Annotated in this window: 46 protein-coding genes and 1 riboswitch (2 of these 47 cut by a window edge); of the genes, 21 read left to right on the forward strand and 25 right to left on the reverse strand. The window is 57.3% G+C overall.

All coding sequences use genetic code 11. The features are described 5' to 3' along the window. From cra to ilvI, 3 genes are all read right to left on the reverse strand, one after another. Positions 1 to 619: the 5' portion of a catabolite repressor/activator gene (cra, locus tag B4056_RS12610; RefSeq protein WP_039382560.1), read on the reverse strand. 392 nt of this gene lie to the left of the window's left edge; 619 of the gene's 1011 nt are visible here — the first part of the coding sequence; the start codon lies at positions 617 to 619; its stop codon lies off the left edge, out of view. A 197-nt stretch (positions 620 to 816) separates the two neighbouring features. Beyond that, positions 817 to 1308 (reverse strand): acetolactate synthase small subunit, encoded by a 492-nt coding sequence (gene ilvN / locus B4056_RS12615; RefSeq protein WP_039382558.1) that lies wholly within the window; start codon positions 1306 to 1308, stop codon positions 817 to 819. A 2-nt stretch (positions 1309 to 1310) separates the two neighbouring features. Beyond that, a complete protein-coding gene (gene ilvI, locus B4056_RS12620; protein WP_094110732.1) occupies positions 1311 to 3035 on the reverse strand; it encodes an acetolactate synthase 3 large subunit in 1725 nt (574 codons plus the stop codon). A 733-nt stretch (positions 3036 to 3768) separates the two neighbouring features. Between ilvI and leuL the strand changes: the two genes are divergently transcribed. From leuL to leuD, 5 genes are all read left to right on the forward strand, one after another. Further along, complete coding sequence (leuL, locus tag B4056_RS17045; protein WP_108569992.1) at positions 3769 to 3852, forward strand: leu operon leader peptide; 84 nt, start codon at positions 3769 to 3771, stop codon at positions 3850 to 3852. A 92-nt stretch (positions 3853 to 3944) separates the two neighbouring features. Continuing rightward, on the forward strand, positions 3945 to 5507 hold the full coding sequence (leuA, locus tag B4056_RS12625) for a 2-isopropylmalate synthase (protein ID WP_039382552.1): 1563 nt from the start codon (positions 3945 to 3947) through the stop codon (positions 5505 to 5507). Between the two features lie 2 nt (positions 5508 to 5509). Next, on the forward strand, positions 5510 to 6601 hold the full coding sequence (leuB, locus tag B4056_RS12630; RefSeq protein WP_039382550.1) for a 3-isopropylmalate dehydrogenase: 1092 nt from the start codon (positions 5510 to 5512) through the stop codon (positions 6599 to 6601). Positions 6602 to 6603: 2 nt separating this feature from the next. Next, positions 6604 to 8010: a 3-isopropylmalate dehydratase large subunit gene (gene leuC / locus B4056_RS12635; protein WP_108569991.1), complete on the forward strand. Its 1407-nt coding sequence runs from the start codon at positions 6604 to 6606 to the stop codon at positions 8008 to 8010. A 3-nt stretch (positions 8011 to 8013) separates the two neighbouring features. Continuing rightward, positions 8014 to 8619, forward strand: coding sequence for a 3-isopropylmalate dehydratase small subunit (gene leuD, locus B4056_RS12640; protein ID WP_071669078.1), 606 nt, complete (start codon positions 8014 to 8016; stop codon positions 8617 to 8619). A gap of 35 nt (positions 8620 to 8654) precedes the next feature. Here the strand turns inward: leuD and B4056_RS12645 are convergent, their stop codons facing one another. Next, positions 8655 to 9860 carry an MFS transporter gene (locus tag B4056_RS12645; RefSeq protein WP_288654908.1) on the reverse strand — a complete coding sequence of 402 codons (1206 nt, stop codon included), beginning with the start codon at positions 9858 to 9860 and terminating at the stop codon, positions 8655 to 8657. Between the two features lie 256 nt (positions 9861 to 10116). Here B4056_RS12645 and sgrR point away from each other — a divergent pair, with 256 nt between their 5' ends. The 4 genes from sgrR (at position 10117) to thiQ (ending at position 15213) form a co-directional block, all read left to right on the forward strand. After that, a complete protein-coding gene (sgrR, locus tag B4056_RS12650; protein WP_113654992.1) occupies positions 10117 to 11778 on the forward strand; it encodes an HTH-type transcriptional regulator SgrR in 1662 nt (553 codons plus the stop codon). A 35-nt stretch (positions 11779 to 11813) separates the two neighbouring features. Next, positions 11814 to 11909, forward strand: a riboswitch (TPP riboswitch). Between the two features lie 46 nt (positions 11910 to 11955). Beyond that, positions 11956 to 12942 (forward strand): thiamine ABC transporter substrate binding subunit, encoded by a 987-nt coding sequence (thiB, locus tag B4056_RS12655; protein ID WP_113654991.1) that lies wholly within the window; start codon positions 11956 to 11958, stop codon positions 12940 to 12942. Beyond that, positions 12918 to 14528, forward strand: coding sequence for a thiamine/thiamine pyrophosphate ABC transporter permease ThiP (gene thiP, locus B4056_RS12660; protein WP_094110753.1), 1611 nt, complete (start codon positions 12918 to 12920; stop codon positions 14526 to 14528). The genes thiB and thiP overlap by 25 nt, the downstream gene beginning before the upstream one ends. Next, positions 14512 to 15213: a thiamine ABC transporter ATP-binding protein ThiQ gene (gene thiQ, locus B4056_RS12665; protein ID WP_039382537.1), complete on the forward strand. Its 702-nt coding sequence runs from the start codon at positions 14512 to 14514 to the stop codon at positions 15211 to 15213. The genes thiP and thiQ overlap by 17 nt, the downstream gene beginning before the upstream one ends. Here thiQ and B4056_RS12670 read toward each other — a convergent pair. After that, positions 15210 to 15971, reverse strand: a complete 762-nt coding sequence (locus B4056_RS12670) for a DedA family protein (protein ID WP_039382534.1) — start codon at positions 15969 to 15971, stop codon at positions 15210 to 15212. The two genes, thiQ and B4056_RS12670, sit on opposite strands and share 4 nt — an antisense overlap. A gap of 143 nt (positions 15972 to 16114) precedes the next feature. Between B4056_RS12670 and polB the strand changes: the two genes are divergently transcribed. The 3 genes from polB (at position 16115) to rluA (ending at position 22206) form a co-directional block, all read left to right on the forward strand. Continuing rightward, the gene (gene polB / locus B4056_RS12675; RefSeq protein ID WP_288654911.1) at positions 16115 to 18475 is read left to right on the forward strand and encodes a DNA polymerase II; all 2361 of its coding nucleotides are present in this window, start codon (positions 16115 to 16117) and stop codon (positions 18473 to 18475) included. A gap of 149 nt (positions 18476 to 18624) precedes the next feature. Next, positions 18625 to 21531 (forward strand): RNA polymerase-associated protein RapA, encoded by a 2907-nt coding sequence (gene rapA / locus B4056_RS12680; protein WP_039382530.1) that lies wholly within the window; start codon positions 18625 to 18627, stop codon positions 21529 to 21531. A gap of 15 nt (positions 21532 to 21546) precedes the next feature. Then, a complete protein-coding gene (rluA, locus tag B4056_RS12685) occupies positions 21547 to 22206 on the forward strand; it encodes a bifunctional tRNA pseudouridine(32) synthase/23S rRNA pseudouridine(746) synthase RluA (RefSeq protein WP_039382528.1) in 660 nt (219 codons plus the stop codon). Positions 22207 to 22254: 48 nt separating this feature from the next. Here rluA and djlA read toward each other — a convergent pair whose 3' ends face one another. Then, positions 22255 to 23064 carry a co-chaperone DjlA gene (djlA, locus tag B4056_RS12690; protein WP_288654913.1) on the reverse strand — a complete coding sequence of 270 codons (810 nt, stop codon included), beginning with the start codon at positions 23062 to 23064 and terminating at the stop codon, positions 22255 to 22257. Positions 23065 to 23246: 182 nt separating this feature from the next. Here djlA and lptD point away from each other — a divergent pair, with 182 nt between their 5' ends. From lptD to apaH, 6 genes are read left to right on the forward strand one after another with little or no spacing between them, the layout of a single operon-like run. Next, positions 23247 to 25631, forward strand: a complete 2385-nt coding sequence (lptD, locus tag B4056_RS12695) for an LPS assembly protein LptD (RefSeq protein WP_052246515.1) — start codon at positions 23247 to 23249, stop codon at positions 25629 to 25631. A gap of 54 nt (positions 25632 to 25685) precedes the next feature. Beyond that, positions 25686 to 26975: a peptidylprolyl isomerase SurA gene (gene surA, locus B4056_RS12700; RefSeq protein WP_094110725.1), complete on the forward strand. Its 1290-nt coding sequence runs from the start codon at positions 25686 to 25688 to the stop codon at positions 26973 to 26975. Then, a complete protein-coding gene (pdxA, locus tag B4056_RS12705) occupies positions 26965 to 27960 on the forward strand; it encodes a 4-hydroxythreonine-4-phosphate dehydrogenase PdxA (RefSeq protein WP_071669083.1) in 996 nt (331 codons plus the stop codon). Before surA ends, pdxA begins: the two co-directional genes overlap by 11 nt. Next, positions 27953 to 28777 carry a 16S rRNA (adenine(1518)-N(6)/adenine(1519)-N(6))-dimethyltransferase RsmA gene (rsmA, locus tag B4056_RS12710; protein ID WP_039382519.1) on the forward strand — a complete coding sequence of 275 codons (825 nt, stop codon included), beginning with the start codon at positions 27953 to 27955 and terminating at the stop codon, positions 28775 to 28777. Before pdxA ends, rsmA begins: the two co-directional genes overlap by 8 nt. Positions 28778 to 28781: 4 nt before the next feature. After that, on the forward strand, positions 28782 to 29159 hold the full coding sequence (gene apaG / locus B4056_RS12715) for a Co2+/Mg2+ efflux protein ApaG (RefSeq protein WP_039382517.1): 378 nt from the start codon (positions 28782 to 28784) through the stop codon (positions 29157 to 29159). Positions 29160 to 29208: 49 nt separating this feature from the next. Then, entirely contained in the window at positions 29209 to 30078 is an 870-nt protein-coding gene (gene apaH, locus B4056_RS12720; protein ID WP_094110724.1) for a bis(5'-nucleosyl)-tetraphosphatase (symmetrical) ApaH, read from the forward strand. 69 nt (positions 30079 to 30147) lie between these two features. Here apaH and folA read toward each other — a convergent pair whose 3' ends face one another. From folA to ribF, 10 genes are all read right to left on the reverse strand, one after another. After that, positions 30148 to 30630, reverse strand: a complete 483-nt coding sequence (gene folA / locus B4056_RS12725) for a type 3 dihydrofolate reductase (protein ID WP_039382513.1) — start codon at positions 30628 to 30630, stop codon at positions 30148 to 30150. A 270-nt stretch (positions 30631 to 30900) separates the two neighbouring features. Beyond that, a complete protein-coding gene (locus B4056_RS12730) occupies positions 30901 to 32043 on the reverse strand; it encodes a porin (protein WP_094110723.1) in 1143 nt (380 codons plus the stop codon). 226 nt (positions 32044 to 32269) lie between these two features. Then, positions 32270 to 35497 (reverse strand): carbamoyl-phosphate synthase large subunit, encoded by a 3228-nt coding sequence (gene carB / locus B4056_RS12735; RefSeq protein WP_288654916.1) that lies wholly within the window; start codon positions 35495 to 35497, stop codon positions 32270 to 32272. A 13-nt stretch (positions 35498 to 35510) separates the two neighbouring features. Next, a complete protein-coding gene (gene carA / locus B4056_RS12740; protein WP_039382504.1) occupies positions 35511 to 36659 on the reverse strand; it encodes a glutamine-hydrolyzing carbamoyl-phosphate synthase small subunit in 1149 nt (382 codons plus the stop codon). Between the two features lie 466 nt (positions 36660 to 37125). Further along, on the reverse strand, positions 37126 to 37941 hold the full coding sequence (gene dapB, locus B4056_RS12745) for a 4-hydroxy-tetrahydrodipicolinate reductase (protein WP_094110722.1): 816 nt from the start codon (positions 37939 to 37941) through the stop codon (positions 37126 to 37128). Between the two features lie 222 nt (positions 37942 to 38163). Next, positions 38164 to 39117 carry a 4-hydroxy-3-methylbut-2-enyl diphosphate reductase gene (gene ispH, locus B4056_RS12750; RefSeq protein WP_039382499.1) on the reverse strand — a complete coding sequence of 318 codons (954 nt, stop codon included), beginning with the start codon at positions 39115 to 39117 and terminating at the stop codon, positions 38164 to 38166. Further along, complete coding sequence (gene fkpB, locus B4056_RS12755; RefSeq protein WP_039382497.1) at positions 39098 to 39568, reverse strand: FKBP-type peptidyl-prolyl cis-trans isomerase; 471 nt, start codon at positions 39566 to 39568, stop codon at positions 39098 to 39100. The genes ispH and fkpB overlap by 20 nt, the downstream gene beginning before the upstream one ends. A gap of 69 nt (positions 39569 to 39637) precedes the next feature. Continuing rightward, a complete protein-coding gene (gene lspA / locus B4056_RS12760; RefSeq protein ID WP_071669089.1) occupies positions 39638 to 40135 on the reverse strand; it encodes a signal peptidase II in 498 nt (165 codons plus the stop codon). Further along, positions 40135 to 42954: an isoleucine--tRNA ligase gene (gene ileS / locus B4056_RS12765; RefSeq protein ID WP_094110720.1), complete on the reverse strand. Its 2820-nt coding sequence runs from the start codon at positions 42952 to 42954 to the stop codon at positions 40135 to 40137. The genes lspA and ileS overlap by 1 nt, the downstream gene beginning before the upstream one ends. 27 nt (positions 42955 to 42981) lie before the next feature. Then, positions 42982 to 43920 (reverse strand): bifunctional riboflavin kinase/FAD synthetase, encoded by a 939-nt coding sequence (gene ribF / locus B4056_RS12770; RefSeq protein ID WP_039382487.1) that lies wholly within the window; start codon positions 43918 to 43920, stop codon positions 42982 to 42984. 319 nt (positions 43921 to 44239) lie between these two features. On the opposite strand from ribF, the gene rpsT reads away from it, so the two are divergent. Continuing rightward, positions 44240 to 44503: a 30S ribosomal protein S20 gene (gene rpsT / locus B4056_RS12775; RefSeq protein ID WP_039382484.1), complete on the forward strand. Its 264-nt coding sequence runs from the start codon at positions 44240 to 44242 to the stop codon at positions 44501 to 44503. Positions 44504 to 44611: 108 nt separating this feature from the next. Here the strand turns inward: rpsT and nhaA are convergent, their stop codons facing one another. The 3 genes from nhaA to dnaK all read right to left on the reverse strand — a co-directional run bounded on the left by nhaA (position 44612) and on the right by dnaK (position 49093). Further along, positions 44612 to 45790, reverse strand: coding sequence for a Na+/H+ antiporter NhaA (gene nhaA, locus B4056_RS12780; protein ID WP_094110718.1), 1179 nt, complete (start codon positions 45788 to 45790; stop codon positions 44612 to 44614). A gap of 150 nt (positions 45791 to 45940) precedes the next feature. Further along, on the reverse strand, positions 45941 to 47080 hold the full coding sequence (gene dnaJ / locus B4056_RS12785) for a molecular chaperone DnaJ (protein WP_071669092.1): 1140 nt from the start codon (positions 47078 to 47080) through the stop codon (positions 45941 to 45943). A gap of 102 nt (positions 47081 to 47182) precedes the next feature. Further along, positions 47183 to 49093: a molecular chaperone DnaK gene (gene dnaK / locus B4056_RS12790; protein ID WP_039382477.1), complete on the reverse strand. Its 1911-nt coding sequence runs from the start codon at positions 49091 to 49093 to the stop codon at positions 47183 to 47185. Between the two features lie 50 nt (positions 49094 to 49143). Between dnaK and B4056_RS12795 the strand changes: the two genes are divergently transcribed. Beyond that, positions 49144 to 49365, forward strand: coding sequence for a hypothetical protein (locus B4056_RS12795; protein ID WP_128083759.1), 222 nt, complete (start codon positions 49144 to 49146; stop codon positions 49363 to 49365). Here B4056_RS12795 and B4056_RS12800 read toward each other — a convergent pair. The 3 genes from B4056_RS12800 to tal form a co-directional block, all read right to left on the reverse strand. Then, on the reverse strand, positions 49357 to 50658 hold the full coding sequence (locus B4056_RS12800) for an MFS transporter (RefSeq protein ID WP_288654919.1): 1302 nt from the start codon (positions 50656 to 50658) through the stop codon (positions 49357 to 49359). The genes B4056_RS12795 and B4056_RS12800 overlap by 9 nt on opposite strands. A 105-nt stretch (positions 50659 to 50763) precedes the next feature. Further along, a complete protein-coding gene (gene mog, locus B4056_RS12805; RefSeq protein WP_071669094.1) occupies positions 50764 to 51351 on the reverse strand; it encodes a molybdopterin adenylyltransferase in 588 nt (195 codons plus the stop codon). A 123-nt stretch (positions 51352 to 51474) separates the two neighbouring features. Beyond that, entirely contained in the window at positions 51475 to 52428 is a 954-nt protein-coding gene (gene tal / locus B4056_RS12810) for a transaldolase (protein WP_094110716.1), read from the reverse strand. 214 nt (positions 52429 to 52642) lie between these two features. Between tal and yaaA the strand changes: the two genes are divergently transcribed. Then, on the forward strand, positions 52643 to 53419 hold the full coding sequence (gene yaaA, locus B4056_RS12815; protein WP_094110715.1) for a peroxide stress protein YaaA: 777 nt from the start codon (positions 52643 to 52645) through the stop codon (positions 53417 to 53419). 276 nt (positions 53420 to 53695) lie between these two features. Here yaaA and thrC read toward each other — a convergent pair whose 3' ends face one another. The 3 genes in view from thrC to thrA are tightly spaced (at most 3 nt apart) and all read right to left on the reverse strand, a layout consistent with a single transcriptional unit that may run on beyond the window. Continuing rightward, complete coding sequence (gene thrC, locus B4056_RS12820; protein ID WP_094110714.1) at positions 53696 to 54979, reverse strand: threonine synthase; 1284 nt, start codon at positions 54977 to 54979, stop codon at positions 53696 to 53698. Positions 54980 to 54982: 3 nt separating this feature from the next. After that, positions 54983 to 55912: a homoserine kinase gene (gene thrB / locus B4056_RS12825; protein ID WP_288654924.1), complete on the reverse strand. Its 930-nt coding sequence runs from the start codon at positions 55910 to 55912 to the stop codon at positions 54983 to 54985. A 2-nt stretch (positions 55913 to 55914) separates the two neighbouring features. After that, positions 55915 to 57671, reverse strand: the 3' portion of a protein-coding gene (gene thrA, locus B4056_RS12830; protein WP_288654922.1) for a bifunctional aspartate kinase/homoserine dehydrogenase I. It continues 706 nt past the right edge of the window; the window shows 1757 of its 2463 coding nt (coding positions 707-2463); its start codon lies off the right edge, out of view; the stop codon is at positions 55915 to 55917.

Consider the following 57671-nt stretch of genomic DNA (forward strand, 5'->3'; position numbering starts at 1 on the left):
CCTGCCAGGCTTCGCGGAAGCCCATTTCACGCAGAAAACTCACGGAAAGCTCCGGTAGCGCGCCCATAAACAGTACGTTTTTCACCGGGAGCTGACGCAATTCAGCCGCCAGCGCGCGCGCATCATCCTGATCGGCACCGACAACGCTGGTAAAGTGCTCACGATCCAGCGCGCGATCCAGCGCGACAATCGGCAGCGGATCGTTTATCCAGCGCTGGTAGAACGGGTGCTCCGGCGGCAGCGAAGTGGAGACGATGATTGCATCGACCTGACGCTGCAGCAGATGCTCGATACAGCGCATCTCGTTATCAGGCTGATCTTCTGAACAGGCGATAAGCAGCTGATAGCCGCGCTGGCGCGCCTGACGCTCCAGATAATTAGCAATACGCGTATAGCTGGTGTTTTCGAGATCGGGGATCACCAGTCCGATAGAGCGCGTGCGCCCTGCACGCAGGCCGGCAGCGACCGCATTGGGGTGGTAGTTATACTCGCGTACCACCGCCATCACTTTCTCAACCGTTTTGTCGCTGACACGATACTGCCGCGCTTTACCATTGATCACATAGCTGGCGGTGGTACGCGAGACGCCGGCCAGACGCGCAATTTCATCCAGTTTCACGATAACACCTTCATGTCGATAAGCCAGAGCTGGCGGAGATATCCGCAACGTAGCTGTGGATAAAATCTTTGTTACATCTAACCGCAGAAAACCGGCCTGAGCAACCGCTTTTCATCAGCAAACAAAGCTGGCGCATAAAATAAAAAAACCCGGCATTACGCCGGGTTAGAGTAAAGTGCAGTGATAACAGAGCGGGATTAACGCATGATGCGCTCGCCGCGTGATACGCCAACGATACCTGAACGTGCCACCTCAACAATCTCTGCTACTTCGCGTACGCTGTTGAGAAACGCATCCAGCTTGTCGCTGGTGCCTGCCAGCTGAACCGTGTAAAGCGTCGGTGTGACATCAACAATCTGTCCGCGAAAAATCTCCGCGCTGCGTTTCACTTCTTCACGGCCATAGCCGCTGGCCTGAATTTTGACCAGCATGATCTCACGCTCAACGTAAGCGCCCTGCCCCAGTTCAGTGACGCGCAGTACATCCACCAGCTTATGCAGCTGCTTCTCAATCTGCTCAATCACTTTTTCATCGCCCACGGTCTGAATGGTCATGCGCGACAGAGTAGGATCGTCGGTGGGCGCAACGGTCAGGCTCTCGATGTTGTAACCGCGCTGGGAGAAAAGTCCGACCACGCGGGATAATGCGCCCGACTCATTCTCCAGCAGCACCGATAGAATACGACGCATAATTAAGTCCTCTCCGTCTTGCTCAACCACATTTCATCCATTGAGCCGCCCCGAATCTGCATCGGATAGACGTGCTCGCTGCCATCAACGGTGACATCCACAAACACCAGTCGCCCTTTTGCCAGCGTATCCAGCGCCAGCTGCAGCTTCTCTTCCAGCTCGGCCGGATGCTGGATAGCGATGCCGACATGGCCATACGCCTCAGCCAGGCGGACAAAATCGGGCAGCGACTCCATATAGGATTGTGAATGGCGTCCGGAATAGATCATATCCTGCCACTGTTTCACCATGCCGAGGAAACGGTTGTTCAGATTGAGCACCAGTACGGGCAGATCGTACTGCAGCGCTGTCGATAGCTCCTGAATGTTCATCTGGATACTGCCATCACCGGTGACACAGATCACCGTCTCTTCCGGCAGCGCCATCTTCACGCCCAGCGCAGCCGGCAGGCCAAAGCCCATGGTGCCAAGGCCACCGGAGTTGATCCAGCGACGCGGCTTGTCAAACGGGTAATAGAGTGCAGCAAACATCTGATGCTGTCCGACATCAGAGGTCACGTAAGCCTCGCCGCCCGTCAGACGCGCGATTGTCTCTATCACCGCCTGCGGTTTAATCTTATCGCTGTTGCGATTGAACTCCAGACACTTACGGCTGCGCCAGGTTTCAATGTTCTGCCACCAGTCGCGCAGGCTGTCGTGCTGCTGCTGCGTGTCGCTCTGCGCCAGCAGCTCCAGCATCTGCACCAGCGTCTGTTTGGCATCGCCAACGATCGGAATATCTGCGCTGACCGTTTTTGAAATAGACGTCGGATCCACATCAATGTGCATGATGGTGGCATTCGGGCAATATTTTGCCAGATTGTTGGTGGTGCGATCGTCAAAGCGGACGCCGATGCCGAAGATCAAATCGGCGTTGTGCATCGTCATGTTGGCTTCATACGTACCGTGCATGCCCAGCATACCGACGCACTGACGGTGCGTGCCAGGAAACGCGCCCAGCCCCATCAGCGAGGTGGTTACCGGGATGTTAAGCTGCTCAGCCAGCTGGCGCAGTTCCGCTTCGCATCCTGACGTGATCGCCCCGCCACCGGCATAAATGACCGGCTTATGCGCACCCAAGAGCGTCTGCAGTGCGCGCTTAATCTGACCTTTATGGCCCTGCAGGGTCGGATTATAAGAGCGCATGCTGACGCTTTCCGGCCAGGCATACGGCAGTTTATTCGCCGGATTCAGGATATCTTTAGGCAGATCGATGACTACCGGGCCGGGACGCCCGCTGGCCGCCAGCCAGAAGGCCTTCTTAAGCACCGTAGGGATCTCTTCTGTGCTTTTTACCAGGAAGCTGTGTTTGACCACCGGCCGGGAGATACCGACCATATCGCACTCCTGAAACGCATCATAGCCAATCAGCGATGAGGGCACCTGACCTGACAGGATCACCAGTGGAATCGAATCCATATAGGCGGTTGCGATACCGGTGATGGCATTCGTCGCCCCCGGTCCAGACGTCACCAGCACCACGCCAACTTCGCCGGTTGCCCGTGCCAGACCATCTGCCATATGCACTGCGCCCTGTTCGTGACGCACCAGTACATGGTCAATTCCACCGACCGTCTGCAGCGCATCATAGATATCGAGCACTGCTCCGCCCGGATAACCGAATACCTGTTTTACGCCCTGATCGATCAACGAACGGACGACCATTTCGGCTCCTGACAACATCTCCATTTTCTGCCTCCAGGCGTCAGAAACAGCCGCGACGGGCAGCGCTGTCCAGCGCACGGTGTCGCATCTGTTCCCTTATCGCCAATTAAGATCAAAATCTTATGTTTATGCTCAGAAGAAGGAATTCATTTCCGCCTTCCAGATATCGGGAATCTACCTGAATGAATTCTTTTGAGAGTAGGACGATTACCATAACCGCAGAGCCTGCGGGCTGCAAACCGCCAGGCCCTGCGACGCGCGTTCCCGGACAAGTAAGCCTCTGATGTGCCGGGTCAGGGTACGATGAATAAACTGATCGGCAGGCATAAATTCAGAGGAATATGCTGGTCTGAAGATTATTTTCAGCGAGTTGTAAGAAATATATTTTTGTTATCGCCTGTTGCATCAGCCCACAATGTTTTTAACTTCTTTCTTTGCCGTGTGATTAACGTCAAAAATTGCCAGAGGCATTATATTATTCTGCCTTGCAGCCTGAGATTTGTATTTTCACCTGCCTCACACATTAAAATATAACAATAAAATCAATAATTTAATCAAAATAATCGCTTTATGATAGCGTACATTACATCTGCCCCTGCGATGCAGCACGCTATTTTTTTCGCGATCCTCCACAGGCGTCAATATTTCCAGCAGATCGCGCTTTTAGCGTAAGTAAAATAGCCCCTGATGCAGGGTTGACATCACATCGCTAATCCAGTACCAATATGTACAGCACACATTTTATGGGGTCTGATTCATGTTTCGTTCTTTCCGCCTACTCGGTCTACTACTAAACGCATCCAGTTTGCGCGGTAGACTCGTGGGCGAAATCAACAACTGATTCCAACCCGCTGAAAGTTAAAAACCCGCGCCACTGCGCGGGTTTTTTTATGCTCGTTGCACCGGCGAAGTTAATGCAAAAGGAAGATAACCATGAGCCAGCAAGTTATTATTTTCGATACCACTCTGCGCGACGGTGAGCAGGCATTACAGGCCAGCCTGAGTGTTAAAGAAAAATTGCAGATCGCCCTGGCGCTGGAAAGAATGGGCGTGGACGTAATGGAAGTGGGTTTCCCGGTCTCTTCTCCCGGTGATTTTGAATCGGTACAGACTATTGCGCGTACGATCAAAAACAGCCGCGTCTGCGGGCTGGCGCGCTGTGTCGAAAAAGATATCGATGCCGCTTACGAATCACTGCGCGTTGCCGACGCGTTCCGTATTCACACCTTTATCGCTACCTCACCGATGCATATTGCAACTAAGCTGCGCAGCACGCTGCCGGAAGTGATTGAGCGCGCGGTGCACATGGTAAAACGCGCACGTAACTACACCGATGATGTGGAGTTCTCCTGTGAAGATGGCGGGCGCACGCCGATTGACGATCTCTGCCGCATGGTTGAAGCCGCCATCAGCGCCGGTGCTACCACCATTAATATTCCCGATACCGTTGGCTATACCCTGCCTGGCGAATACGCCAATATTATCGGGCAGCTGGTTAACCGCGTGCCTAACATCGACAAAGCGATTCTGTCAGTGCACACCCATGATGATTTAGGCATGGCAACCGGCAACGCTATTGCTGCGGTACTGGCGGGCGCGCGTCAGGTTGAAGGCACGCTGAATGGTCTGGGCGAGCGCGCCGGTAACTGCGCGCTGGAAGAGGTGATCATGGCGATCAAAACCCGCCAGCAGATCATGAACGTTCACACCGCTATCAACCACCAGGAGATCTACCGCACCAGCCAGATTGTCAGCCAGATCTGCAACATGCCAATTCCGGCGAACAAAGCGGTGGTCGGCTCAAATGCGTTTGCGCACTCCTCCGGCATTCATCAGGATGGCGTGCTGAAAAACCGTGAAAACTACGAAATTCTGACGCCTGAATCGATCGGCCTGCACAAAATTCAGCTGAACCTCACCTCCCGCTCCGGACGCGCGGCGGTAAAACATCGTATGGAAGAGATGGGCTATAAAGAGGCTGACTACAACCTCGACGCGCTGTATGACGCCTTCCTGAAGCTGGCCGATAAGAAAGGTCAGGTGTTTGACTACGATCTGGAAGCGCTCGCCTTTATCAACAAACAGCATGAAGAGCCGGAATTTTTCCAGCTCAACGAATTCAACGTGCAGACCGGCTCCAGCGTCACGGCAACCGCTTCAGTCCAGCTCGGCTATGGTGAAGAGACCAAAGCGGATGCGGCCACCGGCAACGGTCCGGTTGACGCGGTCTATCAGGCGATCAACCGCATTACCGGCTTTGACGCCGAGCTGGTGAACTACAAGCTGACGGCGAAAGGTCACGGCGAAAATGCCCTGGGCCAGGTGGATATCGTAGTGAACTACAACGGACGCAAGTTCCACGGCGTAGGTCTCGCTACCGATATCGTTGAATCCTCTGCCAAAGCGATGATCAACGCACTGAACAACATCTGGCGAGCCCGACAGGTCGAAAAAGAACTGCAGCGTAAATTTAAAGAACAGAAGGAAACGGTGTAACTATGACTCACTCATATCATATTGCGGTCATGCCTGGCGACGGAATCGGCCCGGAAGTGATGGCGCAGGCGATGAAAGTGCTCGACGCGGTTCGCACCCGCTTTGGCATGCGTATCACCACCAGCGAATATGATGTTGGCGGTATCGCCATCGATCGTCACGGTGAACCACTGCCGCCTGCGACCGTAGCCGGGGCTGAGCAGGCAGACGCGATTCTGTTTGGCTCCGTTGGCGGCCCGAAGTGGGAGCATCTGCCGCCGGCTGGCCAGCCGGAGCGCGGGGCGCTGCTGCCGCTGCGCAAGCATTTCAGACTGTTCAGCAATCTGCGCCCTGCCGCGCTCTATAAAGGTCTTGAAGCATTTTGCCCGCTGCGCAGCGATATCGCGGCGCGCGGTTTTGATATTCTCTGCGTACGTGAGCTCACCGGCGGCATCTACTTTGGTCAGCCAAAAGGACGCGAAGGCAGCGGTGCACACGAGCGGGCATTCGATACCGAGGTTTACCACCGCTTTGAGATTGAGCGCATTGCACGTAACGCCTTTGAAGCCGCACGCAAGCGCCGGGGTCATGTCACCTCCATCGACAAAGCTAACGTGCTGCAAAGTTCGGTGATGTGGCGTGAAATCGTGAATGAAGTGGCAAAAGCGTATCCTGACGTGCAGCTGGCGCATATGTATATCGACAATGCCACCATGCAGCTGATCAAAGACCCCTCGCAGTTTGATGTCCTGCTCTGCTCCAACCTGTTTGGCGACATTCTCTCTGATGAGTGCGCCATGATCACCGGGTCGATGGGCATGCTGCCGTCAGCCAGCCTGAACGAAGAGGGTTTTGGCCTGTTTGAACCCGCTGGCGGCTCTGCGCCGGATATCGCCGGACAAAATATCGCTAACCCGATTGCCCAGATTCTGTCGCTGTCGATGCTGCTGCGCTTCAGCCTGAACGCCGCCGACGCGGCGAATGCTATCGAACAGGCGGTCAGCCAGGCGCTGGAAGCGGGCCATCGCACCCGCGATCTGGCGGGCGACGGCCCTGCTGTCAGTACGGATGAAATGGGTAGCCTCATCGCGGGCTTCATTGCCGGAGAAAAATAAAAATGAAAAGCTTATACCAGAAGTTATTTGACGCACATGTCGTTCACGAAGCGCCCGATGAAACGCCGCTGCTCTATATTGACCGTCACCTGATCCACGAAGTGACCTCCCCGCAGGCGTTCGACGGCCTGCGCGCGCACGGCCGTAAAGTGCGTCAGCCGGAAAAAACCTTTGCCACCATGGATCACAACGTTTCAACCCAGACGAAAGATATCAATGCGTCGGGTGAAATGGCGCGGATTCAGATGCAGGAACTGATGAAGAACTGCGATGAGTTCGGCATTCAGCTCTACGACCTGAACCATCCCTTCCAGGGCATCGTACACGTGATCGGGCCGGAACAGGGCATGACCCTGCCGGGTATGACCATCGTCTGCGGCGACTCACATACCGCCACGCACGGCGCCTTTGGTTCCCTGGCGTTTGGTATCGGCACTTCGGAAGTTGAGCATGTGTTTGCCACTCAGACGCTGAAGCAGGGTCGGGCGAAAACCATGAAAATCAATGTGTCGGGCGCCGCTGCGCCGGGCATTACGGCGAAAGATATCGTGCTGGCGATCATCGGTAAAACCGGCAGCGCCGGCGGCACTGGCTATGTGGTGGAGTTCTGCGGCCCGGCGATTGAAGCGCTGAGCATGGAAGGCCGCATGACGCTGTGCAATATGGCGATTGAGATGGGCGCGAAAGCGGGCCTGGTGGCGCCGGATGACACTACGTTCGCCTACCTGAAAGATAAACAGTTTGCGCCGAAAGGCGACGACTGGGAGCAGGCCGTGGCCTACTGGCGCACGCTGAAGTCAGATCCGGACGCAGCGTTTGATAGCGTGGTGACGCTGAACGCCGCCGATATTGCCCCGCAGGTCACCTGGGGCACCAATCCGGGTCAGGTGATGGCGGTGGATCAGGCGATACCCGATCCCGCCTCGTTTGCCGATCCGGTTGAGCGCGCCTCCGCTGAAAAAGCGCTGGCTTACATGAACCTGCAACCGGGCGTGAAGCTGACCGACGTGGCTATCGATAAAGTCTTTATTGGCTCCTGCACTAACTCACGCATTGAGGATCTGCGCGCTGCCGCAGCGATTGCCAAAGGGCGTAAAGTGGCACCCGGCGTGGTCGCGATGGTCGTGCCGGGTTCCGGCCCGGTTAAAGCGCAGGCGGAAGCGGAAGGTCTGGATAAAATCTTTCTTGAGGCGGGTTTTGAGTGGCGTCTGCCGGGCTGCTCTATGTGTCTTGCCATGAACAACGATCGCCTGAATCCGGGCGAGCGCTGCGCCTCGACCAGCAACCGCAACTTTGAAGGCCGTCAGGGCCGTGGCGGCCGTACGCACCTGGTCAGCCCGGCGATGGCTGCCGCCGCAGCGGTCTCCGGCCGTTTTGCCGATATTCGTGAACTGACTCAGGGAGCTTAAGCGATGGCGACTAAATTTACGCAGCACACCGGTATTGTCGCGCCACTGGATGCGGCCAACGTGGATACCGATGCCATTATTCCAAAGCAGTTTCTGCAGAAGGTCACCCGCACCGGCTTCGGTGCCCACCTGTTTCACGACTGGCGTTTTGACGATGATGCCGGCACACAGCCTACCGCCAGCTTTGTGCTTAACAAGCCTGAGTTTGCCGGTGCCAGCATTCTGCTGGCGCGCGAGAACTTCGGCTGCGGCTCCTCCCGTGAGCACGCCCCCTGGGCGCTGACCGACTTCGGTTTCCATGTCGTCATTGCGCCAAGCTTTGCCGATATCTTTTACGGCAACAGCTTTAACAATCAGCTGCTGCCGGTGCGACTGAGCGAAGAGGATGTTGACGCACTGTTCCGGCTGGTTGACGCCAGTCCGGGCATGCGCTTTACGGTGGATCTGGAAGCACAGACGGTCACGGCAGGCGACAAAACCTATACGTTTGAGATCGATAGCTTCCGCCGCCACTGTATGATTAACGGTCTGGACAGTATCGGCCTGACGCTGCAGCATGAAGAGTCGATCGCGCGCTACGAGCAGCAGCAGCCCGCTTTCCTGCGATAATGATTAAACGCCGCTACGTCAGGCAGCGGCACGCTTTACGCGCCGGCGATCTCCGTCGCCGGCTTCACATCGCGCACGCGCGCGACCAGCAGCAGCGCCAGCACGGACATGCCCAGCGCCACCTGATAAACCGATTCATGCCCGAAGCGCTCGCTCAGGATCCCCTGCACCAGCCCGGCCACGATCAGCCCGGTGGAGATGGAGGTGGTAAACAGCGTTGTTGCCGCGCCCGCCCGGCCGGGCATCAGATCCTGAAACCAGAGCATGCCAATACCGGCGATAATGCCGATAAAAGCGGCGTTAAACAGCTGCAGCAGCATCAGCGCAGTTTTTGAGGTAAACAGCACCAGCCCGAGATAAAAGAGAATTGCCGCCACGCCCGCCACCAGCATCAGCGCGCGCTTGCCGACGCGCTTCGCGTAAAAGCCCGCCAGCAGCATAATCGGGATCTCCAGGCCGGCGGCCGTTCCCATCAGCAGGCCCGCCAGCTTTTCCGACAGCCCCAGCGTGTTGCTCATGTAGAGCGGCATATCAATAAAGTACATGGTGTTGCACGCCCACATGATTACTGAGGCGATAAACAGCAGCATCACCTGCGCATCTTTCCACGGGCTGACCTGCAGCAGCAGCTGCTCCGGCGTCGCCACCACGCGCGGTACCGACGGCAGGCCGCGCCAGATCAGCAGCATACTCAGTAAAAACATGCCCGCCACCACGGCGAACAGCGTGACGAAACCGAAATTGAGCGCCAGCGCAAATGAGAGCGGCGGACCGATGACCCAGGCCAGCGACAGCTGCGCCCGCATCACCGAACTGAACATCACCACTTCACGCGCTGATGCGTCCGCGTACTCCCGCGCCAGCGCAAATATCTGCGGCATTGCGACGCTGGCCAGCGCGGAGAGCAGCACGCCCAGGCTTATCAGCGTGGCGTAGTGACGGTTAAACGCAAACAGCAGCGCGTTCAGAATAGCCATCAGGCAGCAAAAGAGGATCAGGTGGCGCCGGTCGCCGCGCGTATCGGAGCGCTTTGCTACCAGCATACTGATCACAATGCCGCCGAGTGCGTTAATGGTGAAAAAGAGCCCGACCCAGAAGGGACGTACCTGCACCTCGCGGGTCAGAAACAGGCTGAGGGTCGGTGCCTGCAGCGCACCCGCAACGCCCGCCATAAAAGTGACAACCATAAAAGCGAGATAGACCGGATCGGGGCGGCGCTGCCGCGTTAACAGCGACTTCATGCAGAAATCCCTTTGGAAAAAACAGAAAAGAGTAGCGAAAGAGCGTAGACGATTTCACACCGCTATGAAAAAAGCCAGCAGAGAAAAATCTGCTGGCGGTGTAATTGCACCCTACTCAGAAAAATGTGCCACACGGGCGACACAGCTGGTTGAGCGCCACCCGGATCGGGTGCCTCCCGCTCTTCCATTGAGTGGCAGTATGCCTCTATTATAGGGCAATAAACACTGAGCGAAATCGCCACGGAGTTCCCCTTTTATGTCTTCGGCCCGTCTGCAGCAGCAATTTATTCGTCTCTGGCAGCAGTGTGAAGGTCAGGATCGGGCGACAACGCTTGATGCACTGGCCAGCACTCTGCACTGTTCGCGGCGCCATATGCGCAACCTGCTTCAGGCGATGCAGCGTGAAGGCTGGCTGACCTGGCAGGCTGAGGCGGGACGCGGAAAGCGTTCGCAGCTGCGCTTCCGCTGTACCGGTCTGGCGCTGCAGCAGCAGCGGGCAGAAGCGCTGCTGGAGCAGGACGGTATTGACCAGCTGGTTCAGCTGGTTGGCGACAAAGCGCAGGTGCGGCAGATGATTGCCGCCCACCTTGGCCGCAGCGTGCGTCAGGGAAAGCATATTCTGCGCGTGCTCTACTACCGTCCGCTGCAGAACCTGCTGCCCGCCTCGCCGCTGCGCCGCTCGGAAACGCATCTGGCCCGCCAGATCTTCAGCGGCCTGACGCGCATAAATGAGGAAAACGGGGAAATTGAACCCGATATTGCTCATCACTGGCAGCAACTCTCCGCGCAGCAGTGGCGCTTTTATCTGCGTCCGGCCATCCGCTTTCATCACGGGCGCGAGCTGGAGATGGCCGATATTCTTGATTCGCTGCAGCGCAGCGCCGCTCTGCCGCTGTTTGCGCATATCTCGCAGCTGCACTCGCCGGCGCCCTGGACGCTGGATATCTCGCTGACCCAGCCTGACAGCTGGCTGCCATGGCTGCTGGGCAGCGTCAGCGCCATGATCCTGCCGCGCGAATGGCCGTCCCTGCCCGACTTTGCCCGTCAGCCTGCCGGCTGCGGCCCTTACAGCGTGGTACGCAATCAGCAGACGCAGCTGAAAATTGCCGCGTTTGATGACTACTTTGGCTACCGGGCGCTGATTGACGAAGTCTCAATCTGGGTGCTGCCGGAAGTCAGTGACGAGCTGGTCTACTCTGGCGTAAAACTGCAGGGCAGCGAGGCGGATGAGATAGCGGAAGAGAGCCGTCTGGAGGAGGGCTGCTACTTCCTGCTGTTTGACCAGCGCTCCGCCTGGGGACGCCATGCCGGGTTCCGCCGCTGGGTCAGCGATCTGCTTAATCCGGTTACCCTGCTGCATCATGCCGATCCCGGCTATCAGCGTTACTGGTTTCCTGCCTGGGGCCTGCTGCCGCGCTGGCACCATCGCCGCGATCTGCGGGCGGCGGACAAGCCGGAAGGTCTGACCCGGCTGACGTTAAGCTGGTACAGCGACCACGTCGAGCATGAAGGCATCGCCAGCGCGCTGCGTCCCCTGCTGGCGCAGCAGGGGGTGGAACTGATCACCCGGGTGATGAGCTACGAAGCGTGGTTTGCCGGCGCCGGAGAGAGCGATATCTGGCTCGGCAGCGTTAACTTCACCCTGCCGCTGGAGTACGCGCTGTTTGCGCAGCTCTATGAGCTGCCGCTGATGCAGCACTGCATTCCGCTGGCGTGGCATGAGGATGCTGCGCGCTGGCGTGAGAAACGCCTGCCGCTGGCTGAGTGGGCGCGCCAGCTGGTAGATCAGGACTGGCTGCATCCGCTGTTTCACCACTGGCTGCTGCTGGAAGGCCAGCGCAGCATGCGTGGCGTACGGCTGAACACGCTGGGCTGGTTCGATTTTAAATCTGCCTGGTTTGCGCCGCCGGCGTTATGACGCTTTCACGCCGTGGCGGAAATGTCTACACTAAGCCGTTCTCAACGGGGTGCCTGCGTCGTCAGGCTGAGAGAAACCCGTCGAACCTGATCCGGTTAATACCGGCGTAGGGATTTGAGATGTGCCAGCCTCAGATCCTTTGCGACTCACTCATATCCTCTCCTTAAGGAGCGCAAAGTGTTAAAGAACGTTCTGCCTGTCCTGCTGCTGTTGTCCGCACCGGTATTCGCCGCCAGACCGCTACTGACCGTCTATACCTATGATTCGTTCGCTGCTGAATGGGGCCCTGGGCCGGCGGTAAAGAAAGCGTTTGAAGCGGAGTGCGGCTGCGAGCTGCGCTACGTGGCGCTGGAGGATGGCGTCTCGCTGCTCAACCGTCTGCGCATGGAAGGGAAAAACAGTAAAGCGGACGTTGTGCTGGGACTGGATAACAACCTCCTGCAGGCGGCGGAGAAAACCGGCCTGTTTGCTAAAAGTCAGGTCGATACCGCAGCGCTGCAGCTGCCTGAGCGCTGGCAGAACGACACCTTTGTTCCTTTCGATTACGGCTACTTCGCCTTTGTGTATGACAAAAACCGCCTGAAGAATCCGCCCGCAAGCCTGCAGGAGCTGGTTGAAAGCCCGGAGAAATGGCGCGTTATCTATGAAGATCCGCGTACCAGTACGCCAGGCCTCGGCCTGCTGCTCTGGATGCAAAAAGTGTTTGGCGATCGCAGCGACGTGGCGTGGCAGAAGCTGGCGGCGAAAACCGTTACCGTTACTAAAGGATGGAGTGAAGCGTACGGCCTGTTTCTCAAGGGCGAAGGCGATCTGGTGCTGAGCTATACCACGTCGCCCGCTTACCACATTATTGAAGAGAAGAAAGAGAACTACGCTGCTGCCACCTTCAGTGAGGGGCACTACCTGCAGGTCGAAGTCGCCGCCCGGCTGGCCGGCAGTAAACAGCCAGCGCTGGCACAGCGTTTTATGCAGTTTATCGTCAGCCCCGCTTTCCAGCAGACGATCCCCACCGGCAACTGGATGTACCCGGTGATCAAAAGCGATTTGCCGGCTGGCTATCGGGCGCTGAACGTGCCGCAAAAAGCGCTGCAGTTTTCACCGGCAGAAGTGGCTGACCAGCGCGCCGCGTGGATCAGCGCCTGGCAGCGGGCTGTCAGCCGCTGATGCCCGGCTGGCTGATACCCGGCGCGCTGAGCGCGCTGCTGCTGTGCGCCGTGGCGCTGCTCGCTCTGGGGGCGCTGCTGACGGCGGCCCCGCTGCCGGACATGCGCAGCCTGCTCAGTGACAGCTATCTGCACCACGTGCTGGCGTTCTCATTTGAGCAGGCGCTGCTCTCGGCACTCTGCTCCGTGCTGCCGGCCGTGCTGCTGGCGCGCGCGCTCTATCGCCGCCGCTTTCCTGGCCGCGCGCTGCTGCTGCGTTTATGTGCGATGACGCTGGTGCTGCCGGTGCTGGTGGCGGTATTTGGCCTGCTGAGCGTCTACGGCCGCAGCGGCTGGCTGGCACAGCTCTGCACGCTGCTGGGTATTCCCTACCACTTCTCTCCCTATGGCCTGCAGGGTATTTTGCTGGCGCACGTCTTTTTTAACCTGCCGCTGGCCACGCGCATGCTGCTGCAGGCGCTGGAGAGCATTCCGCCGGAGCAGCGTCAGCTGGCGGCTCAGCTTGGGCTGCGCGGCTGGAATCTGTTCCGGCTGCTGGAGTGGCCCTGGCTGCGTCGCCAGATCCTGCCGACCGCGGCGCTGATCTTTATGCTCTGCTTTGCCAGCTTCGCCACGGTGCTGGCGCTGGGCGGCGGGCCACAAGCGACCACGCTGGAGCTGGCGATCTACCAGGCGCTGAGTTTTGATTACGATCCCGGCCGCGCCGCGCTGCTGGCACTGCTGCAGCTCAGCTGCTGTCTGCTGCTGGTGCTGCTCAGTCAGCGCTTCAGTAAAGCGATCCCTGCCGGCAGTCAGACGCTGCAGGGCTGGCGCGATCCGCAGGATAGCGGGTTTGCACGCGTCAGCGACACGCTGCTGATTGCTCTCGCGCTGCTGCTGCTGCTGCCTCCGCTGGCAGCGGTGGTGGTCGATGGCGTGCGCGGCGGTGTGGCCGGCGCACTGCAGCAGCCGGCGCTCTGGCAGGCCACGCTGACCTCGCTGCGCATCGCCCTTGGCGCGGGCGCACTCTGTGTGATCCTGACAATGATGCTGCTGTGGAGCAGCCGCGAGCTGCGTCAGCGCCAGCATCGGGCGAGCGCACAGGCGCTGGAGCTGAGCGGCATGCTGATTCTGGCGATGCCGGGCATCGTGCTGGCCAGCGGCTTTTTCCTGCTGTTTACCGCTACCTCCGGGCTGCCGGCGCGTGCCGACGGGCTGGTGATCTTTACCAATGCGCTGATCGCCATTCCCTACGCCATGAAAGTGCTGGAAAACCCGATGCGCGATATCGCCGCACGCTATGCGCCGCTCTGCGCCTCGCTCGGTCTCTCCGGCCTCAATCGCCTGAAGCTAATTGAGCTGCGGCTGCTGAAGCGTCCGCTGGCTCAGGCGCTCGCCTTTGCCTGCGTACTCTCGATTGGCGACTTTGGCGCAGTGGCGCTATTTGGCAACGCCGATTTCCGCACCCTGCCCTGGTATCTTTATCAGCAGATCGGCGCCTATCGCGGTGCCGACGGTGCCGCGACCGCCCTGCTGCTGCTGCTGCTCTGCCTGTTACTTTTTACTCTGATGGAAAAACTGCCGGGACGCCATGCTGACACTCACTGATCTTACTTACCTTTATCAGCATCTGCCGATGCGTTTCAGCTTCAGCGCTCAGGCGGGTGAACGGCTGGCGATACTTGGCCCGAGCGGCGCCGGTAAAAGCACGCTGCTGAGCCTGATCGGCGGCTTTCTGCCGGTCAGCCACGGCACGCTGCTGATTAATGGCCGCGATCACACCCGCAGCGTACCGGCGTTGCGTCCGGTCTCGATGCTGTTTCAGGAGAACAATCTCTTTCCGCACCTTTCGGTACAGCAGAATCTGGCCCTGGGTCTGCATCCGGGCCTGAAGCTCACGCGCGACCAGCAGCAGCAGCTGAGGGAGATTGCACACCAGACCGGACTGCATGATTTACTGACGCGCTTGCCTGGCGAGCTCTCCGGCGGCCAGCGGCAGCGGGTGGCGCTGGCGCGCTGCCTGCTGCGCAACCAGCCGGTACTGCTGCTGGATGAGCCTTTTTCGGCGCTCGACCCGGCGCTGCGCCGCGAAATGCTGCAGCTGGTGCGTACGGTGTGTGACGCACGCAATATCACGCTGCTGATGGTGTCGCACAGTCTGGAGGATGCGCAGCAGATTGCCGCACGCAGTCTGGTGATTGCTGATGGCCGGATCGAGTGGGATGGTGAGACGGCGGCGCTGCTTCGGGGTGAGAGCAGCAGCGCCGCGCGCCTGGGTATTACGCCAGCTTAAGCGAAGAAGACTTTCCAGAGCAGCTGCAGGAAAACAGGCATCATCGGATGAAACAGCAGCGCGATAAACGCGGCGCTGCCCGCTACGGCCATCAGCGGCGCCAGCCAGCGCAGGCGCGCTTTCGGCAGGTAGCGGGTTGCCCAGTCGCGCGTTTTGTCACTGCGCCACCAGCGCCAGAGCAGCCATCCGCCCAGCCAGAGCAGAATCGTTACCAGCAGCAGCAGCCATTTAAAGCTGTCGCCCTGCGCCTGCGGCACATCAATGGCCACACCGGCGAGGATCCCCGGCAGCAGATAGGCGGGCGGCCACAAAATACAGCCGATGATATTGGGCGGCAGAAACTTCCGCACCGGCAGCTCAAGCATGCCTGCCGCCAGCGGGATCAGCGGGCGTGTCGGGCCGACAAAGCGCCCCACCAGCACGGTAAACATGCTGTGCTGATGCAGCGCATGCTCGGTCTTATCCAGCAGGCTTTGATACTTTTTCAGATACTTCCAGCGGTGCAGCGGCCCCTGAAACTTCCAGCCGATACCGTAGGAGATCCAGTCGCCCAGCAGGCAGCCAATCAGCCCCGCCGCCCACGCCGGATAGAGGCCAATCTGACCGCTGCCCACCAGCGCCCCCAGGCTGGCCATCAGCACGGTGCCCGGCAGCAGCAGACCCACAAACGCCAGTGATTCAAGAAAGGTCACCAGAGCGACGGCGAACAGCGCGTACTCCAGCGATTGCGTAAACAGGTGTTGAATCCAGGCTTCCATAGCTATCCTCTGCGGAATATGAAGGCTGGATTGTCCTGAGCCTGCGTCAGGGCGTCAAGCTTTTCCCGCTGCGCTGCAGAGAGTTGCCGACACTGTATAAACATCCATGATATACTGCGCATAATTTCTACTCCGGAGTCACCGTGACAGAACCGCGCGCAGGCTATCTGCTGACCCGTCACTGGCGGGATACCCCTTCAGGCAGCGAGATCACGCTGTGGCTGGCAACCGATGCCGGGCCGCAGCGGCTGGTGCTGCCCGCGCAGGAGTCAGTGGCGTTTATTCCGGAAGCGTTCCGCCGTCAGACCGAAGCGCTCATCCGCGACGAAGCCCATACCCGTCTGCAGTCGCTGACGCTGAAGGATTTCCATTATCGTCCGGTGTTTGGCCTCTATTGCCGCAGCCATCGTCAGCTACAGCAGCTGGAGAAACGTCTGCGTGAGAACGGCATCAGCGTTTATGAAGCTGATATCCGGCCACCCGAGCGCTATCTGATGGAGCGCTTTATTACCGCCCCGGTCTGGTTCAGCGGCGAGCCGCGCGGTGAGACTCTGATCAACGCCCGCCTGAAGCCGCATCCCGACTACCGGCCGCCTCTCCGCTGGGTGTCGCTGGATATTGAAACCACCGAACGCGGCGAGCTTTACTGTATCGGGCTGGAAGGCTGCGGTCAGCGTCAGGTGTATATGCTGGGCCCGCCCAACGGCGACGCCAGCGCGCTCAGCTTTGAGCTGATTTACGTTGAGAGCCGCCAGCAGCTGCTGGAGCAGCTTAACGCCTGGTTCGCGCGGCACGATCCCGATGTGGTCATTGGCTGGAACGTGGTGCAGTTCGACCTGCGGGTGCTGCAAAAGCATGCCGATCGCTACGGCATTCCGCTGCGCCTCGGCCGTCAGCAGCAGCCGCTGGAGTGGCGTGAACACGGCTTTAAGCCGGGCATCTTTACCGCCCAGCTCGCCGGCCGCGTCGTGATTGACGGCATTGAAGCGCTGAAGTCTGCCTACTGGGATTTTCCCTCTTTCAGTCTGGAATCCGTTGCGCGCGAGCTGCTGGGTGAAGGTAAAGCGATCAATAATCCGTGGCAGCGCATGGAGGAGATCAACTGGCGCTTTGCCCATGATAAACCCGCGCTCGCGACCTATAACCTGAAAGATTGCGAGCTGGTTACGCGCATTTTTCACCATACCGCCATCATGCCCTTTTTACTGGAGCGTGCCAGCGTTAACGGCCTGGCGCTGGATCGGCACGGTGGCTCGGTTGCGGCGTTCAGTCATCTCTATATTCCGCGTATGCATCGCGTGGGGTATGTAGCGCCCAATCAGGGCGACGTGGCGCCGGAGGCGAGCCCCGGCGGCTATGTGATGGACTCCCGTCCCGGCCTCTACGACTCCGTGCTGGTGCTGGATTACAAAAGCCTCTATCCCTCAATCATCCGTACTTTTCTGATTGATCCCGTCGGGCTGGTTGAGGGCCTGGCCCATCCGTCTGACGCAGATTCTGTGCCTGGCTTTCGCGAAGCGCGCTTCTCGCGCCACCTTCACTGTCTGCCTGACATCGTGGCGCAGATCTGGCAGGGGCGTGAAGCCGCAAAGCGCGACGGCAATGCCCCGCTCTCCCAGGCGCTGAAAATCATCATGAACGCCTTTTACGGCGTGCTGGGCACCAGCGCCTGTCGCTTCTTTGATTCACGCCTCGCCTCCTCCATCACGCTGCGCGGCCACGCCATTATGCAGCAGACGCGGGCGCTGATTGAGGCGGAAGGGTTTACGGTGATCTACGGTGACACCGACTCCACGTTTGTCTGGCTGCAGGGCAAATATAGCGAGGAGCAGGCAGCGGCCACCGGCCAGCGGCTGACGACGCTGATCAACCGCTGGTGGCAGCAGCATCTGCAGCAGACGCTCGGTCTGACAAGCGCGCTGGAACTGGAGTATGAGACGCACTTCAGCCGTTTTCTGATGCCCACCATTCGCAACGCCGAACAGGGCAGCAAAAAGCGCTATGCCGGGCTGACCGGCAGCGGCGAGCAGCAGCGTCTGGTGTTTAAAGGGCTGGAGTCAGTGCGTACTGACTGGACGCCGCTGGCGCAGCAGTTTCAGCAGCAGCTCTATGGCCGCATCTTCCGCGGAGAACCCTGGCAGGCCTATATCCGTGAAACGGTCGCGCAGCTGATGGCCGGCCAGCTTGACGATCTGCTGGTGTATAAAAAACGCCTGCGGCGACCGCTGCATGAGTATGAGCGCAACGTTCCGCCGCACGTGCGCGCGGCGCGTCTTGCCGATGAACATAACCGCAGGCTGCAGCGTCCGCTGCAGTACCAGAAAGGCGGTTCCATTCGCTATGTGATGGCGACCGCCGGGCCGGAGCCGCTGGAGGTGCGTACCACGCCACTCGACTACGATCACTACGTCAGCAAACAGCTGCAGCCGATAGCGGATGGCATTCTGCCGTTTGTCGGCGACGACTTTGCTACACTGATTACCGGGCAGCTGGGGCTTTTTTGACAGGTGACGAATGCCCTGCCATCCAGTACCATAGCGCCCTTCCTGTATTTCAGCATGCACAACCTGACCAGACATCTGTCTGGCGCTTTGTTATTGCCTGAGAGCAGGCGAACGTCTTTAAGTCATTCAGAGAATCGAGCAAAAAATATATGGTATTTACACTGGGTCAACGCTGGATAAGTGATACGGAAAGTGAACTGGGACTGGGTACGGTCGTGGCGCTGGATACGCGCATGGTCACGCTGATGTTTCCCGCAACCGGCGAGAACCGCCTCTATGCCCGTCATGATTCTCCGGTCACCCGCGTGATTTTCAATCCGGGTGATACCGTTACCAGCCATGAAGGCTGGCAGATGCTGGTTGATGAAGTGCGGCACGAAAATGAGCTGGTGACCTACATCGGTACCCGCGCTGATACTGAAGAGAGCAACGTGGTGCTGCGCGAAGTGATGCTGGACAGCAAGCTGGTCTTCAGCAAGCCGCAGGATCGCCTGTTCGCCGGTCAGCTCGATCGCATGGATCGCTTCGCCCTGCGCTTCCGCGCGCGCAAATACCAGAGCGAGCAGTATCGCCTTGCCGTCAGCGGCCTGCGCGGCATGCGCACCAACCTTATCCCGCACCAGCTGCATATCGCACACGATGTGGGCCGCCGCCACGCGCCGCGCGTGCTGCTGGCAGATGAAGTCGGCCTGGGTAAAACCATTGAAGCGGGCATGATCATCCAGCAGCAGCTGCTGGCGGGGCGCGCCGATCGCGTGCTGATCGTGGTGCCGGAAACGCTGCAGCATCAGTGGCTGGTAGAGATGCTGCGCCGCTTTAACCTGCGCTTTGCTCTGTTTGATGACGATCGTTATACCGAAGCGCAGCACGACAGCGACAATCCGTTTGAAACAGAACAGCTGATTATCTGCTCGCTCGACTTTGTGCGCCGCAATAAACAGCGTCTGGAACTGCTGGCGGATGCGGAGTGGGATCTGCTGGTCGTGGATGAGGCGCACCACCTGGCGTGGAGTGAAGCGGCGCCCAGCCGCGAATATCAGGTGATTGAACAGCTGGCGGAGAACACGCCGGGCGTACTGCTGCTTACCGCCACGCCGGAACAGCTGGGGCTGGAGAGCCACTTTGCCCGTCTGCGCCTGCTCGATCCCGATCGCTTTCACGATTTCAGCCAGTTTGTCGCCGAGCAGCAGCACTATCGTCCGGTGGCCGATGCCGTCAGCTCGCTGCTGGCGGATCAGGCGATCAGTAAAGATGAGATGAACCTGATCAATGAGCTGATTGGCGAGCAGGATATCGAACCGCTGCTGCAGGTTGCTAACAGCGACCGCGACGGTAAAGAGGATGCGCGCAAAGAGCTGGTCTCAATGCTGATGGACCGCCACGGCACCAGCCGCGTTCTGTTCCGTAACACCCGTAACGGCGTGAAGGGCTTTCCAAAGCGCGAGCTGCAGCAGATCCGTCTGCCGCTGCCGGCGCAGTATCAGACAGCGATCAAAGTCTCCGGCATTATGGCGGCCCGCAAGTCGCCGGAAGAGCGCGCCCGGGACATGCTCTATCCGGAGCAGATCTATCAGGAGTTTGAAGGCGACAGCGGCACGTGGTGGAACTTTGATCCGCGCGTTGAGTGGCTGATGGGCTATCTCACCAGCAACCGCAAAGAGAAAGTGCTGGTGATTTGCGCCAAAGCGGCCACTGCGCTGCAGCTGGAGCAGGTGCTGCGCGAGCGTGAAGGTATTCGCGCGGCGGTGTTCCATGAAGGTCTCTCCATTATTGAGCGCGATCGCGCCGCGGCGTTCTTCGCCTCGCAGGAAGAGGGCGCGCAGGTGCTGATCTGCTCGGAGATCGGCTCTGAGGGCCGTAACTTCCAGTTCGCCAGCCGGCTGGTGATGTTCGATCTGCCGTTTAACCCCGATCTGCTGGAGCAGCGTATCGGACGCCTCGATCGTATCGGTCAGCTGCACGATATCCAGATCATGGTGCCCTGGCTGGAGAAAACCGCGCAGGCGGTGCTGCTGCGCTGGTATCACGAAGGGCTGGACGCGTTTGAGCACACCTGCCCTACCGGCCGCGCTATTTATGACGCTGAATATAACCAGCTGATTGAGTTCCTGGCGGCACCGGAAAACCCGCAGGGTCTCGATGAGTTCATCCTGAAAAGCCGTAAACAGCATGATGCGCTGAAAGCGCAGCTGGAGCAGGGCCGCGACCGACTGCTGGAGCTTAACTCCAACGGCGGCGAAGCGGCGCTGGCGCTGGCTGATGCCATTGCCGCTCAGGATAATGATACCGAGCTGGTAAACTTTGCGCTCAACCTGTTCGACATTGTCGGCATCAATCAGGAAGATCGCAGCGACAACCTGATTGTTCTGACCCCTTCCGATCACATGCTGGTGCCCGATTTTCCCGGTCTGCCGGAAGATGGCTGTACGATTACCTTTAACCGTAATCAGGCGCTGTCCCGCGAAGATACGCAGTTCATTACCTGGGAGCATCCGCTGATCCGCAATGGTCTGGATCTTATCCTCTCCGGCGATACCGGCAGCTGCGCCCTGTCGCTGCTGAAGAACAAGGCGCTTCCGGTCGGTACGCTGCTGGTTGAGATGATCTATGTGGTTGAGGCGCAGGCGCCGAAACAGCTGCAGCTTACCCGCTTCCTGCCACCGACGCCGGTGCGCATGCTGATGGATCGCGCAGGTAATAATCTGGCGGGCAAAGTGGAGTTTGAGAGCTTTAACCGTCAGCTTAACGCAGTTAACCGCCACACCGGCAGCAAACTGGTCAACGCTGTCCAGCAGGATGTGCATGCCATTCTGACGCAGGCGGAGCAGGCCGTGGTGCCGGAAGCGCAGGCGCTGATTGCCGCGGCGAAAGCGGAGGCGGATGAAAAGCTGAGCGCAGAGCTGTCGCGACTCGAAGCACTGCGCGCCGTCAATCCCAACATCCGTGACGATGAGGTTGAGGCGCTGGAGAGCAATCGTGCGCAGGTGCTGGCCAGCCTGAGCGAGGCGGGCTGGCGTCTCGATGCGCTGCGCCTGATCGTCGTAACGCACCAGTAAGCAGGCGAGACTGACATGCTGATGGAACCCTACAATCCGCCGTCCGAACCCTGGCTGCATATTCTGTATCAGGACGCGCACATTATGGTGGTCAACAAACCGAGCGGATTGCTCTCGGTGCCGGGCCGGCTGGAGGAGCACAGGGATAGCGTGATGACGCGCATCCAGCGTGATTTTCCGCAGGCGGAATCGGTGCACCGGCTCGATATGGCGACCAGCGGCGTGATTGTGGTGGCGCTGAATAAGGCGGCAGAGCGCGAGCTGAAGCGTCAGTTTCGCGAGCGTGAGCCGTCAAAGCACTACGTGGCGCGCGTCTGGGGCCATCCGGCAGCGGAAAAGGGCCTGATCGATCTGCCACTGATTTGCGACTGGCCGAACCGGCCAAAGCAGATGGTGAGTCACGAACTGGGAAAACCGGCTCAGACGGAGTATGAAGTGCTGGAGTATGCCGCCGATAACAGCGCGCGCGTGCTGCTGAAGCCCATTACCGGTCGTTCACACCAGCTGCGCGTGCATCTGCTGGCGCTGGGACATCCGATCCTCGGCGATCGTTTCTATGCGCATGAGGCGGCGCTGGCGATGGCAGCGCGTCTGCAGCTGCATGCGGAGTCGCTGACCATTACCCATCCGGTATTTGGCAGCAGCATGACATTTCGGCAGCCAGCGGAGTTCTGACCTGCGTCACCCCGCCCTCTTTCCGGTAAAAAGGGCGGGATGGCCGGGCTATTTAAACCCTTTCTCTTTGCGGATCAGGTCGTATGCGGCCTGAATCTCCTGCGCTTTCTGTTTCGCCATCTCCATCATTTCCGGCGGCAGACCTTTCGCCACCAGCTTATCGGGATGATGTTCACTCATCAGCTTGCGATAGGCGCGTTTAATGGTGGTGTTATCATCACTGCTTTTCACGCCCAGTACGCTGCAGGCGTCTTCCAGCGTGGGTCCGCGCTTCGTCTGCTGCCAGCCGCCGCCTGAGGCACCCGCACCGCCAAGCTGCTGTCCGCCTTCCATCATGCGCAGAAACTGATCGAACTGCTGGCGTGAAATCCCCAGCTCTTCGGCAATCACATACAGCACCTGCCGCTCGTTCGGATGCAGCGAACCATCCGCAAATGCCGCCTGAATCTGAATTTCCAGAAACATCCGAATCAGATCGAAACGGCCAAAACAGGCGCTGCGCAGCTCACGCAGTTTGTTGCGCAGCGGATAGTCGCTCTGTTTCCCTTCACGAAAGGCGCGCTGCGCGGCAGTGCGGGCCTCTCCGTGCAGCTGCATACGATCCATAAACAGCGACGCAATCTGAATATCCGCTTCGGTGACGCGCCCTTTCGATTTGGTCAGATGCCCCATGACCTGAAACGTCGTGCTGAAAAACAGCGTCTGCCGCGACTGATTATTGGCAAAGTATCCCTGCCCTTTTACGCTGCGCACTTTATCAATCAGATGACCAATGATCAGACCCAGGACAATGCCCCAGAACCCCGCGCCTGACATCACGCCAAGCGCAAGACCAATAACTTTTCCCCAGTAGCGCATAAACTCCTCAATTCGCCATGCTTGTGGCTGAAAATTGCATTATCATACCTGTCATTTATCTCCGCGCCTAACGGCAACGCAGACAGAAAAGGATTAACGCTGGCACTACGCCGGGCGGTAAGTTAGTCTCTGTCCGGATTGTCGGCATGATGCCAGTGTCCATGGAATTATCGAAACCGCGTATGAAAAAACGTATACCTACCCTGCTGGCAACCATGATTGGTGCCGCACTTTATAGTCAGCACGCGCTGGCCGACGATTTGATGTCGCAGTGTATGCTGGGCGTGCCAAGCTACAACCGCCCGGTTATCAATGGTGACGCTAACTCCCTGCCGGTAACCATCAATTCCGATTCGGCAAAAGGCAATTATCCGGACGATGCAGTATTCACCGGTAATGTCGATGTGCAGCAGGGTAACAGCCGTCTGCGCGCTGACGAAATGCAGCTGCATCAGCGTCAGCAGGAGGGCCAGACCGCGCCGGTACGCACCGTGGATGCACTGGGCAATGTGCACTATGACGATAATCAGGTCATCCTGAAAGGTCCGAAAGCCTGGTCCAATCTGAACACCAAAGACACTAACGTCTGGAACGGCAACTACCAGATGGTGGGTCGCCAGGGACGCGGTGATGCCGACCAGATGAAGCTGCGTGGCAATAACCGGTATACCATTCTCGAAAATGGCACCTTTACCTCCTGTCTGCCGGGCTCTAACAGCTGGAGCGTGGTGGGATCAGAGGTGATCCAGGATCGTCAGGAAGAGGTGGCGGAGATCTGGAACGCGCGTTTCAAACTCGGCAATGTGCCGGTGTTTTATAGCCCTTATCTGCAGCTGCCGATCGGCGATCGTCGTCGCTCCGGTTTCCTGATCCCGAATGCGAAATATGGCAGTAATAATGGCTTCGAATTTATGCTGCCGTACTACTGGAATATTGCGCCGCAGGCGGATGCCACGCTGACGCCGCACTATATGAGCAAGCGCGGTACGCAGCTGCAAACGGAGTTCCGTTACCTTACGGTGTTTGGCGCCGGCCTGATGGAGCTGGATTACCTGCCGTCCGATAAGCAGTATGAAAAAGATCGCGCGGCGCGCTCTTCTATTGAAGACGATCAGGACTCTAAACGCTGGCTCTTCTTCTGGCGCCATTCAGGCGTTTACGATCAGCACTGGCGCTTTGCGGCGGATTATACCAAGGTCAGCGATCCCTACTATTTCAACGATATCGACTCGAAATATTACAGCTCGACCAATAACTATGCGACGCAGAAATTCAGCATCGGCTACGCGGATACCAACTGGGATGCGACGCTGTCGACCAAAGATTTCCAGGTCTTCGGCAATACCAGCTCTGCCAACGTCTATCGTGCTGCGCCGCAGCTTGACGTTAACGCCTACCAGAATGATATCGGTCCGTTTGATGGCCGCGTCTACGCCCAGGCGGTGAAGTTTACCAACGTCAGCAACCGGATGCCGGAAGCGACGCGTCTGCATATTGAGCCGACGCTGAATCTGCCGCTCTCCAACGGCTGGGCCAGTCTCGATACCGAAGCAAAACTGCTGGCGACGCACTATCAGCAGGACAATATCGAAAGCTATAACACCCGCTTTAATCCTGACGCCACAAACAACAACAGCGGACGGCTGAAAGATTCCGTAAACCGTACGCTGCCGCAGTTCAAAGTGGATGGCCGTCTGGTATTTGACCGGGATATGGACTGGTCGCAGGGCTATACCCAGACGCTGGAGCCGCGCGTTCAGTATCTTTATATTCCGTATCGCGATCAGAGCAACATCTATCCTTACGACTCTACGCTGCTGCAGACCGACTATACCGGCCTGTTCCGCGATCGCACCTATAGCGGTCTCGATCGCATCGCCTCCTCAAATGAAGTGGCAAGCGGCGTAACAACACGCATTTATGACAACGATCTGGTTGAACGTTTTAACGTTTCTGTAGGTCAAATCTACTCGTTTACTCCGTCGCGTACCGGCGTAAACCAGACGAATAAAGAAGATGATACCGGCAGCCTGGTATGGGCTGGCGACACGTACTGGAAAATCAGCGATCGCTGGAACGTCCGTGGCGGACTGCAGTATGACACCCGTCTCGACAACGTTTCACAGGGTAATACGGTACTGGAGTATCGCCGTGATGCCGATCGCATGCTGCAGCTGAGCTATCGCTACAGCAGCCCGGAATATGTCGCGCAGGCGCGTAACAACGCCAGCCTGATCAACAATCCGATTTATAAAAATGGCATTTCGCAGGTCGGTGCAACCGGCAGCGTACCGATTGCCGATGCCTGGTCGCTGGTGGGGGCATACTATTATGATACCCGCAACAGCCGTCCGGCAGAGCAGCTGGTAGGCGTGCAGTACAGCTCCTGCTGCTACGCTATTCGTCTGGGTTACGAGCGCAAGATTAACGGCTGGGAAAACAACGACAGTAAATATGACAACCAAATCTCATTCAACATTGAGCTGCGTGGTCTGAGTTCCAACTACGGCTTAGGCACTAATGAAATGCTGCGTCAGGGCATTATTCCCTATCAGCGCGCATTCTGATGTTGTGATGTTTGACAGGCGATCCCGCAGTGCGGAAACAATAATGGATAAAGTATGAAGAACTGGAGAATGCTGATTCTGGGTGCGGCGATGTCGGCCGGCACCGCTTTCGCAGCCCCACAGGTAGTTGATAAAGTCGCCGCCGTCGTGAACAACGGCGTGGTGCTGGAAAGTGACGTCGATAACATGATGCGCACGGTAAAATCCCAGGCGCAGCAGGCGGGTCAGCAGCTGCCTGAGGACCGTACGTTGCGTCATCAGATCCTTGAGCGTCAGGTCATGGATAACATTATTCTGCAGATGGGTGAAAAAGCGGGCCTGCAGATTAGCGATCAGCAGCTGGATCAGGCGATCCAGAACATCGCTGCGCAGAACCGTATGAGCGTCGATCAGCTGCGCAGTCGCCTCGCCTACGACGGCATGAACTACAGCGACTACCGTGCGCAGATCCGTAAAGAGATGCTGATCTCTGAAGTGCGTAACAATGAAGTGCGCCGTCGCGTCACCATTCTGCCGCAGGAAGTTGATACGCTGGCGACGCAAATTGGTTCACAGAACTCGCAGGGCACCGAGCTGAATATCAGTCAGATTCTGCTGCCGCTGCCGGAAAATCCTACGCAGCAGCAGGTTGACGATCAGGAAGCGCTGGCACGTCAGCTGGTGGGCGAGATCAAAGGCGGTGCCGATTTCGGTAAGCTGGCGGTGACCTACTCAGCCGATCCTCAGGCGCTGAAAGGCGGCAACATGGGCTGGGGTAAAATTGAAGAGCTGCCGACGCTGTTCTCACAGGCGCTGAGCAGCGCGAAAAAAGGCGATGTGGTCGGTCCGATTCGTTCAGGCGTGGGCTTCCATATCCTCAAAGTCAACGATCTGCGCGGTGAGAGCAAGAATATCTCGGTCACTGAGGTACACGCCCGCCATATTCTGCTGAAGCCATCACCGATCCTGAGCGACGATCAGGCGCGTGAAAAAATTACGCAGCTGGCCGCTGACATCAAAAGCGGAAAAACTACCTTTGCCGCTGCTGCCAAACAGTTCTCTGACGATCCGGGTTCAGCTAACCAGGGCGGCGATCTTGGCTGGGCGTCACCCGACATCTACGATCCCGCTTTCCGCGACGCGCTGCTGAAGCTGCAGAAAGGTCAGGTCAGCGCACCGGTGCACTCTTCGTTTGGCTGGCATCTGATTCAGCTGCTGGATACGCGCCAGGTGGATAAAACCGATGCGGCGCAGAAAGAGCGCGCCTATCGCCTGTTGTTCAACCGTAAGTTTGCAGAAGAAGCGCAGACCTGGATGCAGGAGCAGCGCGCCAGCGCCTACGTGAAGATCCTTGATGGCAACTGATAGCTATCGCGTTGCGATCACGCCCGGCGAACCCGCCGGGATTGGTCCCGATCTTACGGTGCAGCTGGCACAGCGCAACTGGCCGGTTGAACTGGTCGTCTGTGCTGACGGCGAAGTGCTGCGGCAGCGTGCCGCGCAGCTTGGCCTGCCGCTAACCCTGCAGCCGTGGCAGCCTGACCGCGCTCCGCAGCCGCAGCAGGCGGGTACCCTGACGCTGCTGCAGATCGATACGGCACAGCCGGTGGTGCCTGGTCAGCTCTGCGTGGCTAACGGTGCGTACGTCCTTGAGACGCTGGCGCGCGCCTGTGACGGTGCGCTTCAGGGCGAGTTTGCGGCGCTGATCACCGGGCCGGTACACAAAGGGGTCATCAACGACGCCGGCATTCCGTTTACCGGCCATACCGAATTTTTTGCCGATCGCGCCGGTGGCGATCGCGTGGTTATGATGCTGGCAACCGAGTCGCTGCGCGTAGCGCTGGCAACTACCCACCTGCCGCTGAAAGATGTCTCTGCCGCCATCACGCGCGAGAGCCTGCGTGAGGTCATCACCATTCTGCATCAGGATTTACAGCAGAAGTTTGGCCTGGCGCAGCCGCATATCTTTGTCTGCGGCCTCAATCCGCACGCTGGCGAAGGCGGGCATATGGGGCGTGAAGAGATTGACACCATTACGCCAGCGCTGGATGCGCTGCGTCAGCAGGGCATCCGTCTGACGGGGCCACTGCCGGCTGATACACTGTTTCAGCCTAAGTATCTGCAACATGCCGATGCGGTGCTGGCGATGTATCATGACCAGGGATTACCGGTCCTTAAATATCAGGGTTTTGGCCGGGCGGTGAATATCACCCTGGGCCTGCCTTTTATCCGAACCTCTGTCGATCACGGTACCGCGCTGGAACTGGCCGGTCTTGGACAGGCAGAGCCGGGCAGCTTTATCACGGCGCTTAATCTCGCCATCACTATGATCAAGAGCAGTAATGAATAATCGCGTCCATCAGGGGCATTACGCCCGTAAACGTTTCGGGCAGAACTTCCTGAACGATCAGTACATTATCGATAGCATCGTCTCTGCTATTCATCCGCAAAAGCAGGAGGCGCTGGTCGAGATCGGTCCCGGTCTCGGTGCCCTGACCGAGCCGGTAGGCGAACGCCTGGACGCGCTGACCGTCGTTGAGCTGGATCGCGATCTGGCGGCTCGTCTGCAGACGCATCCGTTCCTCGGTCCCAAGCTGACCATTTATCAGCAGGATGCGATGACCTTTGATTTTGCTGCGCTGGCGCAGGAGAAAGGTCAGCCGCTGCGCGTGTTCGGCAACCTGCCCTACAACATCTCCACGCCGCTGATGTTTCATCTTTTCAGCTATACTGGTTCGATCAAAGATATGCACTTCATGCTGCAGAAAGAGGTGGTTAACCGTCTGGTTGCCGGCCCGGGCAGTAAAGCATATGGTCGTCTCAGCGTGATGGCGCAATATTACTGCCAGGTGATCCCGGTCCTTGAAGTGCCGCCGCAGTCGTTTACGCCGCCACCTAAAGTGGATTCTGCCGTGGTGCGACTGGTGCCTTATGCACAGCCGCCTTACCCGGTCAGTGATGTTAAGATCCTGAGCCGCATTACCACCGAGGCTTTTGGTCAGCGTCGTAAAACGTTGCGTAACAGCCTGGGTCATCTGGTTGCGGCGGGTGCGCTGGAAGAGTTAAATATTGATACCTCACTGCGTGCTGAAAACGTCAGCGTTGCGCAGTATTGTCAGCTGGCAAACTGGCTGGGTAACCATCAGGCAAAAACAGCGGAGAACTAAGTGCATGAGTGATATGGCGCGCGTCTGTGTTCAGGTACTGAGTCAGTATGTGGAATCGCAATCCTCACCGGACGAGGATCGCTACGTGTTTGCCTATACCATCACTATCCGCAATCCCGGGCGCACGCGCGTTCAGCTGCGCAGCCGCTACTGGCTGATCACCAACGGCAACGGCCGCGAAACGGAAGTTCAGGGCGATGGCGTAGTGGGCGAGCAGCCGTTTATCGAACCGGGTGGCGAATACCAGTATACCAGCGGTGCGATTCTGGAAACGCCGATGGGCACCATGCAGGGCCACTACGTTATGATCGATGAAGAGGGCAGCGCCTTTAACGTCGATATTCCGGTGTTTCGCCTCGCCGTGCAAACCCACATTCACTGATCCCCCCCGCCCGGCTCGTCCGGGCGGCGCGTTTTACCGGACTGATATCATGAGTACATATCTGATTGGCGATATCCACGGCTGTTACGATGAGCTGCGCGCGCTGCTGGCGCAGGTAAGCTTTGATCCGCAGCAGGATGAACTCTGGCTGACCGGCGACCTTGTGGCGCGCGGTCCCGGTTCACTTGATGTGCTGCGCTACGTAAAATCACTGGGTGACAGCGTACGCATGGTGCTGGGTAATCATGACCTGCACCTGCTGGCGGTTTTCGCCGGGATCAGCCGTAATAAACCGAAAGATCGCCTGACGCCGCTGCTGGAGGCGGACGATGCTGATGCGCTGATCAACTGGCTGCGGCGCCAGCCGCTGCTGCAGGTTGATGAAGAGAAAAAGCTCGTCATGGCGCATGCCGGCATTACCCCGCAGTGGGATCTCGCGACGGCAAAAGCATGCGCGCGTGAAGTAGAAGCGGTGCTCTCCAGCGACAGCTATCCGTTGTTTCTGGATGCGATGTATGGCGATATGCCCAACAACTGGACGCCGGAACTGAGTGGCCTGGCGCGCCTGCGATTCAGTACGAATGCCCTGACGCGCATGCGTTTCTGCTTCCCCAACGGCCAGCTGGATATGATCTGCAAAGAGGCGCCCGACTCCGCCCCACCGCCGCTGCGGCCCTGGTTCAACGTGCCGGGTAAAATGGGCAGTGACTACACGCAGATTTTCGGCCACTGGGCCTCCCTTGAAGGCAAAGGCACTCCCGATCACGTTATTGGTCTGGATACCGGCTGCTGCTGGGGCGGCACGCTGACACTGCTGCACTGGGAAACACAGCAATACTATGTACAGCGCTCCCGGCGTGAAGCCGCACTGGCCGCTGAAGGCGCCGCCGCGACTCCTCCGCTAAACAACACGCCATAAAAAAAGCCCCGCGATGTCAGCGGGGCTTTTGCGCAGGGCGCGCATTTATGCACGCCAGGCAGGGATCAATTAACGACGCCGATCCAGGATCTCAAAGCAGTAGCTGTGCGAATTTTGCGCATCCGCATCGTGGAACTCGCTGAACGTCGACTGCCACTCATCTGGCTCGTAATCAGGGAATTGCGTATCCCCTTCCACTTCAGCATCAATATGCGTCAGGTAAAGACGATCGGCGCGGGGCAGCATCTGCTCATAGATACGGCCGCCGCCAATCACCATAATCTCTTCTGCGTCACCGGCTGCCTCGATTGCCGCTTCCGGTGAAGTGACCCAGGTCACCCCCTCGTGCGTACCGGGCTGGCTGCTGACCACAATATTGAGCCGGCCTGGCAGCGGACGGCCAATCGATTCAAAGGTCAGACGCCCCATGATCACCGGTTTATTCAGCGTAGTACGTTTGAACCAGGCGAGATCGGCGGGTAAGTGCCACGGCATGGCGTTTTCCATACCAATAATGCGATCCGCAGCCAGTGCTGCGATCAGACTAATCATGATTTAAAACCTGCTGGAAAAAATTGGCGCAATGATACGTAAAGGCGAAAGTTTCGTCGATAGGCCAGCCGTGCTATTTGCGTAAAGCTCTTTTTGCCGCCAGATTCAGGCTGCCGGGCAGAGCTTTACACCGACTTTACTGCGATTAACGGAGAGAGCCGCCATAATCGCCTGCGCAGCTGGCACAACTCAGCGGCATTAGCGGCAGGTTTTCAGAAAGAGTGTAAAGAAAAGCGCACTGAGCGGCTCCACGCGGAGCCGCTGCAGTCATCAGAAGTCGTAACGCAGACGGACCAGGTTCACGTTGCCCAGCGCCTTGCTGGTATCGGAGGTGATGACATATTCATAATCAACGCGGAAGCCGTAGTCGAGCTGCGCACTGATGCCCACGCCATTATCAATACGCTTATAGTGGCGTCCGTTGACGAACTCCAGGCGATCGCCCATCACGTAAGGCTGCAGGGTTTTCACCGCATACTGGCCTACAGCAAATTTATAACCGGCAAAATATTCGATGCCCCAGGCGTCATCCGCAAAGTAGTTTGTTGCGCTTTTCAGGCGGGTTGGCGCAAAGTTCTGATACCAGCCGGCGCCTGCCGCCAGCGTCCAGCTATCCGGCGTCCAGCTGACCGAGGTGCCCCAGATATTCTGATCGTAGCGCTCGCTGTCGCCGTTGCCCGGATTGCGTACGGTGGCACGGGTATAATTCCACGCGGTTCCCCACGCCAGCTCATCGCTGATGTGATAGTTGACACCCAGCGATCCGCCGCCGTTGCGCTTGTAGCGCAGGCCGTTACCCGGCAGATATTCGGTATCCTCAAACAGATAAGAGGCGTACAGATCGGCGGCGCCGGCACGGGTTTTATACTTCAGCATTTTGCGCGAGCGATAGCTGCCGTCGTAATCGCCGTTGATCCCGACGCCGGAACCCTGGGCCAGCATATCGTAATCCCAGATATCGGTTTTTGCGCCAACCACATCGTAATAGACGCTGTTTTGCTGACCAAAATAGAGTTCGCCGAGGCTGCCACTTTTAAAACCGGTATAGAGCTGACGACGTGAGGTATCGCGTGCGCCGCTGGCATAGTGATGGTCCCAGCCCCACCACGCCGGGAAGTTAACGCCCAGCTCATAGTAGCCTACCCAGCTCAGATCTTCTGCGATCGCGTAGTCTGCGCCAAAGCGAAAGCGCGAGCCACCATCGTAGCCGTTACGCTTATAGGATGTGTCATTTACGCCATTCTGATGCATAAACTGCGGGCGAATGCTGCCGCCCACTTTAAAGCCAAGGCGATCGAACGCATTGTTCGCCTGAGGATCCTGCTTCAGCAGAGTAATTTCAGCCTGGCTGGCGAGCGGCGCAGCCATAAGTAACGCAGCCACTGCGCTAAGAGTCAAAGCACGCATGTTCATTTTATATTTTCCGGTGAAGGTAAAGGCTCTATGGTTGAGCGCGCCAGATAGTAAGGTGCCCTCACCGGATCGCGGGTTATAAATTTGTGCGAAAAATCTTAAAAAGTTATTTAGCAGCACCAATAGCTAAAAGTTAAGCCAAATCAGCAGGTTTGCTATAGCTACTCTGTTTCAGGCAAAAAAAAACGGCCCCATACGGGGCCGCTGTCTCTTACGGACGCTGCGCTTATTTGCCTTTCAGCTGCGCATGCATCTCCTGTACTGAAGTCACTTTCTCAGTGGGATCCGCATTCAGGGCCATCGCAGTCGCGAAGCCGCCGTTCAGCGTGGTGTCATAATGCACTTTATACTGCAGCGCGCTGCGGCGAATCAGCTTAGAGTCTTCAATCGCCTGACGTCCCGCCGTGGTGTTAACAATATAGGTGTATTCACCGTTCTTCAGGCGATCCTGAATATGCGGGCGTCCCTCATGCACCTTATTGACCAGGCGTGGATTGATACCGGCTTCACCCAGCACCACCGCCGTACCGTGGGTAGCGTCCAGCTCAAAGCCAAACTTCTGCAGCTTCGCCGCCAGATCGACGATGCGCTTTTTATCGCCTTCACGCACCGAGAGCAGCGCACGACCGCTTTTCTTCATGTTGCTCTGCGCGCCCAGCATCGCTTTACCGAAGGCTTCAGCAAAGGTACGGCCGACGCCCATCACCTCACCGGTGGAGCGCATTTCCGGTCCCAGAATCGGATCGACGCCCGGGAATTTATTGAACGGCAGCACCACCTCTTTCACCGAGTAGTAAGGCGGAATGACCTCTTCCGTCACGCCCTGCTCCAGCAGGGTTTTGCCCGCCATGACGCGAGCCGCCACTTTGGCCAGCGGTACGCCGGTAGCCTTGGAGACAAATGGAACGGTACGTGCCGCACGCGGATTCACCTCAATCAGGTAAACCTCGTTATCTTTGACCGCAAACTGTACGTTCATCAGACCGCGTACGTTAAGTTCAAACGCCAGCTTCTCAACCTGCTGACGCATCACGTTCTGGATCTCGCTGCTCAGCGTATAGGCCGGCAGGGAACAGGCTGAGTCACCGGAGTGAACACCCGCCTGCTCAATATGTTCCATGATGCCGCCAATCAGCACCCGCTCGCCGTCGCAGATGGCATCCACATCGACTTCCACCGCATCATCCAAGAAGCGATCCAGCAGTACTGGCGCATCGTTAGAGACGGATACCGCGGTCTGGAAATAGCGCTTAAGATCCACTTCGTCATAGACGATTTCCATCGCACGGCCGCCCAGTACATAGGAAGGACGTACCACCAGCGGATAACCGATACCGGCAGCTTTCTCTACCGCCTGCTCCAGCGTGGCAACCGTGGCGTTAGCCGGCTGTTTCAGTTTCAGACGATCCACCGCCTGCTGGAAACGCTCGCGGTCTTCAGCGCGGTCAATGGCGTCCGGGCTGGTACCGATAACCGGTACACCGGCCGCTTCCAGCGCACGCGCCAGTTTCAGCGGCGTCTGGCCACCATACTGCACGATAACGCCTTTTGGCTGCTCAATTCGTACAATCTCCAGCACATCTTCCAGCGTAACCGGCTCAAAGTAGAGGCGATCGGAGGTGTCATAATCGGTTGAGACCGTTTCCGGGTTGCAGTTAACCATGATGGTTTCATAACCATCTTCACGCAGCGCCAGCGATGCGTGGACGCAGCAGTAGTCAAACTCAATACCCTGCCCGATACGGTTTGGTCCGCCGCCCAGCACCATGATTTTGTCACGATCCTGATTCGGGTTCGCTTCGCACTCCTCCTCATAGGTGGAATACATGTAGGCGGTATCGGTCGAGAACTCAGCGGCACAGGTATCCACCCGCTTATAGACCGGATGCAGATTGTACTGCTGACGCAGCTTACGGATTTCGCTTTCTGCCACACCCGCCAGCGCTGCCAGACGCGCATCAGCAAAACCTTTACGCTTCAGCGCGCGCAGGAAGCTGGCATCCAGCGCGTTAACGCCTTCACGTGCAACCTGCTCTTCCAGACGCACCAGCTCTTCAATCTGTACCAGGAACCAGCGATCGATGTTGGTGAGATTAAATACGCCATCCACCGACATACCGGCACGAAACGCGTCAGCAACATACCAGATGCGGTCCGAACCAGCGTCTTTCAGCTCGCGGCGGATACGGGTCAGCGCGTCGGCGTCATCCAGATCCACTTTTGGATCGAAGCCGTTAGCGCCGACTTCAAGGCCGCGCAGCGCTTTCTGCATCGACTCCTGGAAGGTACGGCCAATCGCCATCACTTCACCCACTGATTTCATCTGTGTAGTGAGGCGATCGTTGGCACCCGCAAATTTCTCAAAGTTAAAGCGCGGGATCTTAGTCACGACATAGTCGATTGAGGGTTCAAACGACGCCGGCGTGCGACCGCCAGTGATATCGTTCATCAGCTCATCGAGCGTAAAGCCCACCGCCAGCTTAGCCGCGACTTTAGCAATCGGGAACCCGGTGGCTTTGGACGCCAGCGCGGAGGAGCGCGATACGCGCGGGTTCATTTCGATTACGATCAGACGACCATCTTTCGGATTTACGGAGAACTGAACGTTAGAGCCGCCGGTTTCCACACCAATCTCACGCAGCACCGCCAGCGAGGCGTTACGCATGATTTGGTACTCTTTGTCCGTCAGCGTCTGCGCCGGTGCCACAGTGATGGAGTCGCCGGTGTGAATGCCCATGGCGTCGAAGTTTTCAATTGAACAGACGATGATGCAGTTATCATTTTTATCGCGCACCACCTCCATCTCATACTCTTTCCAGCCAATCAGCGATTCATCAATCAGCAGCTCGTTGGTCGGAGAGAGGTCGAGGCCGCGCTCACAGATCTCTTCAAACTCTTCGCGGTTGTAAGCGATACCGCCGCCGGTGCCGCCCATGGTAAAGGAGGGACGAATAATGCACGGGAAACCGACCTCCTCCGCGACCTTCAGCGCCTCTTCCATCGTGTGGGCGATACCCGAACGGGCGGTATCAAGACCGATGCTTTTCATCGCCACGTCAAAGCGACGGCGATCTTCAGCTTTATCGATAGCGTCAGCCGTGGCGCCAATCATGGTCACGCCAAACTCTTCCAGCACGCCCTGGCGCTCCAGCTCCAGCGCGCAGTTCAGCGCGGTCTGCCCGCCCATGGTAGGCAGTACTGCATCCGGGCGCTCTTTTTCGATGATTTTGCGCACCACTTCCCAGTGGATTGGCTCAATATAGGTCGCGTCAGCCATTTCCGGGTCGGTCATGATGGTCGCCGGATTGGAGTTAACCAGAATGACGCGATAGCCCTCTTCACGCAGCGCTTTACACGCCTGCGCGCCCGAGTAGTCAAATTCACACGCCTGACCGATAACGATCGGGCCAGCGCCAAGGATCAGGATAGATTTTATGTCAGTACGTTTTGGCATCGGAGGCTCCTGATTACTTCGCGTTTGAACGGTAGGCTTCAATCAGTTCGATAAAGTGATCGAACAGCGGCGCCGCATCGTGCGGGCCAGGACTCGCTTCCGGATGTCCCTGGAAGCTGAAAGCGGGTTTATCGGTACGATGAATACCCTGCACGGTCTGGTCAAACAGCGACACATGCGTCACGCGCAGATTGGCCGGTATCTGGCTCTCATCGACGGCGAAACCGTGGTTCTGTGCGGTGATCATCACAGTATTATTATCGAGATCTTTTACCGGATGGTTGCCGCCGTGGTGACCCAGCTTCATTTTGACGGTTTTTGCACCGCTGGCCAGCGCCAGCAGCTGATGCCCCAGGCAGATACCAAATACCGGGATTTCTGTCTCCAGAAACGCCTGAATCGCGCGGATTGCATAGTCGCACGGCTCCGGATCGCCCGGGCCATTAGAGAGAAAAATGCCGTCCGGATTGAGTGCCAGCACCTCTTCTGCTGGCGTCTGCGCCGGCACCACCGTCAGGCGGCAGCCGCGATCCACCAGCATACGCAGAATATTGCGCTTGGCGCCGTAGTCATAGGCGACCACGTGATACGGCAGTGCGTCAGCTGACTGCTGCTCAGGCAGGCCATCCTGCAGCGTCCAGCTCCCCTGCTGCCACGTGTAAGTCTCCGTGGTAGCCACTTCTTTCGCCAGATCCATACCTTTCAGCCCCGGGAACGCCTGCGCTTTCTGCAGCGCCAGCGCGGCATCCGGCGCGTCACCCGCAATGATGCAGCCGTTCAGCGCGCCCTTTTCACGCAGCAGACGCGTCAGCTTACGCGTATCGATATCAGCGATGCCGACAATATTATTACGCTGTAGCCAGGCAGAAAGGCTCTCTTCACTGCGGAAGTTGCTGGTAATCAGTGGCAGGTCGCGGATCACCAGGCCCTGAGCGTGAATCTGGTTTGATTCATCATCTGCGATATTGACGCCAACGTTGCCGATGTGGGGATAAGTAAGAGTAACAATCTGGCGGGAATAGGAGGGATCAGTAAGGATTTCTTGATAACCGGTCATTGACGTGTTGAAAACGACCTCACCCACTGCCGAACCCGTAGCCCCGATGGCCCGACCGTGGAATTGGGTTCCGTCTTCCAGAACCAAGAGCGCTGACTTAATCAAAACATCCTCCAGGGAATAAACAGTCATAATATATGCATATTAATTCATAATACTGGCCTGAATCAATGTAAAAACCGCCTGACTGCTCGATTTTTGGCAAATTGCGCGCATTCTAATGATCACCTCTGCTGATGTCTACCCGGAAAGGCTATTTTTTTATGTTTTTCGGAGGCTATAACTAAAATATAGTGCAAACAGGGCAAAAGCAGCATCTTAATAGGGTAATTAATCGGTTGCCTGACAACAATAACCGCCGAATAAGCGGAGCTACGCAAAATATTTGACCAAATGGTCAAATTTAATCTTAGCAGCTGAGAAAAAGATGAGTTAGCTTGCAAATAAACCCATTACGAAGATATTTTATGGCGAAGAGGTTATTTTGACAAAAATAAAGGGCAATAAAAATATTGCCCTGCCAATCAATGGACTAGCGACTGAAAAACCACATCACGATGGCTCACAACAATCAATTTTTTGCTAAATTAAGCACATCACGCATGTCATAAAGACCACTTTTTCGCGACTCAACCCAGACTGCAGCCCGGACGGCACCTTTTGCAAAGGTCATCCGGCTTGAGGCCTTGTGGCTAATCTCTATCCGTTCGCCGATATCAGCAAACAGAGCAGTATGCTCACCAATGATGTCGCCGGCGCGCACCGTGGCAAAACCGATAGTGTGCGGTTTGCGCTCACCGGTATGGCCTTCACGCGCGTAAACCGCATGATCCTCCAGCTTCCACTCCATGGCGTCCGCAATGGCTTCACCCATTGCCAGCGCGGTTCCTGAGGGCGCATCAACTTTATGGCGATGGTGCGCCTCAACGATCTCGATATCCGCATACTCCCCCATCACTGAGGCCGCCTGCTGCAGCAGATTCAGCATCAGGTTGACGCCAACGCTGAAGTTGGCAGCGAACACAATGCCAATATCCTCTGCCGCTGTACGAATTGCGGCTTTTCCGGCGTCATCAAAACCGGTTGTGCCAATCACCATCGCCTTTTGATGCTGGCGGCAAAAGGTCAGATACTCCAGCGTGCCTTCCGGACGCGTGAAGTCGATCAGCACATCGAAATCGTTCACCACCTTTAGCAAATCATCGGTGACGATGACGCCGGTTTTACCGATGCCCGCCAGCTCACCCACGTCTGTACCCAGCAGTGAAGAGCCGCTGCGCGCCAGCGCAGCGCCCACCGCCACGCCTTCCGCCTGATGCGCGGCCTGAATCAGATTTCGTCCCATGCGGCCCGGCGCACCAACAATAGCTAAGCGGATATCACTCATATTTATTCATTCCTGATACAAAACTATGCATGCAAAGCGTAAACAGGTTAACCATCAGCTAACCGTCACGCCACAATAAAAAAGGGATATAAGAATTTCAGGACAGCGATAAAACATTATCAGTAAAAGCAATCCCGGCGGCTGGTTGTGGCGAGGCACGCAGCCGTACATAAAGAAAAGGCCGAACAATGTCGGCCTGATACGGTAGCAAATGTTAAACGCTTACTGCACGTTGCGCACGTCAACGCGCAGCTCTTTCGGCACTTCGAATACGATATTTTCTTCGCGGCCGATCAGCTCAATAGCTGCTTCACCACCGAGTTCGCGCAGGCGCTGGATCACCTGCTGTACCAGAATATCGGGCGCAGAAGCACCTGCCGTCACGCCAATACACTCTACGCCGGTTACCCACTCTTCCTGAATATCATCCGCTGAGTCGATAAGCTTCGCCAGCTTGCCTGCGCGCTGCGCCAGTTCAGCCAGCCGGTTAGAGTTAGAGGAGTTTTTTGAGCCGACCACCAGCACCACTTCAGCATCCTGTGCCAGCACGCGCACCGCTTCCTGCCGGTTAGTGGTGGCATAGCAGATGTCATCTTTGCGCGGGCCGATAATGGCCGGGAAGCGCTGACGTAAGGCGTCAATGACGTCAGAGGTGTCATCAACTGACAAGGTAGTCTGCGTCATAAAGCAGAGGTTGTTCTCATCTTTGACGGTCAGCTTAAACACATCTTCCGGTGATTCCACCAGATACATGCCGCCATTGGGGTTGCTGTATTGCCCCATGGTGCCTTCCACTTCAGGATGACCGGCGTGACCAATCAGGATCGCCTCCACCCCTTTACGGCTGGCACGCGCCACTTCCATATGGACTTTCGTTACCAGCGGACAGGTGGCATCAAACAGCATGGTCAGATCGCGCGCTTTTGCTTCAGCGCGTACCGCCTGCGACACACCGTGCGCTGAGAAGATCAGAATGGCGCCATCCGGCACTTCACCGATCTCTTCGATAAAGATCGCGCCACGCTCGCGCAGGCTGCTCACTACATAACGGTTGTGCACCACTTCGTGACGCACGTAGATTGGCGCACCATACATCTCCAGTGCCCGCTCAACGATGCTGATAGCGCGATCCACACCGGCGCAGAAACCGCGCGGGTTAGCTAACAGGATTTGCATTGTTATCCTCCAGCACCGGATCGATCTCCAGTACTTCGATATCAAACCGGACAGGCTGCCCCGCCAGCGGATGATTAAAATCCACGGTGATTGAGTCACCGGAAATTTCACGGATCACCCCGGGCATCTCGCTGCCGCCCATGCCGCTGAACAGCATAATCGCGCCGATTTCCGGCTCGCCCGCGTCGATAAAGTCGCGACGCGAAAAGTACTGGATCAGATCCGGGCTGCTGGCGCCAAACGCATCTTCCGGCACCAGGGTAAAGGCGAGCTGATCGCCCGCTTTGCGCCCCAGCAGCTCGCGCTCCAGCGCCGCCGACAGGCTGCCGTCACCCAGACGGAACAGCGCAGGCTTGCCGTTAGCACGGGTGGATTCGGCAGTAGAGCCATCCTCCAGCTTGAGCGTGAAATGCACCAGCAGCGCGCTATCGGGCTGAACTGTCTCTGTCATCGGTTACCCTTACTCTCTTTTTCATCATGCCTGCGCCTGCAGCCGTGACCAGCATGCAGGCAGCAGACGTCAGGATGTTGCTTTTTTGCCGCTGGGGCTGAAGAACCCCTCAAGCACCACCAGCGCCGCGCCGATGCAGATGCCGCAGTCAGCGATATTGAACGTGGCGAAGTGCCAGTTACCGACATAAAAGTCGATAAAGTCGACGACAAAACCGTGCCAGGCGCGATCGAACAGGTTGCCAAGCGCCCCGCCAACAATCAGCGCATACGCAATATTGCTGAGCCTGTTGCTGGCGCGGTTGCGATACATCATCACCAGCAGCGCGACCACAATGGCAATGGCAATACCGGCAAAGAACCAGCGCTGCCAGCCACCTTTGTCTGCCAGGAAACTGAACGCGGCGCCATAGTTATGCGCATAGAACAGGTTCAGAAACGGCATCAGCGGCTGCGTTTCATGCAGCATCATATTGTTCATGACCCACACTTTGCTGGCCATATCGATACCAATGACGACCAGCACCAGCCAGATCCAGCGCAGTCCGGTAGAACTGAGTTTAGTCATCAGGCAAATTTCCGTACTTCACCGTCACCGGCTACGTTTGAGTAACAGCGTCCGCACACGTCGGCGTGCTCCGGATTCTGGCCTATGTCGGTAGTATAGTGCCAGCAGCGCGGGCACTTCTCGCCTTCTGCTTTATGCAGAACGATTTTCAGCCCTTTCAGCAGGTCGCTCTGCTGCGCCTCATCGCTCGCTGTTGCGTAATCGGCTACCGTCGCGCCGGAGGTCAGCAGCACAAAACGCAGCTCGTCGCCAAGCGCCTGCAGCTTCGCACCCAGTTCCGGCTCCGCGTAAAGCGTGACCGTCGCTTCCAGCGCGCCACCGATGCGCTTGTCGCTGCGCGCCTGCTCGATCGCTTTGTTGACTTCGCCGCGGACTTTCAGCAGATCGGCCCAGAACGCATCGTTCATCGGCTCATCCGCCGCAAGACCGAACAGATTGTCATACCACTCTTCAGTGAAGACATACTGCGCGCGTTCGCCCGGCAGGTGACCCCAGATCTCATCAGCGGTAAAGGACATGACAGGCGCCATCCAGCGCACCAGCGCCTCCACAATGTGCCACAGCGCGGTCTGGCAGCTGCGACGCGCCAGGCTGTCGCCCTTCGCGGTGTACTGGCGATCTTTAATCACATCCAGGTAGAACGACCCCATCTCAATGGAGCAGAAGTGCATCAGACGCTGCACCACTTCATGGAAGTCGTAGTTTTCATAGGAGGCAACGATATCCTGCTGTGCAGCCAGCGCACGTCCTACCGCCCAGCGATCGACCACCACCATCTCTTCCGGCGTAACGCAGTCAGTAGCCGGATTAAAGCCCGCCAGGTTAGCCAGCAGGAAGCGTGCGGTGTTACGAATACGGCGATAGCTGTCGGCAGCGCGTTTCAGGATCTCATCCGATACCGCCATTTCGCCGGAGTAGTCGGTAGAGGCGACCCACAGACGCAGAATGTCGGCGCCAAGCTTATCCATCACATCCTGCGGCGCTACCGTGTTGCCGATCGACTTCGACATCTTGCGACCCTGACCATCCACGGTAAACCCGTGCGTCAGAACCTGACGATAAGGCGCTTTGCCTTTCATCGCCGTAGAGATCATCAGCGAGGACATAAACCAGCCGCGATGCTGATCGGAGCCTTCCAGATACATATCCGGCGCGTGTCCCTCAAACTCCGGACGCGCATCGACTACCGAGAAGCTGGTTGATCCCGAGTCAAACCACACATCCAGCGTATCCGGCACTTTCACGTACAGATCGGCGTCGTCACCCATCAGTTCGCGCGGATCGAGATCCCACCACGCCTGAATGCCATCCTGCTCCACGCGCTGCGCCACTTTCTCCATCAGCTCAAGCGTGTCAGGGTGCAGCTGCTCACTCTCTTTATGCACAAACAGCGCCATGGGCACGCCCCAGGTACGCTGACGCGAGATGCACCAGTCAGGACGGTTGGCAACCATCGCTTCGATACGCGCCTGACCCCAGTCCGGGATCCACTGCACGCCTTTAATCTCTTTCAGCGACTGCGCGCGCAGCCCCTGCTGATCCATGCTGATAAACCACTGCGGCGTCGCCCGGAAGATGATTGGCGTTTTGTGACGCCAGCAGTGTGGGTAGCTGTGCAGCAGTTTCTCCACGTGGAGCAGCGCGCCCTTCTCTTTCAGCAGCTCAACAATCATGTCGTTAGCTTTGAAGACATTAACGCCATCAAGCGACGGATAAGTGCCCGGCAGATAGGTACCATCTGGTGCCACCGGGTTAGCGGTCTCGATGCCATACTTCTGACCGATTACGTAGTCATCCGGGCCGTGTCCAGGCGCGGTATGCACCGCACCGGTACCCGCTTCCAGCGTAACGTGCTCACCCAGCACCACTTTCGACTGAACCTGCGTCAGGAACGGATGCTGAAACAGCTGCAGCTCCAGCGCTGCCCCCTGGCATTCACCCAGCACCTGCCACTCGCTGATGCCGGCGCGCTTCATCACGCTCTCCACCAGATCTTTAGCGAGGATCAAGCTGCGGCCCTCAATCTGGACCAGCTGGTACTCAAATTCAGGATGCAGGGAGATCGCGCGGTTGGCGGGCATGGTCCACGGCGTGGTGGTCCAGATCACCAGTGAAACCGGCCCCTCTGAGGCGCTGACGCCAAAGGCTGACCGCACCGCGTCGGCATCCAGCGCGTTGAACATCACGTCGATAGACGGCGAGGTTTTGTCGTAATACTCAACTTCCGCTTCCGCCAGCGCTGAACGGCAATCCATACACCAGTGCACCGGCTTCGCGCCTTTGTGCAAATGGCCGTTACCGATGATTTTGCCCAGTGCACGGATGATGTTGGCTTCGGTCGTGAAGTTCATGGTCAGATAGGGACGATCCCAGTCGCCCAGCACGCCAAGGCGGATAAAATCTTTTTTCTGCCCTTCTACCTGCTCAGCGGCATAGCTGCGGCAGGCGGCACGAAACTCTGCCGCGCTGACTTTCTCGCCCGGCTTGCCAATCATCTGCTCAACTTTGTGCTCGATCGGTAAGCCGTGACAGTCCCAGCCCGGAACATAGGGTGAGTCGTACCCTGCCATGCCTTTCGACTTGACAATAATGTCTTTCAGAATCTTGTTAACAGAGTGACCAATATGAATATTGCCGTTTGCGTACGGAGGGCCATCATGCAGGATGAAGGTTTTTTTCCCTTTTTTGGCGGCGCGGATGATGCCGTAGAGATTGTCATCGTACCAGCGCTGCAGCATGCCCGGTTCGCGTTTGGCCAGATCGCCACGCATCGGGAACCCCGTTTCCGGCAAATTCAGGGTAGATTTATAGTCACTCATCAGATTCTCGATTCCGTCTGTCGGTCATTAAACCGGTGTTTGTAGCCCAAAGAATTGGCGGGCTGTCACCACATCTTTTGCAATTTGTTCTTTCAGCGCATCCAGCGAGGAAAAGCGCTGTTCGTCGCGGATCTTCTGTTTCAGCACCACCTCAATATGGCGGCCATAGAGATCCATATGTGTGTCGAGCAGATGAACTTCAAGCTGCTGACGTAAACCTTTTACCGTCGGGCGGGTACCGATGTTGGCGACGCCAGGCACCGGCTCTGCGGTCAGACCCAGCACTTCCACGGCAAACACGCCCTTAACCGGCGTGACCGCGCGACGCAGCGGCAGATTAGCGGTCGGGAAACCTATGGTACGGCCCAGTGCATCACCGTGCACCACGCGGCCTGAAATGCTGAAGGGATGGCCAAGCAGCTGCTGCGCCTGCGCAAAATCATCCTGCGCCAGCGCCTGACGGACAGCCGTACTGCTGATGCGCTTACCGCTGTCGCAGAAGGTCTGGGTGCTGATGACCTCAAAGCCATACTCTGCACCCGCTTTCTGTAATAACAGGAAATCCCCTTCGCGACCAGCGCCGAAGCGGAAATCATCACCCACCGCCAGAAAACGCACGTCGAGTTTCTCCACCAGCAGCTCGCTGATAAAACGCTGAGCCGGATAAGCGGCAAACTGACGATCAAACCGGATGCAGAGTACGGCGTCGACGCCAGCACGCTGCAGCCAGCGCAGTTTTTCACGCAGCCGCGTCAGACGGGCCGGTGCTTTTTCACCTGCAAACAGCTCCAGCGGCTGCGGTTCAAACAGCATTACCACCACCGGCAGGTTGCGCTTACGGCCCTCTGCAATCAGCTGCGCCATCAGCGCCTGATGACCGCGATGCACACCATCGAAATTACCAATGGTCAGAACGCAGCCGCGATGCTGCTGTTTCAGATTATAAATACCGCGGATTAACTTCATGGCTGACTCAAACCGGTGGAAATCGGCGGATTATACCCTTGAATAGCGCTCAGGTTAACCCGTATACACGCCTTTCCTGTGCTGAAGCGCCCTCTGGCCCGCCGGCGCGCAACAAATCACCATACCCGATGAAGAAATTGTTGCGAAATACTGTATTCAGAGCGGGGTTGCTGGTAGAATCTTGCGCCATCAATTACGTAAGCGGGTGTCGTGGTTAAAACGACGCTTATTTGCACAAATCCATTGACAAAAGAAGGCGCAAAAGGCATAGTCCTCGGCCTTTGATTTGTCCATATAGAACACATTTGGGAGTTGGACCTTGGCTAATATCAAATCAGCTAAGAAACGCGCCGTAACATCTGAGAAACGTCGCAAGCATAACGCGAGCAACCGTTCTATGATGCGTACTTTCATCAAGAAAGTATACGCGGCTATCGCAACCGGCGACAAAGCTGCTGCGCAGAACGCATTCAACGAAATGCAACCAATCGTGGACCGTCAGGCTGCTAAAGGTCTGATCCACAAAAACAAAGCTGCACGCCATAAAGCAAACCTGGTGGCTCAGATCAACAAACTGGCTTAATCGCCCGTCTGTTTTTCGCTTTGTAGAAAGAACCGGCTTATTGCCGGTTTTTTTGTGCCTGTTATCTGCCGCTGGCAGAGTATGAGGAGGCTGACGCCTCCTCTCCGGTTAACGCAGCTTAACGCGCAATAGCGTATAGCCAATCACCGCTGACAGCAGCGAGCCGCTAAGAATACCCAGTTTCGAGAACGTCACCAGCTCTTCATGCGCGGCGTCAAAGGCCAGCGAACTGATAAAGATAGACATGGTAAAGCCGATACCGCACAGCACGCCTATGGCCATGATATCGCGTATCGTTGTCCCGCCCGGCAGCGCCGCCAGACGCAGTTTTACGGCCAGCCAGCAGAACAGCGTAATACCCAGCGGTTTACCAATCAGTAACCCGAGGATAATCCCCAGCGGCTCTGGTGAGAACACATCACCAAAGGTGATACCACTCAGTGAAATCCCGGCGTTAGCAAACGCGAACAGCGGCAGAATCAGCCAGTTCACCCACGGCATCAGACCATGCGCCAGATGCTCTGCCGGTGAATGCCCCTCTTTCTCCTCCAGCGGTACAAAGAAGCCGACCACCACGCCTGCCAGCGTGGCGTGCACGCCTGATTTCAGCACCGCGGTCCAGAGCACAATTCCGACCAGCATATAGACGGCGATATTCCGCACGCCACAGCGGTTAAGCAGGGCCAGCACCACAATCGCCGCTGCCGCCACGCTGAGCGACAGCACAGAGAGATCACTGGTGTAGAAGAGTGCGATAATCACAATCGCGCCAAGGTCGTCAATGATGGCCAGCGCCATCAGGAACACTTTCAGCGCCACGGGAACACGACTGCCAAGCAGCGCCAGCACGCCCAGGGCGAACGCGATATCGGTCGCGGTCGGGATCGCCCAGCCGTTGCGGGCAATCTCGTTATCATGGTTGAAGATCAGGAAAATCAGCGCCGGGGCGACCATGCCGCCGAGGGCAGCGATCACCGGGAAAATGGCGCGATCGCGACTGGCCAGCTCGCCGCTGATTAACTCGCGTTTTACTTCCAGGCCGATTAGCAGAAAGAACAGCGCCATCAGCGCATCGTTGATCCACAGCAGCAGGTTCTTGCTGATATCGAGTGCGCCAAAGCGGATCTGCACCGGCTCAGCGAGAAAGCTCTGATAGCCAGCGGCTGTCTCTGCACTGTTTGCCAGAATCATGGCCGCGACCGCAGCGAGAATTAATACCATGCCGTTGCTGGCATCACTTTCTATAAAGCTTTTCAGCAACGTTTTAATCGAACGGGGCTTATTCACAACTCCTCCTGAGCAAAAACAATTTGTTAAGGAGTGTAACCGCGTTAACCCTGTGATAAAAGCCGCTTGCCGCGTCTTTACGCCAGTTTAAAATTAATAAAAAAGCGGAGAGTCACCTCTCCGCTTTTCGTGTGTTGCCCTGGCGCTGAATCAGCGCGTCAGGTCATCAAAGAACTTCTTCACGCCGTCAAAGAAGCTTTTTGAACGCGGGCTGTTCTTTTCACCGCTCGGGCCACCAAAGCTCTCTTCCAGCTCGCGCAGCAGCGCTTTCTGCTTATCGTTCAGGCTGACCGGGGTTTCCACCACCACGCGGCACAGCAGGTCGCCAACGGCGCCACCGCGCACTGATTTCACGCCTTTACCACGCATGCGGAACAGCTTGCCGGTCTGGGTCTCCGCAGGCACCTTCAGCTTCACGCGGCCGTCCAGCGTCGGCACTTCAATCTCTCCGCCCAGCGCCGCCATCGCAAAGTTGATCGGCACTTCGCAGTAGAGGTTATTCTCTTCGCGCTCAAAGATAGGGTGCTTCTTCACCGATACCTGAACGTAGAGATCGCCCGCCGGTGCGCCATGCTCGCCCGCTTCCCCTTCGCCACTCAGACGAATACGGTCGCCGGTGTCTACCCCCGCCGGAATTTTTACCGACAGCGTTTTCTGACGCTCTACGCGCCCATGACCATGACAGGCGTTGCACGGATCTTTGATGACCGAGCCGCGACCGTGACAGGTCGGACACGCCTGCTGTACGGTGAAGAAACCCTGACGCATCTGTACCTGGCCTGCACCGTGGCAGGTCGGACAGGTCTGTGGCTGCGTGCCCGCTTTGGCGCCGCTGCCGTGGCAGACGTCGCACTCTTCCAGTACCGGGATGCGGATCTCTTTGGTCACGCCGCGTACCGCTTCTTCCAGCGTCAGCTCCATGTTGTAGCGTAAATCGGCACCGCGTGATGCACGCTGACGGCGACCGCCGCCAAAGATATCGCCAAATACGTCGCCAAAGATATCGCTGAAGTCTGCGCCGCCACCGCCGAAGCCGCCACCAAAGCCGCCGCCACCGCCACCCTGTTCAAAGGCTGCGTGACCATACTGGTCATAGGCCGCACGCTTCTGAGCATCCGTCAGAATTTCGTACGCTTCCTTCACTTCTTTAAATTTTGCTTCGGCTTCTTTGTCGCCCGGATTACGGTCCGGGTGATATTTCATCGCCAGGCGCTTATAAGCCTTTTTGATTTCACGCTCATCAGCCGATTTTGAGACGCCTAAGATCTCGTAAAAATCACTCTTAGCCATTTTGTTCTGCCCTTAACATAGTTGCACGGGCGTGGAGAAACTCCTACGCCCGTGCTGGTTTCAACGGCTGTCAGGCCAGCCGTCGCGCCCGGTCAGGGGCAATTATTTTTTATCTTTAACTTCTTCGAACTCAGCGTCGACCACGTCATCCTGCTGCTGTGCTGACGCGTCGCCGGCGTCCGCTGCGCCTGCCTGACCCTGCTGCTGTGCCATCTCCATTAGTTTGCCGGAGACTTCCATCAGCGCCTGCATTTTCGCTTCGATAGCCGCTTTGTCTTCGCCTTTCAGCGCGGTATTCAGCTCAGTCAGTGCAGCTTCGATAGGTGCTTTGTCTTCTGCAGAGAGCTTATCGCCCGCTTCATCCAGCTGCTTGCGGGTGCTGTGCGCAATCTGGTCACCCTGGTTGCGCGTCTGTACCAGCTCTTCAAACTTGCGGTCAGATTCAGCGTTCGCTTCCGCGTCACGCACCATTTTTTCGATCTCATCCTCGTTCAGACCAGAAGAGGCTTTAATGGTGATTTTCTGCTCTTTACCGCTGTTTTTATCTTTCGCTGACACATGCAGAATACCATCAGCATCAATGTCAAAGGTGACTTCGATCTGCGGCATACCGCGTGGTGCAGGCTGAATGCCGTCGAGATTAAACTGACCCAGCGATTTGTTATCGCCAGAACGTTTACGCTCACCCTGCAGCACGTGAATGGTCACGGCAGACTGGTTATCTTCAGCAGTAGAGAACACCTGACTGTGTTTGGTCGGGATAGTGGTGTTCTTGCTGATCAGCGCGGTCATTACGCCGCCCATGGTTTCAATACCCAGCGACAGCGGCGTTACGTCCAGCAGCAGAACGTCTTTCACATCACCTGCCAGTACGCCACCCTGAACAGCAGCACCGACCGCTACGGCTTCATCCGGGTTAACATCTTTACGCGGCTCTTTGCCGAAGAACTCGGTCACTTTCGCCTGCACCATTGGCATACGAGTCTGACCACCTACCAGGATGACATCGTTGATGTCAGAGACTGACAGGCCAGCATCCTGCAGCGCAACTTTCAGCGGCTCAATTGAACGGGTTACCAGGTCTTCTACCAGAGATTCCAGTTTCGCACGCGTCACTTTGATGTTCAGGTGTTTAGGACCGGTTGCATCTGCCGTGATATATGGCAGGTTAACGTCGGTCTGCTGCGCAGAAGAGAGTTCAATTTTTGCTTTCTCAGCGGCTTCTTTCAGACGCTGCATCGCCAGCGGATCGTTATGCAGATCGATACCCTGGTCTTTCTTAAACTCGGCTACCAGATAGTTGATCAGGCGGCTATCGAAGTCTTCACCACCCAGGTGGGTATCACCGTTGGTTGCCAGTACTTCAAAGGTTTTTTCGCCATCAACGTCGTCGATCTCAATGATTGAGATATCGAAAGTACCACCACCCAGGTCATAAACCGCGATAGTACGGTTGCCCTGACCTTTGTCCAGACCGTAAGCCAGCGCTGCTGCGGTTGGTTCGTTGATGATACGCTTAACGTCCAGGCCCGCGATACGGCCCGCATCTTTGGTCGCCTGACGCTGTGCGTCATTGAAGTAAGCCGGTACGGTAATAACCGCTTCAGTCACCGCTTCACCGAGGAAATCTTCCGCGGTTTTCTTCATTTTCTTCAGCACTTCAGCAGAGATCTGCGGCGGTGCCATTTTCTGGCCCTTCACGTCCAGCCATGCGTCACCGTTGTCAGAACCGGTGATTTTGTACGGCATGATTTTAATATCACGCTGTACTTCTTCGTCCTGGAAACGACGACCAATTAAACGCTTGATAGCGAACAGGGTGTTCTGCGGGTTGGTCACTGCCTGACGTTTAGCCGGCTGACCTACCAGCGTTTCGCCGTCTGCGGTATACGCAATGATTGACGGCGTGGTGCGATCGCCTTCAGCGTTTTCCAGCACGCGTGCCTTGCCGCCGTCCATGATCGCCACACAAGAGTTGGTTGTACCCAGGTCAATACCAATAATCTTACCCATCTAAACGTCTCCCACGTAAATTCTTTGTCAAATTGGGTTGTGATGCAGAGATGTGGTCGTTACCGCCACTTTCAACTGCGACTGCAGGCTTTTTTGCTGCCTCACAACGCCCGATGACAAGTAAATGGGGCCGCTTCGATGCGCATCAAGGGTTAAAAGCAAAAAATATTTCGATTCTTTTACCCGGAAGGGATAAATGGCGGAAAAATGTACAACTTCAGCAGCAGTACGGCGGAGCAGTGCTGCCCGCCGTACCGGGCTCATCAGGATAAAGAGCGCGAGGAGTGCCCCGCTGGCTGACGTGCGTCACGCCACAGCCAGCAGCCGACAGCGGCACCGATCGCCGCCAGCGCCAGCACATACCAGGCCGGTGCCATAGGCGTCAGCTGCATCATCAGCGTTACGCTGACGGGCGTCAGGCCGCCGAAAATCGCGTAAGCAACATTGTATGAGAAAGAGATGCCGGTAAAGCGTACCGCTGGCGGAAAGGCGCGCACCATGACAAACGGCACTACGCCTACCACACCGACGCTCAGTCCCGCCACGCCGTACCAGAAAAACAGCATCTGCGGCGCGCTGCCGGTGTTTTGGAAAAAGTGCCAGCTGCAGAAAGCCAGCAGCAGCGATCCCGCTATCAGCGTACGCGCCGCACCCGCGCGATCTACGATCCAGCCTGCCAGCACGCATCCGACCAGCAGCATTACGGTCGCCAGGCTGTTGGCCTGCAGGCTCAGCGCAGCAGGCACGCGCTGTTTCTGCATCAGTGCGGGCGCCATTAAAATCACCACTACAATGCAGGCGGAGAGCAGCCAGGTCAGCAGCATTGAGATCGCAATACTGCGCTTGTGGTGCAGCAAAATAGCCTGCAGCGGCAGCCGTTCAGACAGCGTTTTCCGCTGCTGCATCTGCTGAAATACCGGCGTTTCATGCAGCCAGCGACGCAGGTACATCGCCAGCAGTCCAAACAGGCCGCCGAGAAAGAACGGCAGCCGCCAGCCGTAATCGCGCATTGCCGCTGGCGAAATCGTGCTGTTAAGCAGCGTCGCTACCAGTGAACCCAGCAGGATACCGGCAGTGAGGCCTGCGGTCAGGGTGCCGCAGGCAAAGCCGGTACGCTTTTCCGGAACGTGCTCAGCAACAAATACCCAGGCGCCCGGCACTTCACCGCCAATTGCCGCCCCCTGCAGCATCCGCAATAGCAGCATTAGCAGCGGTGCAGCGATACCTATGCTTGCATAGGTGGGCAGTGCGCCCATCGCCAGGGTCGGCAGCGCCATCAGCAGAATACTCAGGCTGAACATCTTTTTCCGGCCGACTTTGTCACCAAAGTGCGCCATAACAATGCCGCCCAGCGGTCGCGCCAGATAGCCGGCAGCAAAAATACCAAACGTCTGCACCTGACGCAGCCAGTCAGGCATATCGGGCGGGAAAAAGAGCTCGCCAATGACGGCAGCAAAGAAGATAAAAATAATGAAGTCGTAGAATTCCAGCGCCCCGCCAAGGGCAGCCAGCGACAGGGTTTTATAGTCCTGCCGGTTAAGTCGATGCGAGGTGAGCGAGTCCATAACGGTGCGGTATCCAGAGCCGGGAAAGGTAGAGCAGACGTTACTATACCGGCAAACCCGCACCACACCAGCAAGGCTGAATTTTATGCCTGAAAAGCCTTATATTCAGAGGTTTGTCTCACGCCGTGCGCTTTTGGGACGAAATGCTGCTACCACTGCCGCATGCGTCTCGATATAGGGTCCTTCCAGCAGCTGCAGGCAGTAAGGCACGGCGGCAAAAATTCCGGGTACCCTTACGCTGCCATCCTCCGCTTTTACCCCTTCCAGCGTCTCCTTAATCGATTTCGGCTGGCCGGGCAGATTCAGGATCAGCGACTGTTTGCGGATAACCCCTGCCTGGCGTGACAAAATGGCAGTGGGTACAAACTGCAGGCTGATCTGACGCATCTGCTCACCAAAGCCAGGCATTTCGCGATCCGCTACCGCCAGCGTCGCATCCGGCGTCACGTCACGTCGTGCCGGCCCGGTACCGCCGGTGGTCAGCACCAGATGGCAGAAGCGTTCATCCACCAGCTCGCAGATCGCCTGTTCAATCATCGGCTGTTCATCCGGCACCAGCCGCGTCTCCAGCTCGAAGGGTGTTGCCAGCGCAGTGCTGAGCCAGCTCTCCAGTGCCGGAATGCCCTGATCCTGATAAATGCCGTTTGCTGCGCGATCGGAAACGGAAATTAATCCAATGCGTAAAGTATCCATAAGAGTATCGCTGTGGTTAGCCGCGTGGCGGCAAAGAAAGAGAGATGCAGAAAGGATAATACAAAGCGCAGAGCAGAGAAACGCGTAATGCCGCGGCGGCGAGGCACCGCCACGGCGTCATGCTTACAGCAGTTCGGTCAGCATCTTTTCAAGTTTGCCCTGATCAACGGCAAAGTTGCGAATACCTTCCGCCAGCTTAGTCACCGCCATAGGATCCTGATTATGCTGCCACAGGAACTCCGCTTCGGTCATTTTCGCCGGACGCTCGCTGATCTCGCCGCTGTAGCTCAGCTTGCGCTCAACGCTGCCTTCGCTCTCAGCCAGCTCTTTCAGCAGGCCCGGAGAGATGGTCAGACGGTCGCAGCCCGCCAGCTCAATGATTTCGCCCACGTTACGGAAGCTGGCACCCATCACTACAGTTTCATAGCCGTGCTGTTTGTAGTAGCTGTAGATTTCAGATACGGACACCACGCCTGGATCTTCATGCGGCGCATACTCTTTTTTATCGGTGTTCTGCTTGTACCAGTCGAGAATACGGCCTACGAATGGAGAGATCAGGAAAACGCCCGCTTCTGCACAGGCGCGTGCCTGCGCAAACGAGAACAGCAGCGTAAGGTTACAGTTGATACCCTCTTTTTCCAGCTGCTCCGCTGCACGGATGCCCTGCCAGGTTGAAGCGAGTTTGATCAGAATACGATCGTTGCTGATGCCTGCGTCGTTGTAGAGTTTGATCAGGCTGCGCGCTTTCGCGATGCTCGCTTCGGTATCGTAGGAGAGGCGTGCATCAACTTCTGTGGAAATGCGGCCCGGGATCAGTTTGAGGATCTCCAGCCCGATGTTGACAGCCAGTTTGTCAGAGACCAGCGCCAGCTGCTCTTCCTTGTTGCTGCTCTGCTGACGCGCCCAGCCGATCGCTTCATCAATCAGCTTGCGGTATTCAGGGATTTGGGCAGCGTTGAGGATCAGGGAAGGGTTTGTCGTGGCATCCTGTGGCTGATAGAGCTTCATCGCTGCAATATCACCGGTGTCGGCGACCACGGTAGTCAGCTGACGCAGGGAAGTAAGTTTATCCGTCATGGTTCTCTTTTCTCTTTGGTTGACTGTCAGGGTATAAAAGGCTGAATCGATAATATCACGCGCAATCAGCGGCGCAACATCGTGGCGTGCCCTTTACGATAGCGCTGACGAATAGGAGTGATTTGCCGATTGATGCCGCTTTTTTGATACACTCCGCGCAATAAATTTTCCGTTAATGTCCTGATATTTAAGCAGGCGCACAAGGAGACCCGGTATGCTGATGGTGATTTCACCGGCTAAAACGCTGGATTATGAGAGCCCGCTTGCCACCCCCCGCTTTACCCAGCCTGAGCTGCTGGAAAAATCGCAGCAGCTGATTGACGTTGCGCGCGCCCTCTCTCCGGCTGATATCGCTTCGCTGATGCGTATCAGCGACAAGCTGGCGCACCTGAATGCCGAGCGCTTTAACCAGTGGCAGCCGCACTTTTCGCCGGAAAATGCGCGTCCGGCTATTCTGGCGTTCAAAGGGGATGTTTATACCGGCCTGCAGGCTGAACGCTTTAGCGAGGCAGATTTTGATTTTGCCCAGCAGCACCTGCGTATGCTCTCTGGTTTGTATGGCCTGCTGCGCCCGCTGGATCTGATGCAGCCCTACCGGCTGGAGATGGGTACCCGACTGGCAAACCCGGCTGGCCGCGATCTCTATAGTTTCTGGGGCGATACGCTCACGGAAGCGCTGAATCAGGCGCTACAGGCGCAGGGTGACCAGGTGCTGATTAACCTGGCGTCAGATGAATATTTCCGGGCGGTAAAGCCGGCGAAACTTAATGCCCGGCTGATAAAGCCGGTGTTTCTGGATGAAAAGGGCGGCCACTATAAGGTCATCAGTTTTTATGCCAAAAAAGCGCGCGGTCTGATGAGCCGTTTTGTGATTGAGCATCGTCTGACACAGCCAGATCAGCTGAAGCAGTTTGATGCAGATGGATACCGTTTTGATGCGGCAGCCAGCCAGGGAAATGAGCTGGTGTTTAAGCGTCAGGAACAGCGATAAATCAGTTTATGCCGGGGCGTCATCGCGTTTCGTATGCGCATCAATCCGGGCGCCATGAATGGCGCCCCTACAGGGGATGGGAGATATCCGTAGGGGGCGCATTTATGCGCCCCTGGCGTGTTTATGCGCCCCTGGCATCATCACGTTTCGCACGCGCATCAACCCGGGCGCCATGAATGGCGCCCCTACAGGGGATGGGATATCCGTAGGGGGCGCATTTATGCGCCCCTGGCGTGTTTATGCGCCCCTGGCCGCCATGGACTACGCCCCGATCTGTTACTGCAGCAGGAATTTGCGTAGTGCGGCAAACTCTGCCGACATCTGGTGTGACAGCAGCGGCAGATCGGCGCGATCGGCCAGCGCCTGCGGCAGCGTAAGCGTCTGTCCCAGAATCTCCTCTACGCTCTCGCGGAATTTCGCCGGATGCGCTGTACCAAGGAACAATCCATACTCACCTTCCTGCAGCTGATCGCGCAGCAGACGATAAGCGATGGCCGCATGCGGCTCTGAGAGATAACCCAGATCGGCCAGCTCGCGCATCGTGGCCTGCGTCGTCTCATCAGAAACCGCACCGTAAGCGAGATCGGTCAGACGCCAGGTTTTACGGCGGAACAGCTCTTCCACGCGCGGCCAGTTATTCGGCTGGCTGACATCCATTGCGTTTGACAGGGTAGCCACGGTGGCATTCGGCTGCCAGGCACCGTTGCCAAGAAAGCGCGGTACGGTGTCGTTGGCGTTGGTTGCGGCAATAAACCGTTTGATTGGCAGACCGAGCGATTTCGCCAGCAGGCCGGCCGTGAGATCGCCAAAGTTACCGCTGGGTACGGAAACCACCAGCTGATTACGCTGCTCCTGCGGAAGCTGTGCGACCGCCTCAAAGTAGTAGCAGATCTGCGCCAGCAGACGGCTGATATTGATGGAGTTAGCGGAGTTAAGGCCAATCGCTTTTTTCAGCTCCTCATCATCAAACGCCTGCTTAACCAGCGACTGACAGGTATCGAAATCGCCATCAATTGCGATAGTTTCAATATTGCCACCCAGCGTGCAGAACAGTTTTTCCTGCAGGGCGCTGATTTTGCCCTGCGGATAGAGGATCACTACACGCACATTGTCCATACCGTAGAAAGCGTGCGCCACGGCGGCCCCGGTATCACCCGAGGTGGCAGTCAGAATAGTGATCTGCTCATCTGCGCCGGAGACATAGGAGAGCATCTGCGCCATAAAGCGGCCGCCGAAATCTTTGAATGCCAGCGTCGGGCCGTGGAACAGCTCCAGACAGGCGATATCTTCGCTGACTTTCGCCACCGGTGCCGGGAAGGTAAAGGCCGTTTTGACCCGCTCAGCCAGCTGATGCGGGGTAACTTCATCCCCGATATAAGCAGACAGGATTTTGCTGCTGCGGCTGACAAAGTCCATCTCCAGCATCGCATCGATATCGGTCAGTTCAAATTCCGGCAGCTCCAGTGGAAAGAACAGCCCCTGCTGCGAGCCCAGCCCCTGTTTGACTGCCTGCGAGAAGCTGACCTGCTCGTTGTGATCCTTAAGATTATAGAGTTTCATACGTTATCCCAGTTTACGTGCGCCAGCCGTATCAAGACGGCAGATATGGACGAAGCCTTCTTCATTCTGCAGATAGTGCTGGCTCAGCCAGTCTGCCATCCGCTGCGCCGTTGCCATCTCATTGCAAACAGCGAAAAGCGTCGGACCGGAGCCCGAAATGCCGCAGGCCAGCGCGCCGATATCGGCTGCCGCCTGCCGTGCCGCGGCGAAGCCCGGCAGCAGTTTGGTGCGGTACGGTTCGGCCACCACATCCTGCATTAACTTAGCCGCCAGCTGCGGCTGCCGGGTATGGCAGGCGTGAATAAAGCCCGCCAGCAGGCGGCCATGTTTAATCACATCCTGCTTGCGATATTGCGCCGGCAGAATCGCCCGCGCTTCCGCGGTAGAAACTTTAATGCCGGGATACGCCATAACCCACAGCCACTCATCAAAGCACGGCACCTGCTGGCTGATAATCCCCTGCTCTTCAATCATTAATTGTACGCCGCCGAGGAAGCAGGGAGCCACATTGTCATAATGTACGCTGCCAGAGATACGCCCTTCCAGCTCGCCCATCAGCGCCAGCAGTGCGGTATCGCTGAGCGGCTTGCCGCAGAATTCGTTCATCGCCATTAAGCCTGCCACGACGGAACAGGCGCTGGAGCCGAGGCCGGAGCCGATCGGCATATTTTTCTCCAGCGTCATCGCCACCGGCACTTCTTTGCCAATCGCCTGACAGAAACGCTTCCAGCATTGATAAACGATATTTTCTTTGGGATCGTCAGGCAGCTTGCTGACAAAACGACCGCGATTCTCAAGGCTGAAACGATCGGCCGCTTCAACTGCCACACAGTCGCCCAGCAGCGATCCATCCACCGGTGACACTGCGGCTCCCAGCACGTCAAAGCCAACGCTGACGTTGCCGATGGAGGCCGGTGCATAAATTTTTACCATCATTAAACTCCTAACTTCCACGACAGCGTACGCAGCAAATCAGCAAACACGCCCGCTGCGGTAACATCATTCCCTGCACCATACCCGCGCAGTACCAGCGGAATCGGCTGATAGTAGCGGCTATAGAACGCCAGCGCATTTTCACCGTTTTTCACTTTGCACAGCGGATCGTTGCCATCTACTGCATCAATTTTAACGCTGCAGTGACCATCTTCTGCAATCGCTCCGACAAAACGCAACACTTTGCCTTCATCGCGCGCCTGAGCGACGCGTGCTGCAAAGGCATTATCCAGCTCCGGCAGACGCGCCATAAACTGATCCGCATCCGCCAGTTCAGTCAGGCTGGCAGGCAGAAGCGGCTCGATGGTGATATCGCTCAGCTCCAGCTGATGCCCCGCTTCGCGCGCCAGGATCAGCAGCTTGCGCGCCACATCCATTCCTGACAGGTCGTCACGCGGATCGGGTTCAGTAAAGCCCATCTCGCGCGCCAGCGTGGTTGCCTGGGAGAGCGACATCCCCTCATCCAGTTTGCCAAAGATAAAAGAGAGCGAGCCGGAGAGAATGCCGGAAAACTTAATCAGTTCATCGCCCGCGTTCAGCAGGTTCTGCAGGTTTTCAATCACCGGCAGACCGGCACCGACGTTGGTATCATAAAGAAACTTGCGACGCGACTTCGCAGCGGCAGCCCGCATCTGCTGGTAGTAGTTCCACGAGGAGGTGTTCGCCTTTTTATTAGGCGTCACGACATGAAAACCTTCGGCAAGGAAGTCAGCATACTGGTCGGCCACCGCCTGACTTGAGGTACAGTCGACGATCACCGGATTAAGCAGGTGATACTCTTTTACCAGCCGGATCAGACGTCCGAGGTTAAACGGCTCGCGCGCCTCACTCAGCGCCCCTTTCCAGTCTTTAAGGTCGATACCGTGGACGTTGGTCAGCAGCGCGCGCGAATTTGCGATCCCGCAGACGCGCAGATCGATATGTTTGCCTTTCAGCCACGCCTGCTGGCGATGCAGCTGATCCAGCAGCGCACCGCCGACGCCGCCGACGCCGACAACGAACACTTCAATCACCTGATCGGTCGCGAACAGCATCTGATGCACAACGCGCACGCCGGTAGTCACATCGTCATTGCTTACCACGACAGAGATTGAGCGTTCGGAAGAGCCCTGGGCGATCGCCACGATATTAATATTGGCGCGTGCCAGTGCCGAAAAGAATTTTGCGGAGATGCCGCGCAGCGTACGCATGCCATCGCCTACCACCGAAATCACCGCCAGCTGCTCCAGCACATCCAGCGGATCGAGCAGGCCCTCTTTCAGCTCAAGATGAAACTCCTCTTCCAGCACGCGCCGCGCGCGCGCCTGCTCGCTCTGGGGTACGCAGAAGCTGATACTGTATTCGGAGGAGGATTGGGTGATCAGCACTACGGAGATGCCGGTGCGGGACATCGCAGCAAACACGCGCGCGGCCATGCCCACCATGCCTTTCATGCCGGGGCCGGAGACGTTGAACATCGCCATGTTGTTTAGGTGGGTGATGCCTTTAACCGGATTTTCGTCATCGCTGCCCTCGCCGCCAATCAGCGTACCGGGCGCCTGCGGATTAGCGGTGTTTTTAATCAGGCAGGGGATCTGAAACTGTGCGATCGGCGCAATGGTACGCGGGTGCAGAACTTTGGCGCCAAAGTAGGAGAGCTCCATCGCCTCCTGATAGGACATCGACTTCAGCAGGCGTGCATCGGGCACCTGACGCGGAT

Source organism: Pantoea sp. UBA7232, assembly GCF_002473195.1.
GTDB classification, from domain to species: Bacteria; Pseudomonadota; Gammaproteobacteria; order Enterobacterales; family Enterobacteriaceae; genus Pantoea; species Pantoea eucrina.

Bases quoted from the DNA above. Each gene is read 5' to 3' on its own strand.
- folA (WP_039382513.1), bottom strand. From the start codon at position 30,630: ATGATTAGTCTGATCGCAGCACTGGCTGCGGATCGCATTATTGGTATG.
- apaG (WP_039382517.1), top strand. From the start codon at position 28,782: ATGAGTGATATGGCGCGCGTCTGTGTTCAGGTACTGAGTCAGTATGTG.
- dnaJ (WP_071669092.1), bottom strand. From the start codon at position 47,080: ATGGCTAAGAGTGATTTTTACGAGATCTTAGGCGTCTCAAAATCGGCT.
- B4056_RS12730 (WP_094110723.1), bottom strand. From the start codon at position 32,043: ATGAACATGCGTGCTTTGACTCTTAGCGCAGTGGCTGCGTTACTTATG.
- lptD (WP_052246515.1), top strand. From the start codon at position 23,247: ATGAAAAAACGTATACCTACCCTGCTGGCAACCATGATTGGTGCCGCA.
- ileS (WP_094110720.1), bottom strand. From the start codon at position 42,954: ATGAGTGACTATAAATCTACCCTGAATTTGCCGGAAACGGGGTTCCCG.
- B4056_RS12795 (WP_128083759.1), top strand. From the start codon at position 49,144: ATGTGGTCGTTACCGCCACTTTCAACTGCGACTGCAGGCTTTTTTGCT.
- B4056_RS12800 (WP_288654919.1), bottom strand. From the start codon at position 50,658: ATGGACTCGCTCACCTCGCATCGACTTAACCGGCAGGACTATAAAACC.
- dnaK (WP_039382477.1), bottom strand. From the start codon at position 49,093: ATGGGTAAGATTATTGGTATTGACCTGGGTACAACCAACTCTTGTGTG.
- leuC (WP_108569991.1), top strand. From the start codon at position 6,604: ATGAAAAGCTTATACCAGAAGTTATTTGACGCACATGTCGTTCACGAA.
- ilvI (WP_094110732.1), bottom strand. From the start codon at position 3,035: ATGGAGATGTTGTCAGGAGCCGAAATGGTCGTCCGTTCGTTGATCGAT.
- ribF (WP_039382487.1), bottom strand. From the start codon at position 43,920: ATGAAGTTAATCCGCGGTATTTATAATCTGAAACAGCAGCATCGCGGC.
- mog (WP_071669094.1), bottom strand. From the start codon at position 51,351: ATGGATACTTTACGCATTGGATTAATTTCCGTTTCCGATCGCGCAGCA.
- leuL (WP_108569992.1), top strand. From the start codon at position 3,769: ATGTTTCGTTCTTTCCGCCTACTCGGTCTACTACTAAACGCATCCAGT.
- ispH (WP_039382499.1), bottom strand. From the start codon at position 39,117: ATGCAAATCCTGTTAGCTAACCCGCGCGGTTTCTGCGCCGGTGTGGAT.
- djlA (WP_288654913.1), bottom strand. From the start codon at position 23,064: ATGCGCTACTGGGGAAAAGTTATTGGTCTTGCGCTTGGCGTGATGTCA.
- carB (WP_288654916.1), bottom strand. From the start codon at position 35,497: ATGCCAAAACGTACTGACATAAAATCTATCCTGATCCTTGGCGCTGGC.
- thrB (WP_288654924.1), bottom strand. From the start codon at position 55,912: ATGGTAAAAATTTATGCACCGGCCTCCATCGGCAACGTCAGCGTTGGC.
- sgrR (WP_113654992.1), top strand. From the start codon at position 10,117: ATGTCTTCGGCCCGTCTGCAGCAGCAATTTATTCGTCTCTGGCAGCAG.
- rluA (WP_039382528.1), top strand. From the start codon at position 21,547: ATGCTGATGGAACCCTACAATCCGCCGTCCGAACCCTGGCTGCATATT.
- leuD (WP_071669078.1), top strand. From the start codon at position 8,014: ATGGCGACTAAATTTACGCAGCACACCGGTATTGTCGCGCCACTGGAT.
- B4056_RS12670 (WP_039382534.1), bottom strand. From the start codon at position 15,971: ATGGAAGCCTGGATTCAACACCTGTTTACGCAATCGCTGGAGTACGCG.
- rapA (WP_039382530.1), top strand. From the start codon at position 18,625: ATGGTATTTACACTGGGTCAACGCTGGATAAGTGATACGGAAAGTGAA.
- thiQ (WP_039382537.1), top strand. From the start codon at position 14,512: ATGCTGACACTCACTGATCTTACTTACCTTTATCAGCATCTGCCGATG.
- fkpB (WP_039382497.1), bottom strand. From the start codon at position 39,568: ATGACAGAGACAGTTCAGCCCGATAGCGCGCTGCTGGTGCATTTCACG.
- tal (WP_094110716.1), bottom strand. From the start codon at position 52,428: ATGACGGATAAACTTACTTCCCTGCGTCAGCTGACTACCGTGGTCGCC.
- B4056_RS12645 (WP_288654908.1), bottom strand. From the start codon at position 9,860: ATGAAGTCGCTGTTAACGCGGCAGCGCCGCCCCGATCCGGTCTATCTC.
- ilvN (WP_039382558.1), bottom strand. From the start codon at position 1,308: ATGCGTCGTATTCTATCGGTGCTGCTGGAGAATGAGTCGGGCGCATTA.
- surA (WP_094110725.1), top strand. From the start codon at position 25,686: ATGAAGAACTGGAGAATGCTGATTCTGGGTGCGGCGATGTCGGCCGGC.
- leuA (WP_039382552.1), top strand. From the start codon at position 3,945: ATGAGCCAGCAAGTTATTATTTTCGATACCACTCTGCGCGACGGTGAG.
- thrC (WP_094110714.1), bottom strand. From the start codon at position 54,979: ATGAAACTCTATAATCTTAAGGATCACAACGAGCAGGTCAGCTTCTCG.
- rsmA (WP_039382519.1), top strand. From the start codon at position 27,953: ATGAATAATCGCGTCCATCAGGGGCATTACGCCCGTAAACGTTTCGGG.
- pdxA (WP_071669083.1), top strand. From the start codon at position 26,965: ATGGCAACTGATAGCTATCGCGTTGCGATCACGCCCGGCGAACCCGCC.
- leuB (WP_039382550.1), top strand. From the start codon at position 5,510: ATGACTCACTCATATCATATTGCGGTCATGCCTGGCGACGGAATCGGC.
- dapB (WP_094110722.1), bottom strand. From the start codon at position 37,941: ATGAGTGATATCCGCTTAGCTATTGTTGGTGCGCCGGGCCGCATGGGA.
- yaaA (WP_094110715.1), top strand. From the start codon at position 52,643: ATGCTGATGGTGATTTCACCGGCTAAAACGCTGGATTATGAGAGCCCG.
- apaH (WP_094110724.1), top strand. From the start codon at position 29,209: ATGAGTACATATCTGATTGGCGATATCCACGGCTGTTACGATGAGCTG.
- lspA (WP_071669089.1), bottom strand. From the start codon at position 40,135: ATGACTAAACTCAGTTCTACCGGACTGCGCTGGATCTGGCTGGTGCTG.